The sequence below is a fragment of the Limosilactobacillus reuteri genome (genome assembly GCF_034259105.1).
Lineage (GTDB): Bacteria > Bacillota > Bacilli > Lactobacillales > Lactobacillaceae > Limosilactobacillus > Limosilactobacillus reuteri_G.
Genome location: NZ_CP139478.1, coordinates 1,991,713 through 2,049,383, shown reverse-complemented (window position 1 = coordinate 2,049,383; position 57,671 = coordinate 1,991,713). Strand labels below are relative to the sequence as shown.

At 39.1% G+C, this 57,671-nt stretch carries 50 protein-coding genes, 10 pseudogenes, 1 riboswitch and 5 other annotated features (2 of these 66 only partly in view); of the genes and pseudogenes, 37 read left to right on the top strand and 23 right to left on the bottom strand.

Annotated elements, in window-relative coordinates; all coding sequences use genetic code 11:
• Positions 1 to 65, bottom strand: the 5' portion of a protein-coding gene (hpt, locus tag SH603_RS11185; RefSeq protein ID WP_169471488.1) for a hypoxanthine phosphoribosyltransferase. It extends 472 nt beyond the left edge of the window; 65 of the gene's 537 nt are visible here — the first part of the coding sequence; it begins with the start codon at positions 63 to 65; its stop codon lies off the left edge, out of view.
• Positions 66 to 280: 215 nt separating this feature from the next.
• Here hpt and SH603_RS11180 point away from each other — a divergent pair.
• Positions 281 to 1,297 (top strand): annotated as a pseudogene (locus SH603_RS11180) (serine hydrolase domain-containing protein).
• 58 nt (positions 1,298 to 1,355) lie between these two features.
• Here SH603_RS11180 and SH603_RS11175 read toward each other — a convergent pair.
• Complete coding sequence (locus SH603_RS11175) at positions 1,356 to 1,682, bottom strand: antibiotic biosynthesis monooxygenase family protein (RefSeq protein WP_169471490.1); 327 nt, start codon at positions 1,680 to 1,682, stop codon at positions 1,356 to 1,358.
• Positions 1,683 to 1,701: 19 nt separating this feature from the next.
• Positions 1,702 to 2,196, bottom strand: coding sequence for a prolyl-tRNA synthetase associated domain-containing protein (locus SH603_RS11170; protein ID WP_169471491.1), 495 nt, complete (start codon positions 2,194 to 2,196; stop codon positions 1,702 to 1,704).
• Between the two features lie 368 nt (positions 2,197 to 2,564).
• Here SH603_RS11170 and SH603_RS11165 point away from each other — a divergent pair, with 368 nt between their 5' ends.
• The 3 genes from SH603_RS11165 to SH603_RS11155 all read left to right on the top strand — a co-directional run bounded on the left by SH603_RS11165 (position 2,565) and on the right by SH603_RS11155 (position 4,631).
• Complete coding sequence (locus SH603_RS11165) at positions 2,565 to 3,947, top strand: ISLre2-like element ISLre2 family transposase (protein WP_191994606.1); 1,383 nt, start codon at positions 2,565 to 2,567, stop codon at positions 3,945 to 3,947.
• Positions 3,948 to 4,054: 107 nt separating this feature from the next.
• The gene (locus SH603_RS11160) at positions 4,055 to 4,315 is read left to right on the top strand and encodes a type II toxin-antitoxin system RelB/DinJ family antitoxin (RefSeq protein ID WP_225436784.1); all 261 of its coding nucleotides are present in this window, start codon (positions 4,055 to 4,057) and stop codon (positions 4,313 to 4,315) included.
• Complete coding sequence (locus SH603_RS11155; protein ID WP_321533964.1) at positions 4,305 to 4,631, top strand: MazF family toxin-antitoxin system; 327 nt, start codon at positions 4,305 to 4,307, stop codon at positions 4,629 to 4,631. The genes SH603_RS11160 and SH603_RS11155 overlap by 11 nt, the downstream gene beginning before the upstream one ends.
• Positions 4,632 to 4,749: 118 nt before the next feature.
• Here the strand turns inward: SH603_RS11155 and SH603_RS11150 are convergent, their stop codons facing one another.
• Positions 4,750 to 5,427, bottom strand: coding sequence for a dihydrofolate reductase family protein (locus SH603_RS11150; protein WP_321533963.1), 678 nt, complete (start codon positions 5,425 to 5,427; stop codon positions 4,750 to 4,752).
• A 365-nt stretch (positions 5,428 to 5,792) separates the two neighbouring features.
• Here SH603_RS11150 and SH603_RS11145 point away from each other — a divergent pair, with 365 nt between their 5' ends.
• Complete coding sequence (locus SH603_RS11145; protein WP_321533962.1) at positions 5,793 to 6,473, top strand: response regulator transcription factor; 681 nt, start codon at positions 5,793 to 5,795, stop codon at positions 6,471 to 6,473.
• Positions 6,470 to 7,711: a sensor histidine kinase gene (locus SH603_RS11140; protein WP_225436787.1), complete on the top strand. Its 1,242-nt coding sequence runs from the start codon at positions 6,470 to 6,472 to the stop codon at positions 7,709 to 7,711. Before SH603_RS11145 ends, SH603_RS11140 begins: the two co-directional genes overlap by 4 nt.
• Here the strand turns inward: SH603_RS11140 and SH603_RS11135 are convergent.
• Positions 7,648 to 7,968, bottom strand: a complete 321-nt coding sequence (locus SH603_RS11135; RefSeq protein WP_169473013.1) for a carboxymuconolactone decarboxylase family protein — start codon at positions 7,966 to 7,968, stop codon at positions 7,648 to 7,650. The two genes, SH603_RS11140 and SH603_RS11135, sit on opposite strands and share 64 nt — an antisense overlap.
• A gap of 192 nt (positions 7,969 to 8,160) precedes the next feature.
• Here SH603_RS11135 and SH603_RS11130 point away from each other — a divergent pair.
• Positions 8,161 to 8,358 (top strand): annotated as a pseudogene (locus tag SH603_RS11130) (aldo/keto reductase); the annotation flags it as partial.
• A 102-nt stretch (positions 8,359 to 8,460) separates the two neighbouring features.
• Entirely contained in the window at positions 8,461 to 8,946 is a 486-nt protein-coding gene (locus SH603_RS11125) for a flavodoxin (protein WP_019254122.1), read from the top strand.
• Positions 8,947 to 9,003: 57 nt separating this feature from the next.
• Here SH603_RS11125 and SH603_RS11120 read toward each other — a convergent pair.
• Positions 9,004 to 9,873, bottom strand: a pseudogene (locus SH603_RS11120) (LysR family transcriptional regulator).
• A 117-nt stretch (positions 9,874 to 9,990) separates the two neighbouring features.
• Here SH603_RS11120 and SH603_RS11115 point away from each other — a divergent pair.
• The 6 genes and pseudogenes from SH603_RS11115 (at position 9,991) to SH603_RS11090 (ending at position 16,300) form a co-directional block, all read left to right on the top strand.
• Positions 9,991 to 10,588, top strand: a pseudogene (locus SH603_RS11115) (sugar O-acetyltransferase).
• A gap of 90 nt (positions 10,589 to 10,678) precedes the next feature.
• Positions 10,679 to 11,545: an alpha/beta hydrolase gene (locus SH603_RS11110; protein ID WP_169471177.1), complete on the top strand. Its 867-nt coding sequence runs from the start codon at positions 10,679 to 10,681 to the stop codon at positions 11,543 to 11,545.
• 123 nt (positions 11,546 to 11,668) lie between these two features.
• Positions 11,669 to 11,901 (top strand) — a binding site (T-box leader).
• A 179-nt stretch (positions 11,902 to 12,080) separates the two neighbouring features.
• Complete coding sequence (locus SH603_RS11105; protein WP_019254126.1) at positions 12,081 to 12,893, top strand: 2-keto-4-pentenoate hydratase; 813 nt, start codon at positions 12,081 to 12,083, stop codon at positions 12,891 to 12,893.
• Between the two features lie 50 nt (positions 12,894 to 12,943).
• Positions 12,944 to 13,894, top strand: coding sequence for an L-lactate dehydrogenase (locus SH603_RS11100; RefSeq protein ID WP_169473015.1), 951 nt, complete (start codon positions 12,944 to 12,946; stop codon positions 13,892 to 13,894).
• 48 nt (positions 13,895 to 13,942) lie between these two features.
• Positions 13,943 to 15,136, top strand: coding sequence for a PLP-dependent aminotransferase family protein (locus SH603_RS11095; protein ID WP_321533961.1), 1,194 nt, complete (start codon positions 13,943 to 13,945; stop codon positions 15,134 to 15,136).
• 162 nt (positions 15,137 to 15,298) lie between these two features.
• On the top strand, positions 15,299 to 16,300 hold the full coding sequence (locus SH603_RS11090; protein ID WP_169471175.1) for a DUF1002 domain-containing protein: 1,002 nt from the start codon (positions 15,299 to 15,301) through the stop codon (positions 16,298 to 16,300).
• Between the two features lie 203 nt (positions 16,301 to 16,503).
• Here the strand turns inward: SH603_RS11090 and SH603_RS11085 are convergent, their stop codons facing one another.
• Positions 16,504 to 17,493, bottom strand: coding sequence for an asparaginase (locus tag SH603_RS11085; RefSeq protein WP_169471174.1), 990 nt, complete (start codon positions 17,491 to 17,493; stop codon positions 16,504 to 16,506).
• Positions 17,494 to 17,612: 119 nt separating this feature from the next.
• On the opposite strand from SH603_RS11085, the gene SH603_RS11080 reads away from it, so the two are divergent.
• Complete coding sequence (locus SH603_RS11080) at positions 17,613 to 18,581, top strand: IS30 family transposase (protein WP_003668074.1); 969 nt, start codon at positions 17,613 to 17,615, stop codon at positions 18,579 to 18,581.
• 67 nt (positions 18,582 to 18,648) lie between these two features.
• Here the strand turns inward: SH603_RS11080 and SH603_RS11075 are convergent, their stop codons facing one another.
• The gene (locus SH603_RS11075) at positions 18,649 to 19,521 is read right to left on the bottom strand and encodes a LysR family transcriptional regulator (RefSeq protein ID WP_321533960.1); all 873 of its coding nucleotides are present in this window, start codon (positions 19,519 to 19,521) and stop codon (positions 18,649 to 18,651) included.
• Positions 19,522 to 19,641: 120 nt separating this feature from the next.
• On the opposite strand from SH603_RS11075, the pseudogene SH603_RS11070 reads away from it, so the two are divergent.
• The 7 genes and pseudogenes from SH603_RS11070 (at position 19,642) to SH603_RS11040 (ending at position 27,026) form a co-directional block, all read left to right on the top strand.
• Positions 19,642 to 20,520 (top strand): annotated as a pseudogene (locus tag SH603_RS11070) (aldo/keto reductase).
• 63 nt (positions 20,521 to 20,583) lie between these two features.
• Entirely contained in the window at positions 20,584 to 20,955 is a 372-nt protein-coding gene (locus SH603_RS11065) for a HesB/YadR/YfhF family protein (protein ID WP_169478188.1), read from the top strand.
• A 101-nt stretch (positions 20,956 to 21,056) separates the two neighbouring features.
• Positions 21,057 to 21,728 (top strand): type 1 glutamine amidotransferase, encoded by a 672-nt coding sequence (locus tag SH603_RS11060; RefSeq protein ID WP_321533959.1) that lies wholly within the window; start codon positions 21,057 to 21,059, stop codon positions 21,726 to 21,728.
• A 521-nt stretch (positions 21,729 to 22,249) separates the two neighbouring features.
• Positions 22,250 to 23,632, top strand: a complete 1,383-nt coding sequence (gene ltrA, locus SH603_RS11055; protein WP_321533896.1) for a group II intron reverse transcriptase/maturase — start codon at positions 22,250 to 22,252, stop codon at positions 23,630 to 23,632.
• 295 nt (positions 23,633 to 23,927) lie between these two features.
• Positions 23,928 to 24,893 (top strand): IS30 family transposase, encoded by a 966-nt coding sequence (locus tag SH603_RS11050; RefSeq protein WP_321533671.1) that lies wholly within the window; start codon positions 23,928 to 23,930, stop codon positions 24,891 to 24,893.
• Positions 24,894 to 24,935: 42 nt separating this feature from the next.
• Positions 24,936 to 25,202 (top strand) — a binding site (T-box leader).
• Between the two features lie 47 nt (positions 25,203 to 25,249).
• Positions 25,250 to 25,874 (top strand): annotated as a pseudogene (locus SH603_RS11045) (cyclase family protein); the annotation flags it as partial.
• Between the two features lie 24 nt (positions 25,875 to 25,898).
• The gene (locus SH603_RS11040) at positions 25,899 to 27,026 is read left to right on the top strand and encodes a vitamin B12 independent methionine synthase (RefSeq protein WP_169471309.1); all 1,128 of its coding nucleotides are present in this window, start codon (positions 25,899 to 25,901) and stop codon (positions 27,024 to 27,026) included.
• 91 nt (positions 27,027 to 27,117) lie between these two features.
• On the opposite strand, the gene asnS is transcribed toward SH603_RS11040, so the two are convergent.
• The 6 genes from asnS to SH603_RS11010 form a co-directional block, all read right to left on the bottom strand.
• Positions 27,118 to 28,416 (bottom strand): asparagine--tRNA ligase, encoded by a 1,299-nt coding sequence (asnS, locus tag SH603_RS11035; RefSeq protein ID WP_169471326.1) that lies wholly within the window; start codon positions 28,414 to 28,416, stop codon positions 27,118 to 27,120.
• Positions 28,417 to 28,435: 19 nt separating this feature from the next.
• The gene (gene asnA, locus SH603_RS11030) at positions 28,436 to 29,446 is read right to left on the bottom strand and encodes an aspartate--ammonia ligase (protein ID WP_169471327.1); all 1,011 of its coding nucleotides are present in this window, start codon (positions 29,444 to 29,446) and stop codon (positions 28,436 to 28,438) included.
• Positions 29,447 to 29,510: 64 nt separating this feature from the next.
• Positions 29,511 to 29,763, bottom strand: a binding site (T-box leader).
• Between the two features lie 59 nt (positions 29,764 to 29,822).
• Complete coding sequence (locus SH603_RS11025) at positions 29,823 to 30,218, bottom strand: GNAT family N-acetyltransferase (RefSeq protein ID WP_169473079.1); 396 nt, start codon at positions 30,216 to 30,218, stop codon at positions 29,823 to 29,825.
• 4 nt (positions 30,219 to 30,222) lie between these two features.
• The gene (locus SH603_RS11020) at positions 30,223 to 30,780 is read right to left on the bottom strand and encodes a folate family ECF transporter S component (RefSeq protein WP_169478228.1); all 558 of its coding nucleotides are present in this window, start codon (positions 30,778 to 30,780) and stop codon (positions 30,223 to 30,225) included.
• Between the two features lie 54 nt (positions 30,781 to 30,834).
• Positions 30,835 to 30,933, bottom strand: a riboswitch (THF riboswitch).
• Positions 30,934 to 31,013: 80 nt separating this feature from the next.
• Positions 31,014 to 33,545, bottom strand: coding sequence for a M1 family metallopeptidase (locus SH603_RS11015; RefSeq protein ID WP_321533958.1), 2,532 nt, complete (start codon positions 33,543 to 33,545; stop codon positions 31,014 to 31,016).
• A gap of 145 nt (positions 33,546 to 33,690) precedes the next feature.
• The gene (locus SH603_RS11010) at positions 33,691 to 34,332 is read right to left on the bottom strand and encodes an SDR family oxidoreductase (RefSeq protein ID WP_321533957.1); all 642 of its coding nucleotides are present in this window, start codon (positions 34,330 to 34,332) and stop codon (positions 33,691 to 33,693) included.
• Positions 34,333 to 34,536: 204 nt separating this feature from the next.
• On the opposite strand from SH603_RS11010, the gene SH603_RS11005 reads away from it, so the two are divergent.
• From SH603_RS11005 to SH603_RS10990, 4 genes are all read left to right on the top strand, one after another.
• Positions 34,537 to 35,859: an aminopeptidase C gene (locus tag SH603_RS11005; protein WP_169473076.1), complete on the top strand. Its 1,323-nt coding sequence runs from the start codon at positions 34,537 to 34,539 to the stop codon at positions 35,857 to 35,859.
• Between the two features lie 149 nt (positions 35,860 to 36,008).
• Positions 36,009 to 37,184 (top strand): MFS transporter, encoded by a 1,176-nt coding sequence (locus SH603_RS11000; RefSeq protein ID WP_169473075.1) that lies wholly within the window; start codon positions 36,009 to 36,011, stop codon positions 37,182 to 37,184.
• A gap of 10 nt (positions 37,185 to 37,194) precedes the next feature.
• A complete protein-coding gene (locus SH603_RS10995) occupies positions 37,195 to 37,461 on the top strand; it encodes a hypothetical protein (protein WP_225436794.1) in 267 nt (88 codons plus the stop codon).
• A 3-nt stretch (positions 37,462 to 37,464) separates the two neighbouring features.
• On the top strand, positions 37,465 to 38,508 hold the full coding sequence (locus tag SH603_RS10990; RefSeq protein ID WP_321533956.1) for a hypothetical protein: 1,044 nt from the start codon (positions 37,465 to 37,467) through the stop codon (positions 38,506 to 38,508).
• Positions 38,509 to 38,539: 31 nt separating this feature from the next.
• Here the strand turns inward: SH603_RS10990 and SH603_RS10985 are convergent, their stop codons facing one another.
• The 3 genes from SH603_RS10985 to SH603_RS10975 form a co-directional block, all read right to left on the bottom strand.
• Entirely contained in the window at positions 38,540 to 38,953 is a 414-nt protein-coding gene (locus SH603_RS10985) for a winged helix-turn-helix transcriptional regulator (RefSeq protein ID WP_169473578.1), read from the bottom strand.
• A gap of 67 nt (positions 38,954 to 39,020) precedes the next feature.
• Complete coding sequence (locus SH603_RS10980) at positions 39,021 to 39,944, bottom strand: IS30 family transposase (RefSeq protein WP_321533676.1); 924 nt, start codon at positions 39,942 to 39,944, stop codon at positions 39,021 to 39,023.
• Between the two features lie 131 nt (positions 39,945 to 40,075).
• Positions 40,076 to 40,678 carry a nitroreductase family protein gene (locus tag SH603_RS10975; protein WP_169471655.1) on the bottom strand — a complete coding sequence of 201 codons (603 nt, stop codon included), beginning with the start codon at positions 40,676 to 40,678 and terminating at the stop codon, positions 40,076 to 40,078.
• A 96-nt stretch (positions 40,679 to 40,774) separates the two neighbouring features.
• Here SH603_RS10975 and SH603_RS10970 point away from each other — a divergent pair, with 96 nt between their 5' ends.
• The 6 genes and pseudogenes from SH603_RS10970 (at position 40,775) to SH603_RS10945 (ending at position 43,467) form a co-directional block, all read left to right on the top strand.
• Positions 40,775 to 41,086, top strand: coding sequence for a winged helix-turn-helix transcriptional regulator (locus SH603_RS10970; RefSeq protein WP_169471661.1), 312 nt, complete (start codon positions 40,775 to 40,777; stop codon positions 41,084 to 41,086).
• 128 nt (positions 41,087 to 41,214) lie between these two features.
• Positions 41,215 to 41,871: an NAD(P)H-binding protein gene (locus SH603_RS10965; protein WP_169471654.1), complete on the top strand. Its 657-nt coding sequence runs from the start codon at positions 41,215 to 41,217 to the stop codon at positions 41,869 to 41,871.
• Positions 41,872 to 42,049: 178 nt separating this feature from the next.
• Positions 42,050 to 42,487, top strand: a pseudogene (locus SH603_RS10960) (GNAT family N-acetyltransferase).
• A 128-nt stretch (positions 42,488 to 42,615) separates the two neighbouring features.
• Positions 42,616 to 42,849 carry a cytochrome b5 domain-containing protein gene (locus SH603_RS10955; protein WP_169471652.1) on the top strand — a complete coding sequence of 78 codons (234 nt, stop codon included), beginning with the start codon at positions 42,616 to 42,618 and terminating at the stop codon, positions 42,847 to 42,849.
• A 141-nt stretch (positions 42,850 to 42,990) separates the two neighbouring features.
• Complete coding sequence (locus SH603_RS10950) at positions 42,991 to 43,209, top strand: cytochrome b5 domain-containing protein (RefSeq protein ID WP_003665104.1); 219 nt, start codon at positions 42,991 to 42,993, stop codon at positions 43,207 to 43,209.
• Positions 43,210 to 43,221: 12 nt separating this feature from the next.
• Positions 43,222 to 43,467, top strand: coding sequence for a cytochrome b5 domain-containing protein (locus SH603_RS10945; RefSeq protein WP_169473574.1), 246 nt, complete (start codon positions 43,222 to 43,224; stop codon positions 43,465 to 43,467).
• Between the two features lie 52 nt (positions 43,468 to 43,519).
• On the opposite strand, the gene SH603_RS10940 is transcribed toward SH603_RS10945, so the two are convergent.
• Positions 43,520 to 44,656 carry a 5-methyltetrahydropteroyltriglutamate--homocysteine S-methyltransferase gene (locus SH603_RS10940; protein ID WP_169473572.1) on the bottom strand — a complete coding sequence of 379 codons (1,137 nt, stop codon included), beginning with the start codon at positions 44,654 to 44,656 and terminating at the stop codon, positions 43,520 to 43,522.
• An 81-nt stretch (positions 44,657 to 44,737) separates the two neighbouring features.
• Positions 44,738 to 45,002 (bottom strand) — a binding site (T-box leader).
• 122 nt (positions 45,003 to 45,124) lie between these two features.
• Positions 45,125 to 45,360, top strand: a binding site (T-box leader).
• Positions 45,361 to 45,834: 474 nt separating this feature from the next.
• On the opposite strand from SH603_RS10940, the pseudogene ltrA (SH603_RS10935) reads away from it, so the two are divergent.
• Positions 45,835 to 47,218 (top strand): annotated as a pseudogene (gene ltrA, locus SH603_RS10935) (group II intron reverse transcriptase/maturase).
• Positions 47,219 to 47,327: 109 nt separating this feature from the next.
• Positions 47,328 to 48,284 carry a ketopantoate reductase family protein gene (locus tag SH603_RS10930; RefSeq protein WP_169471668.1) on the top strand — a complete coding sequence of 319 codons (957 nt, stop codon included), beginning with the start codon at positions 47,328 to 47,330 and terminating at the stop codon, positions 48,282 to 48,284.
• A 68-nt stretch (positions 48,285 to 48,352) separates the two neighbouring features.
• Here SH603_RS10930 and SH603_RS10925 read toward each other — a convergent pair whose 3' ends face one another.
• Entirely contained in the window at positions 48,353 to 49,747 is a 1,395-nt protein-coding gene (locus SH603_RS10925; protein WP_080549743.1) for an APC family permease, read from the bottom strand.
• Positions 49,748 to 49,877: 130 nt separating this feature from the next.
• On the opposite strand from SH603_RS10925, the pseudogene SH603_RS10920 reads away from it, so the two are divergent.
• A pseudogene (locus tag SH603_RS10920) lies at positions 49,878 to 51,167 on the top strand (alkaline phosphatase family protein).
• Positions 51,168 to 51,176: 9 nt separating this feature from the next.
• Positions 51,177 to 52,026 (top strand): annotated as a pseudogene (locus SH603_RS10915) (MFS transporter).
• 43 nt (positions 52,027 to 52,069) lie between these two features.
• On the opposite strand, the gene SH603_RS10910 reads toward SH603_RS10915, so the two are convergent.
• Entirely contained in the window at positions 52,070 to 52,204 is a 135-nt protein-coding gene (locus SH603_RS10910; protein ID WP_013923897.1) for a hypothetical protein, read from the bottom strand.
• A gap of 336 nt (positions 52,205 to 52,540) precedes the next feature.
• Between SH603_RS10910 and SH603_RS10905 the strand changes: the two genes are divergently transcribed.
• Positions 52,541 to 53,671: an IS30 family transposase gene (locus SH603_RS10905; RefSeq protein WP_013923736.1), complete on the top strand. Its 1,131-nt coding sequence runs from the start codon at positions 52,541 to 52,543 to the stop codon at positions 53,669 to 53,671.
• Between the two features lie 89 nt (positions 53,672 to 53,760).
• Here SH603_RS10905 and thrS read toward each other — a convergent pair whose 3' ends face one another.
• From thrS to SH603_RS10890, 3 genes are all read right to left on the bottom strand, one after another.
• Positions 53,761 to 55,566 carry a threonine--tRNA ligase gene (thrS, locus tag SH603_RS10900; protein ID WP_169471667.1) on the bottom strand — a complete coding sequence of 602 codons (1,806 nt, stop codon included), beginning with the start codon at positions 55,564 to 55,566 and terminating at the stop codon, positions 53,761 to 53,763.
• Positions 55,567 to 55,894: 328 nt separating this feature from the next.
• Positions 55,895 to 56,578 (bottom strand): hypothetical protein, encoded by a 684-nt coding sequence (locus tag SH603_RS10895; protein ID WP_169473116.1) that lies wholly within the window; start codon positions 56,576 to 56,578, stop codon positions 55,895 to 55,897.
• Between the two features lie 265 nt (positions 56,579 to 56,843).
• On the bottom strand, positions 56,844 to 57,671 hold the 3' portion of the coding sequence (locus tag SH603_RS10890; RefSeq protein ID WP_321533955.1) for an Nramp family divalent metal transporter. It continues 813 nt past the right edge of the window; only the last 828 of its 1,641 coding nucleotides appear in the window; its start codon lies beyond the right edge, outside the window; the stop codon is at positions 56,844 to 56,846.

Genomic DNA, 57,671 nt, shown 5'->3' with positions numbered 1-57,671 from the left:
AGTTCATCTAAGCGTTGATTGACTTGATCTTGAGTATATAAAACTTTTTTGACGTCGTTATTCATTCTAGCTCTCCCTTGATAATGTTCGTTATTTACGAACTATTTTTTACAGTTTTTATTTATTGACGTTAGAATTTTAACATAAATCGAATGAATTTAAAGTGCTTTAGTGAGAAAAATCAGATTTTTGTTCTGCTTTGTAAGATGAGGGATAAAATTTGTATAATACAGGTAGATATTTTTTTGAAAATGGATGCCTGGAAGGGATACTTATAATTATGAAAAAAGTTAACTTATATATTTTTTTGACGCTCTGTTCCTTTGCCATCTTCTTATTGACCACGCCATCAAAGGTAAAGGCAGAAGTAGTTGACAAACAAACGCAACACCAACTTCAAGATTATATGAAGAACCATCATATTAATGGAGTGATGCTAGTTAATGGCAAAGATGGGAAGCCAGTTGTCATTGAGAATAATGAAACCACAAATAAAGATCAAATCGTAAAGGCGGATCGACTATTTCCCACGGCATCGCTTCAAAAGATTGTAACGGGAACCGCTGTTTACCAATTAAAACAAAAAAAGCAATTAGCTTGGGACACTTCGCTAAGTAAGTATTACCCACAGATTGATGGCAGTAAAGAGATTACAATTCGGGAATTAATGAACCATACTAGTGGCTTGATTAATAATGATCGTCCATTTGAACCACTTAGAGGCCAAAAAGCCCAAATTGCTTATATGTTTAAACATCTCAAGTATGATCATACACACATGGGATTATCAAGATGTTGATTATGAAATATTGGCAGCCATTGTTAGTAAGCGAGCACATTTAAGCTATAATGCATATATTCAAAAAAATTTTGCTAAACCGCTCCATCTTCACCAAATTAAAGATTTTTCTGAGGTTTCAAAAAAAGAAATTCCGCAACCAATGGATCCAACAGTTGATTGGCACCGGATAACGGTAACGACCTCCTCAGACTTTGGGCAGGGAACCTATTTATATCGCCAAACGACTACTGGAAGTTTGTATATAATGAAGTGCTGAAAGATCCAAAAATGATTAATGAATACTACCAACAGGCGCAGCATCAAGAAGTTGCCTATTTTGGCGGAGTCTACTTTGATGGGGATGTAATCCGGGCTAACGGTAGTATCCCCGGATATAACTCTTGTTTTGTGGCTGATTACAAGACAAAGCGGATGATTATGCTCTTTTCTAATAATATCGATTATTTGAAGTTGAAAGCTGCCTCAGATGATATTTTGCATAACTACATGGAATAGTAAAAATTCTCTAAGTCTTTAGCAAACCAAAGGATTTAGAGAATTTTTTTGATGTTATTTATTTGCGTAAGAATTTATCGTCTTTGTCTGGCAAATCTTCGGGGATAAAGCGTTCTGCGCGCATGTGTAAATTATATTTTTCACGCAATTTAGCTAGTTCTGCCATCATCGGTGAATCATGATCAGCGTCTAATGCTTCTTGACTTTCCCAAGTATCAATCAAAAGGATCGTGTGCGGATCATCAAGTGGTTGAAAGTATTCATATTTTAGATTACCAGGTTGCTGGCGAATTTTATCAGCGATTCCCCGCTTTTCCATTTCCTGGGCAAACTTTTTGGCATTATCACCTTCACCAGTGTAGTAAAGATTCATTGTAAAACTCATGGTTATTCCTCCTATTTTTCTATAGATCAATAATTTCTGGTTCAAAATCAATTTGCTTAAGAAATTTGAACAGGTCATCTGTCTTAATAAAAATTGTATGAGTATTTTCATTAGGATGGAAGGTCTGAATTGGTTCGTCGACAATATCCTTGTCAAAATATACTTTTACATTATGAGCTTCATCATTCAGCAGGCCAAATGGTGAAACAATTCCTGGTGCTAAGCCAAGCTGTTCTTGCAGATATTCCGGTCGAGCCATTGAAACCCTTTTAGCTCCAGTTAGGGCCATGAATTTATGAAAGTCCATTGGTTTTTTATCATCCATAATAACCATATAGAAATTCTTTTTCTTACCTTTCAGAAACATGGTTTTAGTGCGAACACCTTCATGACCAGCGATATATGCATCAGCTTCTTCGGTGGTGTGAGCAGCAGGGTGATCAATCACAGTATAGTCGGTTATGCCAAATTTCTTCAGTGCATCTTTAACTTGCTGATAAGTTCCTGATGTCATAATTTTGCTCCTTAATTAAATCCTTTGCCATGAAGCGTTTACATTAATTATAAAGCAAATTAAGCAATTAAATGAGTTTTATTACAAACTAGCGACAATAAAGATGATCGTTTTTGAAGATCGTCTGTAAAACCTGTTTCAATTAATACTAGGGATCGAACTTAATACCTTTATGGAAGCAATTTTAATCGAAGCCTTTGTTACTTAGTAGAAAATGTCATAGGTTAGTGTAAGATTTTCATAGGTTGGATGAATAATTCATCTGGTCGTGGAAATCTTTTTTGTAGACCAATTTACTTATTTACAAAAAAAGAAAAGACCAGTAGCCTTTAGTGTGTCGAATACTAAGCAAAGGCAGGTCTTTCCTCATGGATATTTTAACAGAAATCGAGCAGAATTTGGTGAAATCAGGCAGTTTATTTGAAGCTGAACAGATTATTTTAAAAGGGGTATTGGAGTTAGGACAAGTAATCATGCAAAACTTTTTGGAAAGCTTAGATCGAAGCTTAAAGTCCCAAGCTCCAGCGAACTATCAAGTAATCAATAAACAGCCACGGACGCTTAACTTTATCTTTGGCCCGGTGACTTTTCAACGACGGTATTATCAGGTTGGGACAAAGAAACGTGAATTTTACTTAGACCAACAATTAAAAATTAAACCACGTCGTCGTTTATCGCCACACTACTTAATGATGATGGCTAAGATTGCCCAAACAACTACAATGCGCAATACTGCCGACATTTTGAACCTTGTATTTGACAGCGGAATTACTGCCGATTCGGTAATGCACGCCGTGCATGAGTTAGGAAATCAGGTAGCTAAACAAACTCAAGCAAAAGAACACCAAGCTACTCCTCGCCATATGCCTAAAAATTTAACTATTGAGGGTGATGCCTTTATGATTAAAGGCAAAAAAGAAGCAGGTCAGCTGACTCTTGTGCACCATTATCGGGTTTATGAGCGAGTAGCTAATCAAATCATTAATCGGCATGACTTTCTCAGTGTTGGGCACCAAGGACGGCTTGAAGCACGACTAAGTGATTATTTAGACCGCCATTATAAGCTTGCCGGTCAAACGATCTTTTTGGCCAGTGACGCTGGCCCAGGTTACGAACCAGCTAAGCTATTAAGTCTAGTTCCTCAAGGTGCACATGGTGAATACTTTCTCGACCGCTATCATTGCTTACAGAAAATTGAACATACTTTAGGTCATCACAACGAATTAGCTATGCGAGCAATTAAAGCGGTTCGCCATCATGATCAAGCAGAGCTAACGATAATTTTAGATACTTATGAATCACAAAACTTAACAGAAAAACAAGCAGACGAACTAATGCGTTTAAGAAAATATCTACAGCGAAATTGGCGGTATATCCTCTCGCCACAAATGCGTGGATTTAAGGATATTCATTTAATCGGTTCAGTCGAAAGTTCTCACCGGGCTTTTACTTACCGGATGAAGAAACAGGGCAAGTCGTGGACTGAGCAGGGGGCTAAGGCCATGATTGGTTTAATTGAAGCCCGAATGAATGGTGAACTGCAAGCTAGTTTAAATACGATCCTAGAACAATTAACAGTTCTTCCTCGAGTGGCTCAAACCAGCCTATTACAGGAAATGCATATTCGAACTGGAGAGTTTCTAAGAAAAGCACCGACAAAGCCGTCAATTGGAGCAGTACAAGGAATAATTCCGATTAACACGGCCACAAGTAGACCAATGGGACAACTTTTTAAGGCACTAACCCACTAAAACTGTATATTTAAAGGCTACCTATGAAAACTTGACAGATACATGTCATAGTGATCATTATTATTTATAATCATAATATGTTATTATGTGATTATGAGGTGATTATAATGAGTTCGAAAGTTCAAGTAAACATTGATCCAGAATTAAAACAGTCAGCGGAAAATATTATAAAAGAAATTGGTTTAACCCCAACCGCTGTAATAAATGGAATGTATAAACAAATAGTTGCCACAGGGAAAATACCTCTTAGTTTTTCTTTGACATCAAAACAAAGGGCGGAATTGGAGTTAAGAGAAGTATCTAAGAAAGTTCCAGTTCGAGAAGTTAAGACAAAAGAGGAACTTGAGGAATTTTTTAATGAGGACTAATCAAATTTATACTGCTTATGTATCTTGGGGTTTAGATGGGAAAAGGCGTCCAGTTTTGATCGTAGAAGATAAAAGTAAAAATGTCTTTTGCTATAGAATAACAAGCAAATACAAAAACAAATCTGAGAGAATTAAGAAAAATTATTTTCCTCTTATGGATTGGAAAATAGAAGGACTTGATAAGCAGTCATATGTTGATGTGGGAGATATTATTAAGCCTTCAAAAGAACATGTATCTTTTAGGCTTATTGGAGAATTGTCAATACGTGATATTGAAGCGCTGATAGAATTTATTCGCAATCGATATGAGATATAAAGACAAAAACGTCGCAGAAAAATTCTGTGGCGTTTTGTTTTGCAACTTGCGAAGAAATTAAAGCAAAAACGCATAGAATCACAGTAAATTACCACGACCCTATGCGTTCAAATTTCAGTTACTTAACTAAATACCGCAGCCAAACAGCACCATCATCAAAACTTTTAACATCTTTTAATTGCAGAGCGATTGGATTACTGCTCTCTGGACGGCCATCAAAAAGACTTGGCTGACCAGTTCGCCCATCGGCACCAGCACCAATTAAAATACTAATTTCATCAACTAATCCTGCTTCTAGGAAACCGCCATTGATTTTTCCGCCACCAACAATTGCTAAACGGTCAATATTGAACTCATCAGCAAGGATTTCCATCGTTTTAGCCAGGTCGATTTGATCTTTCCCAGCCGTAATCCATGAAATGTTTTGGATGTTGAGGTAATCAAGGTAATCTTTCGTAACTTGTTCACTCGTAATAATGAGCTGAGGGAAGTTATTGCCATTTTCCTTGCCCCATTGTAAAGTTCCCTTAGTATCGACAATGATATTATAACTATTAGCTGTCGCATTTTTAGCAAAGGCAGTTTTACCGAGTATTTCTTTGTTTTGTGGATTGAATTTCCCACCATGTGTCAATTCAGTTTCTGCAGTCACGTGATCACTAATTTTAGTAGGAACATTTAAACTATCCAACGTAGAATAGTATTCAGGTTCGCCAGCTAATTGGGTCGTCATTCCACAGTCAATTCGTCCATTAACTGATGTCATCATATGAACGATAATATATGGTTTGTTCATTTATAAAGCCTCTCTAATATCTAATTCCATCATAGGGTAAGGAGGTTGTTATTTGAAATACTATGTAAAAAATGAGTAACTGATTAAGGGTAATAATGAGGTAGCTAGAAACTATAATTGCAATTTTATCTTTTTCGTTGATATTTATAGGGAAATACATCCTAATGACAAGGTTAGTATTCATGACTTTTATGTAAAGGAGGGTGTTTCCGTTAATAGATGAATTAACGGTTGTTGCTCATTTCCTTAATGATTTATATCAACTTGAACAAGAATTTTAAAAGTTTCATATGAAACTTTTTTTACCTTCAATTACCATAAAACAGCTAAAATAGAATACAAGACAAGCGATTGGAGGATTAAAAATGGATAAGGCTGTAATTTTGTTAGTTGAAGACGAAGAAAGTCTTGCTAGTTTCTTGATAACCGAGCTAGAACTTGAAGGTTATGAGGTCATCTGGGCAAAGGATGGACGCGAGGCCCTAGCAATATTCAAAGAAAAAGAAATAACCTTGATTTTATTAGATTGGATGCTCCCCGTTTACGATGGGCTAACTGTTTTCCGGCGAATTCGTCAATCAAGCAATGTGCCGATTATTATGATTACCGCCCGTAGCCAAACTTCTGATATTAGCATGGCACTTGACCAAGGATTAGATGATTATATTACTAAACCATTTGAAATAGAGGAACTCTTAGCTCGAATTAGGGTTGCTTTACGACGGCTAGGTCAAGAAAAAGTAGACAAGCTTGACTACCATTTTGGACCATTTGAAATAAACTTACTGAAACATCAATTTATGGTGGATGGGAAACAGGTGCATTTAACCCCGAAAGAATTTTCCCTCATGGCGACCCTCATTAAAGAACCCGGAGTAGTCCAAACCCGTGATGACCTGCTTAACGAAATATGGGGTTATGATTTTGACGGCCAGACCAATACGGTCGATGTCTATATCCGGGCTTTACGCAATAAGTTAGGGAAATATCGTGACTCCATTAAAACGGTGCGGGGGATTGGGTATATGTTAGGTGATGAACAATGAAAACCACACGAGCAGTAACTGCAGCGCGGCAATTAACCCGTCTTTTTTTAATGCTATTTGCAATTATTTTGGTAGTTATTAATCTGCTCTTTGTGGTTACAGCTACTAACCTAATCTATCGTTATGCTGATGATCAGGCAGAAGAAGTAATTGAGACCATTGAAAAAGACTGGCCCGAAAATCAAAATCGGGAAACTTTTTTGAATGCGTATGTTGCGCGGCAAGATGATGATGCAATCGAGATTACTGATGGAGAACGGAGATATACCTCGCCCAAAGCGCGTAAAATTTTTAAGCGCATTGACCACCGCAAGTTAGCCCTTAAAAATCTACAGTTAACCCGTCATGGGGTCTATTATCTACGGCAGGAAAAGGTCCATCATCATCGCACCGTGAAAGTAGCAATTAATGTTGATGATTTAATCAAATTAACGGGTTGGTTGCTGATAGTGACCCTGTTAATCAACCTGGTAATAAGCATCGTGGCTCTCCCCATCATTCGTCGCTTGGCACACCGGTGGACCCAGCCCCTGACAAATTTGAGTGCTGAGATCGATGCAATCACGCCCCAAAGTGATCGATTGCAGACTTTGACGGTCCCTAAACAGCCGTTAGAGGTACACAAAGTTGCGCAGTCCTTTAATCAATTATTAGGCCGGCAGTATCAGGTAATGCAACGAGAAAAAGAATTTATTGCGAATGCCTCTCATGAGTTAAAGACCCCCCTTGCCGGAATTCTGGGACATGTAAACTTAATCAGAAGGCACGGGGATAAACATCCAGAATTAATTGCTAAGTCATTAAGGTATATTGGCCAAGAAGCGCAACGAATGAGTCAATTAATAAATGAGCTGTTGATCTTAGAAGGACATCAAACGAAAAAGTTAACCGAAATCAACTTATCACAAGTTGTTCTCGCAGAAGTTAAATCCCTTCAAGGGGCATATCACCAAAAGATTATTACCGATTTAGACCCAGAGCTATCTTATCGGATAACCACCGAAGATTTTCAAAGTCTTGTTCATAATCTCTTAGAAAACGCGGCCAAATATTCACCTCCTGATTCAACGATTAATGTCCAATTAACGGCGGATGATCACCAAATAATATTAAGCGTCGCCGATCAAGGGCAGGGAATTGCTAGGGAAAATCGGGAAAAAGTTTTCGAAAGATTTTACCGTGAAGATGAATCACACTCTAATAAGGTTGCTGGTTCAGGGATTGGCCAGCCGACGTAAAAGGCCAATTGCGTAATTATTTCTGCAATCTCCTCTTTGGTAATGCCGTTGTTCTTAGCGGCTTGCATGTGGTAAGGGGGTTGCTCAAAGGATCCCTTGGTAATTGAAGCCGTAACTGTTAGCAGACTCCGATCACGAAGGCTTAATTCCTTTTCCCGTGACCAAACCTGTCCGAATAATACATCATCATTTAATTCTGCAAATTTAGGGGCGAAATCACCAAGTTGGTTGCGACCAGCAGTTTGTTTCTTTGCCATGAAAATCTTCCTTTCTCAACTAGTATTTTTGATTACTCTTACTATAAGCCGAGATAGATAAAATGGAAAATACTTATATTAAGTAGGTAATAATGCGAAAAGTGAATAATTATAAATGGTTTGTCCTCATTAAATTGAAACTTAGTGTTAAATGTATAGTGTTAAAATTAAAACCAGTTATAAAGACGTTGAGAAGGAATTGAGGTCTTTCCTAAGTCTGTTCACGAAGCACGGATTAAGAGCAACCTTGATATTTTTGACTTTGAGCTAATGGATGAAGAAATGGACCAGATCCGTGCGCTGGATAAGGGGAAGGGAATACATATCCCAGATGCGCCAGGGGTTGGTGAGAGGTTATTAAATGTGTATGATCTTCATGCTACTGATTAATACTTTTAAAGCATAGATAAGGATTGATTATAAGCATTTTTCATCATTGCTTTTTTACATTAAAATTTATACAGCATTTTAAGGTGGAGGAGGCTCTCAATAATGGCAAAGACCCTTGTTTTATACTATTCCGCAACTAACACTACGAAGAGGATTGCAGAACAAGTTGCGCAAAAGCTAAACGCTGAGATAGCAGAAATTCATCCGGCACAAGCGTATACCGTGGCTGATCTTAATTGGCATGATGAAAGTAGTCGGACAACAGTTGAACAACACGAGCACAATCGCCGTGTTGATATTAAGGATGATTTACCAGATATTACTAACTACGATAATATTGTTATTGGTCATCCGATTTGGTGGGCAATTCCACCGCGGATGATTAGTACGGTGATTGATCATCTTGATTTAAACGGGAAGAATTTAGCACTATTTGCTACTTCTGGTGGGACAAACTATGAGCGTTCACAAAGTTATGTTGAACGTACTATCGATGAAAATGGCTATGATACTAAGGTCAACCAAGGAGCAATCTTAAATAACCCACGTCAAATTGATGGTTGGATTGACTCGCTTAACTTTGAATAGAGAAAAGCGCTGAGACTGGGAAATCCAGTTAATCAGCGCTTTTTGTAATGATAAGACTCATTGCACTTCCTTTAAATAGTTCAAGAAAACCTGTGCAACGTTAGATAATTGACGGTTTTTATTCCAAATCAGATTATTTTGATCTGTAACAGTAGGAGTTAAGGGACGAAAGACAAGGTCGGTCTCCGATATATTGATCAAATTTTCGTAAGTTAGGGCAACTCACGCTCCCGTTTCCACTAATAAACGAGCATTAAAAATTAAATTATACTAGCCAATGAAATTAAACTGATCGATCAGTGAACCGGCCCAACTTCTAAAAACGTCTTGTTGTTTTAATTGCGCTGACGTTAGTATTGGCAGGCCAATTAGATCTTGCGGAGTAATCTTTTCCTTTTCTGCAATCGGCTGATCTTTTCGGACTAAGATTCCCCAGATATTCTTTTGCGGCAAACTAATAGAATGATAATTTAGGAGTTTTTCTGGTCCCATTATGATTCCAAAATCCAAGGTACCGTTATTTAAGCGCTGGTAGATCAGGTCACTATCACCACTTACTAAGTTAATCTTAATATCTGTATACTTTTTGATAATATCACCAATTACGGTCATTACTGGCTGAATAGCTGCACTTTCTCCTGCACCAATATCTAATGTTCCGCTAATGACATTTTGTGATTGCAGGTCGGTTTCAGTTTTGTCAACGAGACCAGTAATCTCTTGTGCCCGTTCATATAAATAATAGCCTTCTTGGGTAAGTTTGATTTGCCGGTGTCCTCGTTCAAATAAAGTAATCCCCAGTTCCTTTTCAAGATCCATTAATTGTCGTGATAGTGTCGGTTGAGAAATATGTAATCTTTTAGCGGCATTTGAAATGTTCTTTTCTTGGACTACTTCAATAAAATATCTCAGTACACGGACTTCCATTTTGATCACTCCAATATGCTTTTTAACTATAGTATGTCATTAAATATAAGTATTTAACATTATTATAAAAACTCGCTAAGATATAAACAATAATTTCAGGCAAAAAGAGGGATGAAAATGAAGGAGATTCAAAAAGAAGAACTTGCTGCAATCAGGGACATGGCTTTAAAAAATCAAGACTTGCTTCAACAATTGAATAGCCGCCCAGCATCGCAAAAAGAAATTCACCACGTCCTTAATGATGTAACTGGTCAAAAAATAGATGACTCTGTTGGAATTCGCTTACCGATCCGTAGTGATTACGGAGCTAACCTGAAAATTGGGAAACAAGTATTTATCAACAGTGGTGCGATGTTTACTGACCTTGGCGGAATTGAATTAGCAGATAAGGTTTTAGTCGGACCCAATGTAACAATTATTTCGGTAAATCATCCCCTTGATCCAGAAAAACGCCATGGGGTTGAATTAAAATCAATCCTTATTAAGGCTGGGTGCAAACGCGACAATCTTACCAGGTGTTACGGTTGAAGAGAATGCGGTGGTGGCCGCGGCAGCAGTTGTTAGTAAAGATGTTTCTGCTAATACTGTTGTTGCAGGTGTTCCTGCTAAAGTAATTAAAAAATCGGAGGAGAATAATATGTCATTTGGATACATTACATCATTATCAGCAAACGTAGAACGGCAAAGGATTACTTTAAAAATCGTTAGGGCTTAAAATTAGCCGGTGACCTTGATGATCGGGATGTTTAAATACCATTTAAGCATTAAGCAGCTCAAACAATTCTTTGATGCAAAGGAAGATTAGATGAAAAAGTATTATCAGTTATTATTAGGACTTAGTGCCATTTTTGTTGGTTTATTAGGAATAAGTTCGCGCGTTCGTGCGGTGACCCACTATGTGCAATCCGCGACCCCGACGATTTTTGTGCATGGCTGGGGGAGCAGTTCTCATGCCGAAGAAAAAATGGCTAATGCGGCCCGTGATGCCGGTGTAACCAAGACAATTGTGCGAGCGAATGTTGACAAAAAAGGGAAGGTAACTTTTAACCGCCCAATTCCCGCAAATGCCGTTAATCCTATTGTGGAAGTCAACCTTGAAGATAATAAATTAAGTGCATATCGAGATAATTACACGCAAGGTTATCATCATGGTGGTGAATATGTAAAAAATGTGGTATTAGCTTTAGAAAAACAACACCATTATAAGCAAATTAACCTTGTGGGCCATTCAATGGGAGACTTGGAAATTATCAATTATATTAATGACAATGTAAATGATAAAAGCTTTCCGCAAGTAGCCCACTTAGTAGCGATTGCTGGACACTATAATGGACTGGTAGGGCAAAGTGAGACGCAAAATGCTAAGATAAATCCAAAGACCGGCGAACCAGAGAAAATGGACTCTGCCTACCGCGAATTACTTGGTTTACGGCAGACCTTTCCGAAAAATACAGCCGTGTTAAATATTTATGGGGATGTTGGGGATGGTAGTCACTCGGACGAAGATGTACCGGTAAATTCTGCTAAATCATTAAAGTATTTAGTCAGTGATCGTGCAAAATCATATCGCGAAGTTGAAATTCATGGAAAGAATGCCCAGCACAGTAAGCTCCACAATAACAGTCAAGTAAACCGTGAATTGATTAAATTCTTGTGGGAAGAGTCAAATTAGTTGATACTGTGCATATTTTGCGAATAATGATCCATGGCAATGTTGTTTTTAATGATTTTCTAATTTAACTCTTGTTTTTCTCATTTTCACGTGATATTCTACTAATAATCAATTAAGAGAAATTAAAAAACGTTGACCGAGAATCGTCAATTCTGCTGAATTAAGAGAGCCGGTGGTTGGTGGAAACCGGTAGGAGGTAGTTGCGACAAATCCCTCGCGAGTTGTATGCCGAAATAATAGTAGAACATACTGGTAGCAGCCATTATCTTGCCGATTAATTGCCATTGTGGGCAGTTGATTGAGGCAACCCTTGTGTTGTAAATAAAGGTGGTACCACGTTGATAGACGTCCTTTTAGTTCTTAATAGAGCTAGGAGGGCGTTTTTTATTAGACATATTTAAAGGTGGTGGTGGTCATGGCAGACAGTGATATTTCAGACATTATTAACATTGAAGAAAAATTAGAACATGACCTGACCGGCTTAGACCGATAATTAATTTGGTAACAGCGGTCAGGTCCTAAGGAGGATATTATTATGACTGCAAATAAAAACGTTACCTTAAATGAAGAACAAGAAGCTTTTGCTCAAGAACTTTTCCAAGCTTATCAAAGCAAGAAACCACTGGTAATGGATGAATGGGCAGAGGTCGTTAGCGATGATAATACAGCTTATGCCCTTCAAGATCGTTTCGTTGAATTAAAGGGACTCCCAACTGGCGGGTATAAAGTTTCCTTAACTAGTAAGAAAACCCAGGACATGTTTGATTCTGATAGTCCGCTCTATGGACAACAAGTTGATGCCCACTTCTTACCATCACCTGCCGTTCTCTCTCTTAAAGAACAAACGATGGCTCCGTTAGTGGAAGTTGAACTCGGCTTCCGTGCTAAAACTGACTTGCACGCCAGTGACTCGATGGAAGATTTATTACATAAGACTACTGTCTGCGGCACGCTGGAAGTACCTGATAGTCGTTTTGCTGACTGGTTCCCAGATCTAAATAAATTCAGTGTCATGAGTGATTGTGCTGTTGGTGGGTATGTAGTATATGGTCAAGAACGACCAACCGATGAGGTGTTTAAGACCGTTGATGATGCAGCAAATGTAAACGTCACCCTTTACCACGATGGCAAAGAAGTGGATAGTGGGGCGTCAAGTGAAGTGCTTGGCAACCCATTAAAGTCATTGCAATGGCTAGTCAGAAAGCTTGAAGAACAAGGGAAGACATTCCGCGCAGGGCAGCTAGTATCATCAGGTACTTTCCTCTTACCACCACATTTAACTGCCGGCAAGTGGGAAGCCAAATTTGATAATGGCTTCGGCACTGTGAGTGTGGACGTGACCGACTAGAATTAATTGTTTTACATAGTTGTGCAATAAAAGAGAAAGGGAGTTTTATTATGACGAGAAAAGTAGCAGTAGTCGGAATGGGTCACGTTGGGGCAACGGTAGCGCACTATTTAGTTGCTGGTGGCTTTGTCGATGACCTCGCATTATTTGATACTAATGAAGCTAAGGTGCAAGCGGATGCTTTGGACTTACGAGATGCAATGGCCAATTTGCCTTACCATACTAACCTGACTGTTAATGATGAAAGCCAATTGCGTGATTGTGATGTGGTCGTGTCAGCCCTAGGGAAATCAAAGTTGGTTGATACGCCAGATCATGATCGCTTTGCTGAATTTAAGTTTACGCGGACCCAAGTGCCCTTGGTAGCGAAGATGTTAGTAGACAATGGATTTCACGGTAAGTTAGTTGATGTTACTAACCCTTGTGATGTGATTACCTCAATGTACCAAAAATTAACGGGATTACCAAAAGAACACGTGATGGGGACGGGGACCTTACTCGACTCTGCACGGATGCGGGCCCGGGTTGGTGAAGCGTTGAAAGTTGATTCACGCTCTGTTGTTGGTTTTAATCTTGGGGAACATGGCAATTCGCAATTTACGGCATGGTCGACAGTCCGCGTTCTGGGGAAACCGGTCACTGAACTAGTAAAAGAACGGGGATTAAAGCTTTCTGAGCTAGAAGAACGTGCTCGTCAAGGAGGCTACCTCGTATATCAAGGGAAGAAATACACTAATTATGGTGTTGCCACGGCAGCAGTCCGGTTAACCAACGCATTATTGAATGATGCGCGAACTGAAATGCCAGTTTCTAATTATCGTGAAGAATACGGCACGTACCTTTCATATCCAGCTGTCGTTGGCCGTGACGGGGTAGTGGAGCAGCTGCATCTGGACTTGACGCCGGAAGAAGAAGCAAAACTAGCAACATCCGCAACATACATCAAAGAACGATTGAAAAAAGAAGAAGAGCGAGCAAACCAGCTAGCTCAGGCAGAATAGATTGATAACGTTAATGCCATGTGACATCTATTACGAGGAGTGACGACAATGACCAAGTTTAATTTTTCCAAACGCGTGCCAGCAGATGGAACAGATGCAGTCGGTGTAATCTTAAAAGCAGCAGCGGATCCAAAGATTATTTCTTTTGCTGGAGGATTGCCGGCGCCTGAGCTTTTCCCTGTCAAAGCGATGAAAGAAGCTGTTGACCAGGTGTTTGCTGAACGTGGTCAAGAAGTAATGCAGTATGGAGCTGCTAAAGGGGTGACAGCCCTCCGTGAATTGGTTCTCCAACGTGTCAAAGAAAAAGAAAACGTGACCGGGCAGCTAGACAATGTGTTGATGACGACAGGTTCAGAACAAGCTCTTGACTTAGTCGGAAAGGCCTTTGTTAATCCTGGTGATACCGTACTGGTCGAACAGCCAACTTATCTTTGTGCTCTTGATGTCTTTAAATCATATGGTGCCAACTTTGTAGGGGTAGAAATGGATGAAGCGGGGATGAAGATGGATGCCCTAGAAGAAGCATTAAAGGCTCATCCGGAAGCTAAGCTGGTTTACACCGTGCCAAACTTTCAAAATCCAACTGGCCGAACCATGGCACTAAAGCGACGGGAAAAGCTGGCCGAACTAGCCGCTAAATATGATGTTTATGTGTTAGAGGATAATCCTTATGGTGAAATTCGTTTTAAGGGGCAGCATGTGCCAGCAGTTAAGTCGTTTGACAGAACCGGACACGTTTTCTATATGGGGACTTTTTCCAAGACGCTTGCTCCTGGTTTCCGTTTAGGATGGGTGGTAGCCGATGAAGCTGTTGTTAATAAGCTGACGGTACTGAAACAGTCTACAGACTTGCATACAGATAACTTAGCCCAGTATGCCGTGGTAGAATTTCTGAAGCATAACGACCTTGATGCACATGTCAAGCAAATTAGTGACCTGTATGGGCAACGCAAAGCACTAATGACAGAAGGGCTAGAGAAATACTTCCCCCAAGGTGTTAAATATTCTGATCCAGAAGGCGGAATGTTCCTATGGGTTGAAGTACCCGGAGTAGAAGATACTGTTGAGCTTTTTAAGCAATGTCTGGAACATAACGTGGCCTTTGTACCAGGTGACCCATTTTATGCAGGTGAACCACAGCCCGGTGCCTTCCGGTTGAACTACTCCAATGCTCAGGAAGACCAGATCAAGGCAGGAATGAAGCAACTCGGTGAAGCTCTGCAAGACGAGAGAGAGAATTAACGGCCAAGCCAAGTTATGTTATGACTAAGCGCCTTTCTGCTCCCGCCCAATCCACTGGCGTAATAATTAAACTGCGGTAAAGAAAATAAAATCCGCTAGTATTTTGGCGGATTTTTCTTTATCATTAACATAAATTTAATTTGCCTTAAAAGGAGTAAAAAAGTGCGCTCAAATAAGTTAACCAAAATCATTATTACCTCTACTCTCGCACTATCTTTATTAGCAGTGCCAGTTAGCCAGGCCACAGTTTTGGCGGCTGAGACAACTAGTGAAAGTACGAGCAACAGTTCAACTACTCAGACCCATACGCTAAATAAATCATATGTTGTATATGGAGCGGGGGCTGCCGAGAAGAATGAATTAAATAATGTACTAGCAGTCGATGATAATTTTACAACGTTAACCGCTACTGCCAGTGATTATCAGAAGTATATCAATCCGAATGGTTCGACAACTAACGCCGCCATGGTTAGTTCGGTAGCAATTGTCCCCACCGATCCAGGCTCGGGGATTAAAGTTAATGTAAAAAAGTTTAATGGTGAGGATAATATTACTAAAGTAACTGCCCAACAGTACGCTATGGTTGCGCAAATGGCGGGGGTTACGGATGTTACTATCACCGTTAGCGCTAACCGGGCCGTTTCTGGGGAGTCAGCTTTAACCGGAGTCTATAAAGCAATTGCGGCAGATGGAGTTAGTTTAAATGAGCAAAATACTCAATCTGCTAACCAAATGTTGACCGCAACAAATGGGGCAATTGAAGCTAATAAGGACGATAGTAAATATCCTGGTAAGTTGATGGCTGCGGTTGGTGATACCACTAAGGAAATTAACCAACAAAAGAAACAAGGAACTACCCCAACGCAAAATCAAATTCAAGTAATCTTTAATCGGAAACTTGAAAAGCGAAACATTTACAATGAAACAAAGAATCATGAACAACCAATTATCAATGCGCTTGTTCAGTTTAATAATGCTCCAATTAGTTCAAGTAAAGACTATAGCTCGCACGTAACTGATACGATTAATAATGTAAAGAATTCATCAGGAGATATGATGAATAAGGCGAAAAAATTCTTGAATTCTCAAGACGGGCAGGCAGTTAAGCAACAAGCTCAGTCTTGGTGGACCCAGTTTGTTAACTGGATCCGTAGCTGGTTTTAATTGACGTAAAAAATAAGAGGCTGAGAAAAAACTTTTGTTTTCAACAGCCTCGTTTTTTATACGAATCTTGTTACGATATCGTGGAAATTAACTACAAGGCTCGAGGCTAAGTACGAACGATATCAGCCCGTGCCGTGCTAATCATCGTTCTATCCTTAGCCCACCGCCTTGTCTAGGAAGTTAATTTCCACTCCCTTATTCGTTTAGTCTAAAGTTACTTCACCAGCAACATCGGTATTGAAGAAGTCTGCAATTTCTTTAACATCCATCCCTTGACCAAGACCCCACATTAATTTAGTGATGGCACTTTCGGAAGTCATGTCGCGGGCGCTGATTGCTCCTTCTAGTAGTGCAAGTCGTCCGACCTCGTATTTTGTTAGGTCGCTTCGTTCATAAAGACACTGACTAGAAGTAATAATTGGAATACCGTTTTGGATTAATTCACCAACTGCAGCGACCATATTTCGCCGAATCGAGGTCATTCCTCCGAGACCATACGCTTCAATCACAATTCCGTGACAGCCATTTTTAGTCATTGCATGGAGCAAGGCAGGATCAAATCCTGGGAAGAGCTTTACCAGTGAAACATGAGTATCGATCTTAGTATTTAATTGACTTTTACCAGGTTGGGGATGCCGGTGATCCCTAATGGAAAAGCCGTCTGAAGTAACTTCTCCTACTGGTGGGACATTCACACTTTCGAAGGCATCGAAGGCGGTTGTTCGAACTTTAACACTCCGACAGCCACGCATTACTTTACGATTAAAAGCAATATAGACTCCTGGCTCGCAGTTAGCAGCGGCTGCAAAGGCAAGTCGTAAGTTATCAGGGGCATCACTAAGAATCACATTCATAGGAACTTGGCTTCCAGTTAGTACAACAGGAATATTAATATGTTGAAGCATGAAAGTCAGCATCGAAGCAGTATAAGCCATCGTATCTGTCCCATGTGAAACGACTATTCCATCATATTCGTTACGATGATCATAGATCGCTTCGGCAATAATTTTCCATTCTTCTGGCTGGATATTAGATGAATCTAATTCGAGAATATCACGAACAGTAATGTCATATTCCAGCCGACCAAGCATTTTGATTAATTCTTCGCCAGATTCGCCTGGAGCTAGTCCTTCATCAGAGACAACCGAGGCAATAGTTCCACCGGTTGAAAGGAGTAATAATTTTTTCGTCATTTTTAGTCACCATGATTCATTTTTTATTAATCGTCGTTTGTAAAATTAAGTTAGAAAAAGTAAAAAGCCATTTGTGATAGACTTTTGAATATCCCTAATCAAAAGAAAGGCAATCACAAATGACCTATAAACATCTTACCACACGTGAATTAACTCTCATAGCTGATTTTTGGTATCAAGGTACTAAAGCTTATCGGGCTGCTAAATTACTTCAGCGTAGTCAAGAAACCATCTATCGTGTTTATCGTTTCCTCAACGACGGTAAAACCATCGACCAATATCTTCAGACTTATCAGCGACATAAGCGTCGTTGTGGTCGGAAGCAGACCCAACTGCCAACTATCGAAGTTAACTATATCCATGCGCAAATCAAGGCAGGTTGGACTCCTGATACTATTATTGGTCGTCATGAACACCCAATTAGCTGCAGTATGCGCACCCTTTATCGCATGTTTGCCCGCAATCAGTATGGCTTTTCCGTTAAACAGCTACCGATGAAAGGAAAACGCCATCCCAATGGCTATGTGGAACATCGTGGTAAAGCTGGCCAATTAGGACGCAGTATCTATCAACGATATCGTGATTTTCCGCATTACCAACATGAATTTGGGCACTTTGAAGCTGATACAGTTCAAGGTAAAGCTCACCGCGGAGCGGTAATGACGCTAGTAGAGCGACAATCCAAAGTAATGATTGTCCTTAATATTCATCATAAAACAGACGAAGCAGTGAATTGCCAGCTTGATCAATGGCTCGCTAAACTGCCACGTCACTTTGTTAAATCAATTACTTTTGATAACGGGAAAGAATTTGCTGGATGGCGAGAAATAGCCAATAAGTATGATCTTCACACCTATTTTGCGGAAGTCGGTGCTCCCAATCAACGAGGGTTAAACGAAAATAATAACGGCCTCTTGCGTCGTGATGGTCTTAGTAAAAAGCTAGATTTTCGCGATTTACCAGACGAACTAGTCACTCAGCTAATGCATCGTCGCAACAATATCCCACGAAAATCTCTTAATTATCGTACACCATTAGAAGTATTCTTGAGTCATGTCACAGAAGAACAACTTTCACCTTTTTTCTAATTTAAATTGACATTTCAGGAATATTTTAAATAGGGATTTTCAGCGAAACAAGTTAAACGCCTATAATTTAACTTAAATTAGGCCAATTTTGATTAATTTCATTAAGTAGGGGCGTTAAAGAATTTTTTTGTTTCTTAAGGTAGTTAGCATAAAACGTCATTGTCGCAGCTTTATCGGTAATTGGGAGTCTGACTCGATCGTCCTTTGAAGTACGTTGTCGTGGATTAGCTGTTGTTATATTAGTGCTAAAGTATGGAAAACTGGAATATTTTGTGATTTCAGTAAGTGCGGCCCATTCTTCTTGATATAAAAATTTAGCATTTGGAATATATTTTTGGATAATTTCTTTCCATGGTCCGATATCGTTCAAAACGACAAAGCTTAATCCGGCTAGGTCCTTAAAAGAAACCTGTTGGGAATTAGCAAGGTACATAAATTTATCAAGATTAACATAGAGATTTTCAGCACCTAAATAACGTGATTCAATTTGATCAGTTTGAATCTCTTGGTCGCTGATAATTATTGAATTTTCATTGTTTAAAAGTGAAGTGGTGATTTGATCAGGAGTAATAAACTTCTCGTCAATCAAAATTTGTGTAGAGAAAGATGCACTTTTTACACGAAGCAGAATTAATGGGCCCGGAGCAATTGATGCGATTTTAATTACTGATTGTCGAGCAGCATAATTTTGAAGCTGCTGAACAAAATTGCAGTTGACGGCGAGAACTTCAGTAGCTTTTTCAGCAGCTAATTTTCCGGTATCAGTAAGGATAATGCGGTTAGGTTGACGGTCAAATAATTGAATTCCAAGCTCGTCTTCTAATTTTTGCATCCCCCGGGTAACGGTCGGTTGGGTAACATTAAGTTTTTCAGCGGTTTTAGCAAGTGTTTTTTCACTGGCAAAGGTCACTAATTCTTCAAGCAAGTAATTGTCGATCATTAGACCACTCCTTAATAGTATGCGCTGATTGTATACTACCATGTAAAGGTAGTAATTTTCAATTTGTAAATTAGCAATTAATATATAGACAACGATTAATTACAGGAAGGAAGAATTATTATGACAAATGTACCAACAGTAAAATTAAATAACGGAGTAGAAATGCCAACCCTTGGATTTGGAGTATTCCAAGTTCCAGACTTAAGCCAAGCTGAACAAGCAGTTACCAATGCTCTTGAAGTCGGCTATCGTTTAATCGATACTGCTGCTGCTTACCAAAATGAAGAAGCAGTTGGAAAGGCAATTAAGAATAGTAGTGTAAACCGTGAAGATGTCTTTGTAACTTCTAAGTTATGGGTGTCTGATTTTAACTATAAGCGGGCTAAAGCAGGGATTGACGCTTCACTGCAAAAACTTGGCCTTGATTATATGGATCTTTACCTTCTCCACCAACCATATGGCGATACAATGGGTGCTTGGCGAGCATTACAAGAAGCACAGAAAGAAGGTAAGATTCGCGCAATCGGTGTATCGAACTTCTACGCTGATCAACTAAAGGATCTTGAATTAACAATGCCGGTTAAGCCAGCGGTCAACCAAATTGAAGTTAACCCTTGGTATTAACAAGATCAAGAGGTTAAGTTTGCGCAAAGTGAAGATATTCGTGTTGAGGCATGGGCACCATTTGCGGAAGGTAAGCATGATATCTTTACCAACGAAACAATTGCGGAAATTGCTACCAAGTATGGCAAGAGCAATGGTCAAGTAATTCTTCGCTGGCTTTTACAACGGGGTATTACTGTCATTCCTAAGTCAGTCCACAAGAACCGGATGGAAGAAAACATCGATGTCTTTGATTTTGAACTTTCCGATGATGATATGAAGAAGATGGCTAGTCTTAACAAAAACGAAAGCCAATTCTTTGACCACCGTGATCCGGTTACGATTGAACAAATCTTTGGCTCTAGCTTAAAGATGGTTCAAGATGACGAGAAATAAAGATTGCACTAGCCATTGCTTATGGATCAATTTATAATTGGAACAATTATTAACATCTAAGGAGTGATTGAAGTGCAATTAATTATTACTGATACTGCTAGCAAATGGTTCCAACAAAAATTTAACCTGGTTAGTGGAGATGGAATAAAGCTTTATGGTAAAACCATTCAACCACACAATGTTAAACATGGTCCTAAGCAGGGGTATGAACCTGAATCGACGCTCGATGAGGCAACAATCATAGTAAAAAAAGATGGTATTAATTACCATGTTAACTTTGCGGATGCCTGGTTCTTCTCAGGACTAGTTGTTACTGTTGATTATCAGCAAGAGACTGAAGAGCCAGTTTTTATTTTTCGCCGTGAAGATAATGGTGAAGCAGACGTTGATGCTGCAACTGGGGCATCACGAAAATATGAAGAATATTGGGAATAAAAATTATTGTTAAGCTCATGAGTTGATGTTATAACAATAATATCTTAGGTACTTGCAGGCGATACCTAGCACAACATTGCCGTTGACGGAAAGGATATTCGATGAGAATCAATGTTTTGCAACATACGCCAAATGAAGGACCAGGAACAATTCAAGAATGGTCACAGGATCGCGGACATGAGATGTACGTTTATCATCCTTATCAGTTTGGTAATTTGCCGACTGCTGATGAGACTGATCTGCTGATTATTCTTGGCGGTCCCATGAGCCCTAATGACGACTTAACGTGGATTAAACAAGAGCGAGTTTTAATTCGGCAACTATTGGATGCTCATAAGCCAATCTTTGGCGCATGTTATGGGGCCCAGCAGATTGCTAAGACACTCGGTTATGCCGTAAAAAAGACACCACATAAAGAATTTGGTTGGGCGCCGGTGTATCTAAAAAGTGATCTTATTTCTGATATTCCCCAAAAATTAACTGCTTTGCATTGGCACGAAGAGATGTTTGAAGTTCCAGCTCAAGCAGACTTATTATTTAGTAGTGACTTAGTTAAAAATCAAGGTTTCGTGATGAATGGTAATGTGATTGGTCTTCAATTTCACTTTGAGCCAGCAGCAGATAATGTTCGCGAGATTGCTGTAAATGATGATCAGTATCCGTTAGAACATAATGATCTACACCAAACTAGCCAAGAAATTATTCAGCACGGGGTTCCTACTGAAAATAAGCGAGTAATGTATCGGTTATTGGACTTTATCACAAATAACTAAAACGTAAAAAGATTGTTAAGACGAATAGTATGGCTAAAGAAGAAGCGAGACCGGTTTACGACCGACCTCGCTCCTTTAGTGCGCCCGGCATGGGTATTAGCTAGGTGGTGAAAGTCCGCTATGGGCCGTAGTAGTCGGAACCATGAGCTGAGGACAAGGGTGTCCACCGTGAGGTGGAATCTGAAGGAAGTCTAAGGCAAAGTACTGCATCGATGAACAAGAAGTAGCTATAAGGCTGGAATTAACTGGATAAGGCTGCTAGACAAGTTGAAGTCCAATACTACTCGAAGTTGGTCTCAGTAAAGTTAACGATGACATGGTACGAAAGCTAATATTCTTACCCGGGGAGATCTGGCCTACACGTTTCCGACAAGAGGAATAAGTTTAATTTCCACAGAAACAAGCGGTGCAGTGATGCAGTGTTGAGTAAGCCAGAAGTCAGCCGAGGTCATAGTAGTTTGAATAATCAGATGAAGGACTGAACGACAATAACTTGTAACTTATATCGGAGGTGTAATCAGGTGCGACAATCGCAGAAAACAGAACAACAAGCTGACCGCTTGTCGAGGATAGGTTTGGAAAACCGAAAGTACACAAGGGCGCGTAGTACCGGTTATGGTGAAGGTAAAGGTATGAGTGTCACTATCCAAGACCTGGTCTTGGATCGCAATAACCTTAATCAGGCTTATTTGCGAGTTAAGAGAAATAAAGGAGCAGCAGGCGTTGACGATATGACAGTCAATGACCTTCTGCCATATCTCAGAGAAAATAAGACGGAACTGATCGCTAGTTTGCGTGAGGGCAAGTATAAACCAGCTCCAGTCAAACGGGTAGAAATTCCGAAGCCTAATGGTGGAGTAAGAAGACTTGGAATACCAACGGTGGTGGACCGAATGGTTCAACAAGCTGTAGCCCAAATTCTTACGCCTATCTTTGAGCGTATTTTCTCTGATAATAGCTTTGGCTTCCGTCCCCACCGTGGGGCCCATGACGCTATTTCAAAAGTAGTAGATCTTTATAATCAAGGTTATCGAAGAGTTGTCGACTTAGACCTAAAAGCCTATTTTGATAACGTTAATCATGACTTGATGATTAAGTATCTCCAACAATATATTGATGACCCATGGACACTAAGACTCATTCGTAAGTTTCTAACTAGCGGAGTCTTAGACCATGGGCTTTTCGCTAAGAGTGAAAAAGGAACCCCACAAGGAGGGCCATTGTCACCACTACTGGCGAACATCTATCTAAATGAGTTGGACGAAGAGTTGACTAGACGTGGTCACCACTTTGTGCGCTATGCGGATGATTGTAACATCTATGTTAAAAGTCAACGAGCCGGAGAACGAGTAATGCGAAGCATTACCCAGTTTCTAGAAAAGCGCTTGAAAGTTAAAGTGAACCCAGATAAAACCAAAGTCGGTAGCCCGCTACGGTTGAAGTTTCTTGGCTTTTCGTTGGGTGTAGACCACAATGGGGCCTACGCCCGTCCAGCTAAACAATCGCAACAACGAGTAAAGAAAGCACTGAAGTTATTAACTAAACGTAATCGTGGAATATCTCTGACAAGAATGTTTGAAGAAATTCATCGAAAAATGCGTGGGTGGCTTCAGTACTACTCAATTGGGAAACTAACTAACTTTATTCAACGCCTTGACAAGTGGTTGAGGGTCCGAATAAGGCAGTATATTTGGAAGCAATGGAAAAAGTTTAAAACTAAGGTAACTAACTTACAGAAGTTGGGGATGTCCCAGCGTGATGCATATGTCTTCGCTAGTACCCGAAAGGGCTACTGGCGAACTGCACATAGTAAGACCTTGAGCTATTCTCTAACTAATAGAAAACTGGAACAACTCGGACTTATGAATATGTCCAAGACGCTCCAGTCAATTCAATGTGATTAAGTTGTCGAACCGCCGTATACGGAACCGTACGTACGGTGGTGTGAGAGGTCGATAATTGAACTAATCAATTATCTCCTACTCGATTTATCATAATAATTCGCTGATGCTAGTGGTTTTGCCGGTAGCAAAAGTATAAAGTTAGAATCGCATTTTTATAATTAAAATATAGTTAAAGATTTTATTGACATTATAATCTTTTTATCATATCGCCGTTTGTAAAATTAAGTTAGAAAAATAGAAAAGCCATTTGTGGTAGACTTTTAAATACCCCTAAACAAAAGAAAGGAAACCACAAATGACTTACACCCATCTTACCACAAACGAGCTGACAATCATCGCCCATTCTTTCGTGCAAAAGCTTAAAGCGTACCGAGTGGCCCAAATGATCAAACGTTGCGCCGAAACCGTTTATCGCGTTTATCGTTACCTGGAAACCGGTGCCTCAATTGCTGATTATCAAGATCACTATATGCGCAATAAGCAACGTTGTGGCCGAAAACGTACTCAGTTGTCACTGGCTGAACTCACTTATATCAACGACAAAATTGCCCAGGGGTGGACGCCTGATACCATTATTGGGCGCGCTGAGCGCCCAATTAGTTGTAACCGGCGAACTCTTTACCGGATGTTTGAACGTGGCCAGTTCGGCTTCGATGTCCGTTCCTTGCCGATGCGAGGTAAGCGGCACCCGAATGGCTATGTCGAGCGCCGTGGGAAGGCTGGCCAATTGGGGCGAAGTATTCACGAGCGTGCCAAGGACTTTCCGCACTATGCCACTGAATTTGGGCACCTTGAAGCTGATACCGTCCAAGGCAAAAAGCACCAAGGGGCGGTAATGACCCTGACCGAACGCCAATCGAAGGTCGAAATTGTACTCAATGTGCACGAAAAGACGGCTGATGCGATTAACCAACACTTAAGTCAGTGGCTTCGGAAATTCCCGCGGCACTTCTTCAAATCGATTACCTTTGACAACGGAAAAGAATTCGCCGGCTGGCGCGAGATTGCCAATCAATTTGACCTTCACACTTACTTTGCCGAGGTTGGTGCTCCCAATCAACGAGGGCTGAACGAAAACAACAACGGTCTTTTACGCCGGGATGGCTTAACGAAACAGCTAGATTTCCGCAATCTTCCTGATGAATTGGTAACCCAACTGATGAGTAAGCGAAATAATCTGCCCCGTAAATCACTAGGCTATCGAACTCCATATGAAGTATTCATGTCTTACGTCACTGATGAGCAACTATTTTCTTTCTAACTTAAATTGACATTTCGGGTATTATAATGTCAATAATTTTTGATAACCGCGATGAAGGGATGAGTAATTGCTATTCATTTTCTACAGAGAACTGGATTAGATGCGAACCGGTGTTAATGGGGGTAATGAAGATGGTCCTGGAGCGATGGAAGTTGTGAGCATTTGTTAGCAACTTACGGTTGATGCTCGATACTGCATCTAGGTTTTCTTAATAACTGCATTAAGAGTACCTATTGAGAGAGTGTCATTTGTTGTGATGCTAATTAGGGTGGTAACACGCTAGTCTGATAAAAGATTAACGTCCCTAGAACTGATCGAAAGATTGGTTCTAGGGGCGTTTTAAATTTTAAGGCTGATTTGTTAAACAATATACCTTTCCAGGACAGTATGGGACTCATATTGATCCACCCGTTCATTTTTATAAGGATGAAGAAACGTTATGTTGAAGATTTACAACTAAAGGATTTAGTCTTACCCCTGGTTGTCATTGATTGCAGTGAGAAAACAGAAGCAAATCCCGATTATAGTCTCACCGTGGAAGATATTAAAAACTGGGAAAAGAAGAATGGCTCAATCCCTGAGGGAGCATTTGTTGCTTTACGGACTGATTGGGGGAGGCGATGGCCATCACAAGTAAAATTTGAAAATAAAGATACTAAGGGTCAAAATCATTATCCAGGATGGTCGCTTGAAGCGTTGAAATATATTTATGAAGTGCGACATGCTACAGCAAATGGACATGAAACTTTTGACACTGATGCAGCTGTTAACCAGCAAAATGGCCTAATTGGAGAATACTATGTTTTGTCACATGGTCATTATCAGGTTGAATTGTTAGACAATCTTGATCGGGTTCCCTCTACCGGGGCAGTAGTCTTTATTTCAGTGGCTAAACCTGAAAATGCACCAGGCTTTCCGGTTCGAGTCTTTGCGGTTTTTGATGAATCAAAAAATAAAGAAAACACTAAAGCGATAAAATAATTATCTAAAGAAAGGTTGATATATATGTCAAAGTCATCACAAATTCCATTTCGTTATGATACTGTTGGAAGTCTGAAACGGTCTCAACGGCTCAAAGAAGCAGAAAAAAAGCTATTTGCACACAAATTAGCTATTGGTGATTTTGCTGATATTCAGCGTGAAGAAACGAAAAAGATTATTTATAAACAAATCAAACTTGGCTTTCATGACGTTACAGATGGTGAATTCAACCGTAGTTGGTGGCATCTTGATTTTTTATGGGGCTTAAACGGGACAGAAAGATATGATTATCAACAAAGCTATAAATTTCATGATGGCAAAACGCGTACTGATAATGTACGGTTAGCTGGTAAAATCCACTATAACCCAGCCCATCCATTTTTTGCATCATTTAAATATGTTAATAGTCTAACCCCAGATGAGGTGGTGGCAAAGCAAACAATTCCGTCCCCAACCTTGCTTTTCCGGGATAATCGTAGTGATAATTGGGCAGAGTTCTATGATAGTTGGGATGCTTATCTTAGTGATGTTGCAGCTGCATATCGTCAAACCATCCAACATTTTTATGACTTAGGCTGCCGCTACCTTCAACAAGATGACACTACTTGGGCATTTTTGATTTCAAAGTTAAATGCTACTCAAAATGAGCCAGAAGAGCATGCCAAGTATGTAAAGTTAGCTAAAGATGCAGTTAAATTGATTAACCAAGAACTTGAAGGATTACCAGAAGACTTAACAATCACGACACATATTTGTCGCGGGAACTTTAAGTCGACTTATCTATTTAGCGGATCGTATGATGTAATTGCTAAATATCTGGGTCAGCTTAACTATGATGGCTTCTTTCTGGAATACGATAATCAACGATCGGGTGGCTTTGCTCCATTAAAAGTTATTTATAATAACCGGCCCAATATTCGCATTGTTTTAGGATTAATTACTTCAAAGTTTCCTGAACTAGAAAACCCAAGTGACCTTAAAGCGCGGATCAAGGAAGCTAGTCAATACGTTCCATTAGATAAACTAGCTATATCTACTCAATGTGGATTTGCATCAACTGAAGAGGGCAATAACTTAACTGAGGACCAACAATGGAAAAAACTTGAATTAGTACGTGATATTGCTCTGGATGTTTGGCCGGACGCAGATTGATAATTTAATTCTACAAAAACCTAAAAAAATACCTCAACGGTCTATTAGGAAGTTGAGGTATTTTTTATTTTAGATTAAATCTACCTTGTTATTAAGGGTTCAAACGGTTAAGCATCCGTGGGAATGGAATAGTTTCACGAATGTGGTCTTGGAGAGTAATCCAAGCTAAGAATCGTTCAAGTCCCATTCCAAATCCAGAATGAGGAATTGAACCGTACTTCCGTAAATCATCGTACCAACCGTAATCTTCTTTACTTAGGCCGTTTTCTTCAAGTTTGTTTGTGATGTATTCGTAATCGTAAGAACGTTCAGAACCACCAATGATTTCACCATAGCCTTCTGGAGCAAGCAAGTCCGCACAGATAACTTGACGAGAATCTTCAGGGTCTTCAGGCATGTAGAAAGCCTTGATTTCTTTAGGATAGTTCAAGATAAATACTGGCTTTTGGAATTGATCTGCCAAGTAGGTTTCTTCTGGTGAACCAAAGTCAGCACCGTATTCGACATCAAAGCCACCCTTTTGAAGCATTTCGATTGCTTCTTTATAAGTGATTCGTGGATATGGTAATTCAGTAAATGGCTTCAAACTTTCTACACTACGACCTACCATTTCAAGTTCGCGTGCACAGTGGTCAATTAAGTCTTGAACCAAGTAAGCAATGTATTGCTCTTGAATCTTAAGACTTTCATCTTGGTGCATCCAAGCCATTTCTGGTTCGATCATCCAGAATTCCATTAAGTGCCGACGAGTCTTTGATTTTTCAGCACGGAAAGTAGGACCCATCGTGTAAACGCGACCTAATGCCATGGCACCAGCTTCTGCATATAGTTGACCAGATTGTGAAAGGAAAGCAGAGCGGTCGAAATAGTCAGTTTCAAATAATTCTGTTGTCCCTTCAGGAGCACTTCCAGTTAGTTCTGGAGAATCAAATTGAGTAAATCCATGCTTTTCGAAGAATTTCATTGTCGCAAGCTTAACACGGCTTCGAATCCGCATTAATGCCCACGGCTTGCGAGAACGTAACCATAAATGACGGTTATCAAGCAAGAAGTCAATTCCATGTTCCTTGTTACCGATCGGGTAGTCTTCACTTTCGCCAACAATGTCAAAGTCTTTGATGTGGATTTCATAACCAAACTTTGAACGTTTGTCTTCAGCGATTTCACCGATTACCCAAAAACTGGTTTCTTGGTGTAAATCGTGCTTAGCAGAATCAAATTTTTCTTCCGAAACATCATTTTTACGGATGATTCCTTGGAAAAAACCAGTTCCGTCACGGAGTTGCAAGAATGCAATCTTACCGCTTGAACGCTTATCAGTTAACCAAACACCAATCTTAACCGTTTCCCCAACATGTTTAGGTGCTTCATTAATTGTAATAGTTTCCACTTTTATACTCTCCCTTAAATTATAGAATTTGAATGTGGTTTTCTTCACACTTCTTAATCATATCTTCTGGCCAAATACTTGCCTGTACTTCTCCAATATGAGCTTTGCCAAGAAGGAGCATACAGAGACGAGATTGACCAATTCCTCCACCAATTGTATATGGTAATTCGCCATTGAGCAACATTTTATGGAATGGTAATTTTTCACGATCAGTTGCATCGGCTTGTTCAAGTTGGTATTTCATTGATTCTGGACTAACCCGAATTCCCATACTTGAAATTTCGATCCGGCGTTGAAGAGGTTCATACCAGAAAATAATATCACCGTTTAAGCTCCAGTCATCGTAGTCAGGTGCTCGACCATCGTGAGGCTTACCACTGCGTTGCAACTTATCACCGATCTTCATTACAAAGACAGCACCAAGTTCTTTAGCAATTTTATCTTCCCGTTCAAGTGGGGTGAGGCCTGGCCACCGATCTTCAAGCTCTTGCGTTGTAACAAAGTGAATCTCATCTGGTAAATGGTAGACAGCTTGCGGGAACTTGTACCAAACTTCATGTTCCATGTGCTTAATTACTTTGAAAATATCACGAACTGTATCCTTTAAAGTTTCTTCTGTTCGTTCATCCTTACTAATAATTTTTTCCCAATCCCACTGATCAACATAAATTGAGTGGAAGTTGTCGAGGTCCTCTTCTTTCCGAATAGCGTTCATGTTGGTATAGAGACCTTCATGCATTCCAAAACCGTACCGCTTAAGAGCAAGTCGTTTCCACTTTGCAAGGGAATGAACGACTTCAACAGTTTCGCTTGGCATATCTTTCATTTCAAATGATACTGGTTGTTCAACACCATTTAAGTTATCGTTTAATCCAGTACTTTTTTCAACAAACATTGGTGCAGACATTCGTTGAAGATTTAGTTCCTTGCCAAATTCGTCTTGGAAAGTTTCACGAATATAACGAATAGCAGCTTCAGTTTCTCTAATTGAAAGACGTGGATCGTAATCCTTTGGAATAGTTAAGTCCATAATAGACACTCCTCAAATAATATATTTAGGAATGAATTAAAAAAGCCCTTCGTTCCCCTTATAATCAAGGGACGAAAGGCTTTTTTCCGCGGTACCACCCAAATTGTCTAGTATAAAACTAGGCCTCCTCAAGAGCACATCATGCTCTGCCGGTGAGGTAACGGTCCGGATCCGGCCAAGCCTACTTTAAGTAAACTTATTTGGGTTGGCAGCACTCGCGAAAGTGTTATTCACTAGCGTAGGGTCGACTGGTTTCTCACTACCACCAGTTCACTGAACGAATACAACTAGTTACTCTTCTTTCTCATCGCTTTTTTTATTTTGTTAATTGTATTTTAACCTAATTCATTTAAAATGCAATACTTTTTTAAATAATTTATTTTAACCAGGTCATCTTGGCTTCTAAATTATTATGGTTAGTAATCTGAAAACCGTTTTGTTGGTAAAACTTAATAGCACGCTGGTTTTCTAAATATACATCTAAAATGAGCTGTTGATGTTTTTCTTTAACAACATTTAGTAGATTAGTACCAAGATGCTGTGATTGATACTCTTTTGCGATAAATAAACCAGCAATATAATTTTCTTGCAGGCCAATAAATCCTTGAAGATGATTATTGGCAGCTACTGAACAATAAACTTCTGCTTGTTGAATCGCATTTTGAACATTTGATAAATTTTGATACCAATAATTGGGGTCAATAAAAGGGTGAGCCTCTAGATTAGTAGATAACCAAATATCCATCACTCTATTGATATCAGTTGATTTCATTTTTCTAATCATGATTTTTTTGAATTAAATTTAGTTGTGATATTTGACGCAGAATAATCAGCACGAGTAAAGTTTCAATCGGCCAAGTAATTAGCTCTTTTGGTAAACGGATGAAGAGGAGCGCCACGAAAGTATGGCTGCTACTACTAGAACTTAAGCTCATAAGGTAAAGCCATAAGGTTGTTCCGATAACATTAGTAAGAAGAATTTGGAAAAACTCATATATTAAAATTCGTTGCCAGCTTATCCGTTGTTGGTATAGAAACATGCCTGCAATTACACCAGAGATAAATGCTGAGAGAGTAAAGCCGGGAAAGAACAGGCTTCCTGAGTTCAAAATAGTATTACTTATGATATCCGATACGACCATTGACCAACCACCAATCCATGGACCAAGGCAATAGCCAATAAGTGCGGTGGCAATGAAACCGAAACTAAACTTTAAAACCGCTGGATCTCCAATTGAAAGTTTATTTAAGATTACCTGCAGTGCGACTAACATAGCAGCTAAAGTTAAATTCTTTGTCGTAAAACGCGGTCCAGCAAATGATAACGTAGACATATCAATCCACTCCCTTTTAAAAATTTTGTTAGGGAACACATTGACGTTTCCGTTCATGGTGAATGCGGAATAACAAAGCAGCTAGTTATTAGCCTCCTTCTAACGTTCACATTCCGTTCCGTTAGACAATAACTCTGAGATTCCTACCCCAACAGTAGTAATATATGCTAAATATAAATATGAATCAACAAAATAAGCGAAAATTACTATCGCTTGCATCAAGTAAAATTTCGTTATTGTTGAGCGATTGCATCATTAACTGCTGTTTGCTCTTTGTTAATTAAATTGACTTTGCTTTCAATTACACTAATGTCCATTTTAATTTCCCGGGTTAAACCTGGTGTATTAAGTTTCGGTTCAAAGAAATCCTTAAATTCGTTCAATCGTTCCGGAGTATGGAAAACGCTGGCAGTGACAGTGATAAAGGTAGCAAATTCCATATCGCCACCAACTGTGTCATTTAACCATTGCCATTCATCACGAAGCCAATTCCAGGCAGCTTGTTGACCTGCTTTATTGGCAAGAAGACCACGATACCATGCTCGTAAATCTTGTGGCTTAATGACGTCAGCATCTTCAAAGTAACTAACAACTTTTGCGATTAATGCTGGATCAGTTGTATTTGGTATTGCCATTCGCAAGTCTTGTTTAAAGCTTGCGTCCGCCGTTTGTTGGTAAGCTTTGATCAATTTATCGAATAATTCAGCACTCCCGAAGTTTTGAACTTCATTTTTAAGAACCAACCCACGAATATCCGCCGAAAGGGACTCTAATTTATCTTGATTTTCGGTGAAGATTTGGTGAGCTTGAGTAATTGAATCATTATTGCGTGCAAATAGTGAAGCACTAAGAATGTAAAGGCGCGTTAATTGATCGTCATTGCTTTCACCATCTTTAGGCAACCAACCAAGCCGTTTTACCTGATCCTTGCTTAATAAATCAAAGAATTGTCGAAGTTCTTGTTCAGCAGGAGAATCAGGCTTAGCAAACATTTTAAGGCTATTAGCAATTTGGTATAGTTCAGCGTTAACAATGGCAGAAGTACTATCTTTAAATTGCTTTAATAATGGAATTAATGACGCATAAGATACTTGTTGTCCTTGAGCAAGTAACCGCAGATCCTGAAGAAGTTGGCGCTGGGCGATCGGGTCTAATTCATCAGCGTGATCTAAAATATCGTTTAGCAGCGTATCGTCATATTTTACGATGAAGTGTGAATTATTACCGAGATTTAGCCGGAATGGTTGATCATTCTTATCACGTAATGCTTGATAATTGCCAAGGTTGAGTTCTTGTTCAGCCATAATTTGTGGAGCTTCATCATAGTTACTATTAAGCGGGATTTGCCATTGCCGATCAACATCTTTACCGTCACCAATGAAGAATTGCTTTTGTGATAGTACTAAGTCGCCATCATCATTAATTTTTGCTGTTACAACAGGATAACCTGGTTGTTCAAGCCATGAATTCATGATCTTTCCAATATTAAGCCCTGATGCATCGCCAAGAGCTTTCCATAAGTCAGCTCCGGTTGCATTACTGTATTTGTGAGCAGCAAAATAATTCTTAAGGCCTTCTCGTAACGCTTTGTCACCTAAAAGTGCCCGGACCATTACTAACATTCGCGATCCTTTGGCATAAACAATCGCACCATCGAATAGGGCATCAATTTCGGCTGGATTGTTAACATCAACATGAACGGATTGAACGCCATCAGTTGCATCTCGTTGTAATGCCATTGGGGCTTCCGAGGTTTGGAAAAGTTCCCAAATGTGCCAGTCAGGCTGGAGAGCATCCACGGCAACATATTCCATCATATTAGCAAAACTTTCATTAAGCCATAAGTCATCCCACCACTTCATTGTCACAAGATCACCAAACCACTGATGAGCTAGTTCGTGTGTGATGACAGTTGCAACTAATTGTTTCATTTCAAGGGAAGTATTATCTGGATCGAGTAATAAGTAAGCTTCACGGTAGGTTACCAATCCCCAGTTTTCCATTGCACCGGCAGAAAAATCAGGTAAAGCTAACTGCCATGAGTGTGGAAGAGGGTACGGAGTTTGATAGAATTCCTCGTAAAATTCGATTGCCCGCTTAGCGATATCTAATGCAAAATCAAGTTCCTTTGGTTGGTGCGCTTTCGTTGCGAATACCCCTACTTTAACGCCACCCTTTGTCTCAGTAATTTTACTTTGGAGTTCTCCAAATGCAAAGGCAACAAGATAAGTGGACATTCGCACAGTTGGTTCAAAGTAGTGGATGCCATTTTCAACATGATCTTCTGGCATATTAGCGATAATGGTTTCGCCAGGATGCTCATCAAATTTAATTGCTAGACTGAAGGTAGCTTTAGCCTCTGGTTCATCGACACAGGGGAAAGCTTGCCGCGCAAAAGTTGTTTCAAATTGAGTTCCAATAATCTGCTTTTTCTCCCCATCAACCTCATAGTATGAGGGATAAATTCCCATCATCGAATCAGTTAACTTAGTATTATACGTTACAGTAAAAGTTACTTTACCAGTTTGCGGAAGGGTAATCCGAACTGCCTCGGCATCATTATCAATCTTAAAGTCTAATTCTTGACCGTCTGCTTGAACGCTGGTGACCTGCAAATTCTTTTGATTAATTGCAATTTGAGGATCAGTTGCGTTACCAGTGATAGTTGTTTTTCCATTAATGGTTTTCTTTGCTCGATTAATATCGATAAAAACATCATAATGGTCAGGTTGGAAAGTATTATAAAAGCGTTCGAGTTTTGCCATGTAAAAGATTCCCTTCTTAATTTGTTTTTAATGTTTATTATACGGCTGATGAGAAGAATTAGCTAAACTATTACCTGATTTTGGAATAGAAAAAAGTTGCAGACCAGCCATATCTTGTTGTGACTGATCAACAACCTGTAAAAAATCAAATTTGATCTAGTGCTTCTTCAATCGGCGTATCGCCACTCCGCATCATGATAACATGACCGATTGTATTATCGTGTTGTAGGATATCAGCTAAGGTCTGGGCAACATCTGGAATCGGATTAGAGGTTGCAGAACCTTCACCAATTTGAATTTTACCAGTCCCCGGTTCATCAGTTAAGCTAGCGGGTTGAAGGATAGTGTAGTCAAGGTTCGTATTTGAGATAAGATAATTATCAGCGAAGAACTTGGCAATATTGTAGTCCATGATTGAGGCTAGTGATGGAGCTTTTGACCACATTTCAGGTTGTAGAGCATAGAGCGAACTTAACATAATGTAACGTTTAATGCCATCTTTTTCGGCAGCCTGCATTGTTTTAACTGCCCCCATCGCATCAGTTTGCAGTAAATCTTTACCACGTGATCCGGCAACAAAGTAAACTGCATCCATGCCTTTTATTAATTCAGCGATTTTTTCAACGCTATCATGTAGGTTCAATTCAACAGCAGTAACGTGGTTTAACTTAATAACTTTTTCCGGATGGCGAGTACCAGCTGTAACTTCATTACCGGTAGCAACTAAATCTTTAATTAAGTCAGTAGCAACACGGCCGGAACCGCCGACAACAAATACTTTCTTCATAACTAATCGAACTCCTAGATGAATTTTAACGCAGTTTCTCCAATTTATAATTAAAAGTGACCTATTACATATAATTTTAACTAATTTTTTGTAAGCAGTAAAGGATGATGATTCCAAGCTTTAATTCAATAATTTTGCCTAAAATGCGGTATCATTAATAATGTATAAGTCATTTTAGAATTTTAGGCAAAGAAGGGATTTATTGTGACTAAAGAACACGATTTAACCTCAAAAATGGTTGAAAAATTAAAGAAAGAATTTCATTCACGTAAAGATGCAGAAATTATTGCCCGGGCAATACAAAAAAATGGGATTAAAGCTGCGAGTGAAGATCCAACGGCAAGTGAACGTCTTCATCGAGCATTTTCTTATGAAATTAAGACAGGTAAGCCAACCAACCAGCGTCATAGTGGGCGTTGCTGGTCTTTTGCAGCGTTAAACACATTACGTCATAAGTTTGCGACAAAATATAAGTTCAAGGACTTTGAATTGTCACAAAATTATCTGTTTTTCTGGGACCGAATTGAGCGGGCAAATATGTTTTTCCAAAAGATTATTGCAACTGCTGATAAGCCCTTGCATGATCGAACCGTTGATTTCTATCTTAGTTTCGCATTAAATGATGGTGGACAATGGGCGAATGCCGCTTCTATTATCGAAAAATATGGTGTTGTTCCAGAATATGTAATGCCTGACACGCATAATACAAAGGATACCTCAGATGTGGCCGAAGTATTTGATAGTTTAATGCGCAAAGATGCAATTGAATTACGTGCAATGGTGCAAACTAATGCCAGTGCAGCGGAATTACAGGAAGCACAAGAACGAATGATGGGTGACGTTTATAAGATTGCGGCTTACTCATTTGGTGAACCACCTGCAAAATTTGATCTTGAATATCGAGATGATGATAAAAAGTTCCACCAAGTTCTTGGCTTAACGCCATTAAAGTTCTATCATGAATACTTTGATACAAACTTAAGTGACTATGTTGTAGTTACTAACGCTCCTGATCATGAAATGGATCGGAGTTATTTAATGCCAGCTCAAGATAGTGTGGTTGATGGTTTGCCAATTAAATTTGTTAATGTTCCTTTTGCAGAACTACAAGAAGGAGCCATCAAACAATTGCAAGCTGGTGAAACAGTTTGGGTTGGGAATGATGTTCTTCAACAAATGGACCGTAAGCGCGGCTTGATGGATGCAAAATTATATCATCGAGAAGAATTGCTTGATGTTGATTTTGTAATGGATAAGAAGCACCGTTTGGAAACTAAGCAAGCCGTTGTTTCTCATGCGATGACATTAACAGGCTTTGATATGGTAAATGATCAACCTACACGATGGAAGATTGAAAACAGTTGGGGTAAAGATAATGGCGATAACGGATACTTTGTAATGACCCAAGATTGGTTTGAAGAGTATACTTATGAAGCTGTTATTAATAAGAAGTACCTTAGCGATCGAGTAAAGAAAGTAGCTGAAAGTGAACCCGTTACTCTACCAGCTTGGGATTCTTTGCAGTAAAATATAAATAGTGAAGTACACACGGAGAGGTTGGGAAACAAAACCCAATCTCTTTATTTATTTCCTGGGAAATCATTTAACTTCCTCAAATAGTTGTATGATAGTAATTAGAATTTAATTAAATTTACGCAAAGAAAGTTGGAGAATTGATGGCGAAGGAAAAATCGATTTTTACGAAAGATGTTGTGCTCGTAATGGCAGCATCATTCTTTTTTATGTTTAGTAATATGTACTGTAACCCATTGATTAACGGTTATGCTCAAGATTTAGGCGCATCAAGTGCTTTTGCGGGAATAATCGTTGGAATGATGAGCATTGTTTCAATGTTTTTGCGACCAATTGCTGGTAATCTGACTGACCGTTTTTCGAAATATTCATTAGCTTTTTGGGGTGGAATACTGTGTTTTATTGGAGTAGCAGGGTATGTATTAACGCCTAATAGTACTTTCCTGTTAATATGTCGTTTGGTTAATGGATTAGGATTTGTGTTATGTACAGTTTGTATGACAACCTGGCTATCATATTTGGTCTCCTTTAATCATGTTGGCGAAGCAATGAGTTTTTATGGACTAATGAATGCTTTGGCAATGGCATGTGCTCCCGCTGTATCAATTAACTTGTATAAAGTTATTGGGTATCGAGCTGCAATGGTGATTTCTGCATTATCGGCTTTACTAGTTGTTGTCACGATACAGTTTGTCAGTAACCGCGCCCAACCGGTAGCCCACTCTGTAAAACAAAGTGGCCTCCATATTAAAATCATTCAGCGAGATGCTATTCCAGTTGCCCTTTTAACAGCTTTGTTTGCTATCCCATATTTTGCAACGCAGGCGGATATTGTTGAATATGCTGAACAACGTCACTTACCTATTGCTGTCGGCGCTTATTTCTTAATTTATGCTGTCGTTCTTTTACTTAGCCGGTTATTCTTACGGACCCAATTTGATACTGTTCGTTTTGAACCCTGGTTGATTTTAAGCACGGTCGCAACAATCTTTTATCTTATTATGTTAAGTATTATGAAAAATAATATTGAAATGGCGCTGGCGGCCGCTGGGATGGCATTTGGCTATGGTATTATTTATTCCGTTTGTCAGTCAACAGCAATGATGCTAGCTCCAGATAATGAACGAGGTCTGGCAAGTTCGACATTCTTTCTCGGTCTTGACATTGGAATGACGCTCGGACCAATCATTGGGGGAATTATTGATAGCATGTTGCCAGTTAAGTATTTTTATCCAGTAATGTTATTCATTATTCCGTTAGTTATTATTATTTTCCTAGTAAACCGAAAGAAACTAAATAGTGCAATTGACCAGCATTAGAGGTAATAAAATGAAAAACTTAAAAAAATTAACTGGCGTTTGTAGTTTATTATTAAATTTAATGCCTTTTCTGCTGTATATTTCTCTTACTAAGGAGCAATCTGATGTCTTTGTTGGTGCTTTGCCTTTCGCTATTTTCTATGCTTTCCGGCATACAATTTTGTTATTTTGCCGTGATTTAGAATATGATTATCAACGGCTGGCTTGGATTGGTCTTTATAGTGGAATTATTGGTTACTTTTTAGGGATGTTTGGTGGATTTCAACCAATCTTCTGAGATTTGTCAGGTGTAGGTGCGGGGATTGCTTCTCGACTATTTCCAACCGCAATAAGTCAGCGGCGGCGATTAATAAAACAAGGACTCTTACCCCAGCAGGATCATCTTAAGCCGCTTTTTCAAGTTATTATAGTTTTGATTGTGCTTGGGATAATTGTGGGGATAAAGAAGCCAGTAATTAGTTTTGCTTTAATGTTAATCATTACCTTTTGTGTAATGAGATCAATTTGGGAAACACCCCATGCAATTCGTCCGCTGCCAGTTCGTCTGCATTGGGCTAATTACTTGCTAGCATTAATTTTGCTTGGCGCAATGTTACTATTGCGATTAGGGAGAAGTTTAGGCTTTGGGAAACCACTTGAATGGGGAACCGCTCTTTTATTGATCTTCCTCATTACGATGATCCTTGCCTTGCTTGTAAACCATCGGCGATTACTTCATTATCCCAATCATTTACGGCAACGAATAATGCTTTATGGTGCTTGTGGTCAGTATTGGACCTTGTATAGTACCGTTTTTATTGACATTTTGTATGGCACAAAAATGTATTCTTGGACAATTGTTGCTTACTTATTTGCTTTCGTCTTTGGAGGATTATTGGTAAAACAAACCCACCACTTATTCCATTTTAAGGCTTGTCAAATTAATTTAGTGATGCTAACAATTGGAATTCTCTTAACATTTTGGTTGCCAACATATTTTATTGGCGTATTTATCATCCGTAGCTTTGCTGGTGCAGAACGTAAAACAGCAATTGATGACTACGAGAAAGCAACCCATAATTATAGTATTTCTTCGATCGTCAATTATTACTATGCATCAATTGCGGGGATAATTTCCCAATTAGTAATGTGGGGAAGTTTATTTATTTTTGCTGGAACAACAGGAATGAATAGAATTTTTGGTGCGTTTTCGGTGGGAAAAACAAGTATTCAAAGCTTTCCAATTATCATGAATACGCATCTTATTCTTGCGGGTTACATGATTATATTTATAATGGCATTGGCGTTTAGATTAAAGAACACAAAAAAGCAAGAACTTAGATAGAAATATCTTTGTCCTTGCTTTTTACAATTTCTTATCGCCAATGATTAAGATGTTTTTTAGTGATGACACACAAACCATCATCGCCGACCTGCTTCATTTCGTCAGTACACATGATTTTAATGTCACCAGTTTGTTTTGCTCTGTTTTCACCCCAGTAATTTAAATAACGAAGGGCGGCATAAAGGTTCTCACCCTCAGGAGTTAAGCGATATTCAACGTGTGGAGGAATTGTATTGAAACTTTTACGGATAACGAGGCCGGCATCTGTCATTTCACGAAGCTGGTCACTCAAGACTTTATATGAGGTTCCTAGTTGCTTAACTAGTTCACTTGTCCGTCGGGGATGACCGGCTAAAAGATAGAGGATAACGGACTTCCATTTACCACCGATGATTGCTAAAGCGTAGTCTGCTCCAGTATTATACATTTTAGGTTGCCGTTCCATTAAAATTCCTCCTTTAACGTTTATGATAATTATATAAGGCAGATTGCAAGAAATAACTTGAACGAATTTAGTGACGTAGATTAATCAAGAAGATCTCGATTGGTGTGTGCCAGTTAAGACATTTAAGTGGTCGGGAATTCAGATACCAATTGATTTGAACCAGCTGGCGATCGCTCAGCTCTTCAATGGCTTGTCCCTTGGGAATAAACCGTCGCAAAACTCGATTACGGTTCTCATTACTACCGCGTTCGTGCGGTGAATAGGCATGGGCAAAGTAAACCTGAGTACCCGTTAGCTGTTCAATTGCCTGATAGTTAGCGAACTCTTTCCCATGATCCACGGTAAGCGTCTTGAGCTTGTCTTGAAGTTGACTAGCTAGTTCAAGTACGGCTTGAGTCATGGACTGACTGTCGCGACCATGGAGCCGTTTAACAATTGTCAGGCGACTCTTACGCTCCACAAAAGTCGCCACAGCTTGACCTTTACGTTTGCCAGAAAGTACGGTATCAGCTTCAAAGTGGCCGAATTCTTGGCGAGTTTCGACTTTATGAGGACGCTCCTCAATGGAGCGGCCGTGACTGAACGTACCACGCTTTTCTTTAGCACGATGACGACGAATTCCATGATCAGGCAAATCGGGTAACTGTACATCAAGCCATCCTTGATCAATCCAGTTATAGACCGTCTTGTAGGCAATCCCAACTACATGGGCAACTTGTTCAGGGGACCACTTCTGGACTTGAATCTTTTCCTCAATCAAGTGCTTAAGGCTTTTAGTGAGTGAAGACTTCCGCCCCCGTTGACTAACCTTGCGTTCAAAGTCAGTTTGCGCTAGTTCAGCTTGATACCCACTATTTAGCCGGTGAAGTTCGTTAAAGATGGTGGTCTTACTAAAGCCTAAGTAGTTAGCGATGTATCGCAAGGAACGTCCTTCATTATGAAGCGTTTCAATGACAACACGGTTCTGGAATGATAAAATAGTGGTGCTCATCAAGGTCCTTCTTTCTAATGGATTGTGTGGTAACACCATTAAAGACCTTGATGGGTTTTTCTGTCCACTTAAATGTTCAACTTAAATTTTACAATCTGCCATAACGTTAAAGAGGATGAAGAAAAATAAGTTTACTTAATTAATTTGAACATCTCTTCGTCATCAAGATGAGTCTTTTCCCCAGCTGGTACCTCAATTGAACCAAATGGCATTTCAGCGCGCAATTGCCAATCGGCTGGAAGATTAAACGCTTGATGAATAGCATCATCGATCAATGGGTTGTAATGTTGAAGACTGGCACCAATTCCTTGTTCTGCAAGTGCTGTCCAAACGGCTTGTTGAGCACCACCAAGTCCTTGTTCAGCCCAGTTTGCAAAATTAGCTGCATATGATGGGTAATCATTCTCTAATTGGTGCACAATTGTAGTGTCAGTAAAGTAGAGGATCGTTCCATAACCAGCTTTGAAACTATCAATCTTGGCCTTTGTTTTTTCAAAAGCATCTGGACTCTTAGCGATTTTGCGTAAAGCGTCCTCAACAATTTCCCATACTTTGTCTGATGATTTACCAAATAATACGACTGCTCGTACTGTTTGGCTATTGAAAGAAGTTGGTGAGTTTTTGATTGTTTGCTTCACTAAGTCAAAAATTTCTTCTGGTGTTTGTGAAAGATTATTACCAAGCGCATAGATTGAACGACGATTTGCAGTTAAACTATTAAATTGTGAATTCATAATGATCACTCCCGTACATTTATTTACTTACTAATAGTAACTGAAAGATAAAAATATGCAAGAAGTGAATTTTATTTCACCAGAGAAAGGAGAAAAATGGTCGAAAAAGATTGTCCAATTGAAAATACGCTTAAGTTAATAAACGGAAAATGGAAAAGCGTAATTATATATCAAATTAGTAAATATGAGCCTTGTCGTTTTTCGGAGTTGCAAAAATTAATTCCAGATTGTTCAAAGAGAATGTTGGCTCTTCAATTAAAGGACTTAGAGGAAGCGAACATTATACAAAAGCGTGTTTATTCGACAGTGCCGCCTAAGACTGAATATTTATTGACAGAAGTAGGAAAAAGTTTGGTACCAATAATTAGGTCAATTAACCAGTGGGGCAAAAAATATACTAAAAAATAAAATTTTACCGATTACTTGTCCATCAATCATATCTTACCTGAGTGTAACTACCTTACTTATATGTACTTACTTTTAATTGGTACAGAGAATTGTATACTAAAAGTAGAATTTACGAGGAGGTAGAAATAATGGCAAAAGAAGTTTTGATTCTAGGTGCAACGGGAAAAATTGCTGGACACGCAATTGATGCATTGTTAGCAAATGGCAATGATGAATTATTACTATTTACCCGGCACCCACAAAATATGAATGTTGTCGATGAAAATCGAGAAACAGTTATTAGAGGGGATGTCCTAAATATTGGTGATTTAGAGCCAGCAATTGAACGAGCAGATGTGGTTTATGCTAATCTACGTAATCCTGAAATTACGCAACAAGCTAAAAACATTGTTAGTTTGATGGAAAAATATGCTGTAAAGCCATTAGTCTGGATTTCTTCGATTGGAATCTATGATGAAGTTCCAGGTAAATTTGGTAAGTGGAATAATGAAATGTTAGGTGGCGGCCAAAAAGATAGCTATTTAGGAACTTATCGCAGTGCTGCCGATGTAATTGAAAATTCAACCCTTGATTACACGATCATTCGTCCAGCTTGGTTAACGGATAAGGATGAAGTTGATTACGAAACGACTGCAAAAGGGGAATCATTCAAAGGTACCGAGGTCTCGCGAAAGTCAATTGGTAATTTTGTAGCAAAAATTATTGATGATCCGGCACCATATGCACGAAAAAACTTTGGTGTGAATAAACCAAATACAGACGGGGATAAACCTGCCTGGTATTAAATCGCTAATTGCAAGATAAATTAATCCATTGTATACTGATACCGAATAATTTACTAACGACTCGTCTTTAGTCCCCGGATTGAAGACATTAAGAGTACTAGCCATCTTCTACTAGGGCCTGTCACAATGACATGAAGAAGTTGGTTAGTACTCTTTTATTTTTTAGGAGTTTTTTAATATGAATGTTGAAGTAAAAACATTAAACGAAATGACAGCTCAAGAATGGTGCAAATTGGCGGAAGAACGGATAAAAGTATTTGTTGTTGAGCAAGAATGTCCTTATCAAGAAATCGATGAACAGGATTATCAAGCTCACCATTTAATGTTAAATAACGAGCAAGGAGAATTAGTGGGTTATACGCGAATTATGAACAAAGATGAGGCTCATGCCACTTTTGGACGAGTATTAGTTTTAAAGCAATTTCGTGGACATGAATACGGACGTCAGCTAGTTCAGGCAACGATCGATGAAACTAAGCGTCTTTTCCCAAATAAGACAATTCAAATTTAAGCTCAAGCATATCTTAAAGAGTTTTACGCATCGTTTGGATTTAAGCCGATTTCAGATGTTTACCTTGAAGATAATATTCCGCACTTAGATATGATATTAGATTAATTGTGAAGAAAATACTAATAAAGTAGTAATTTTGCGTTAAAGTGAGGTAATTATTAATTTTTTGTGTGCGCTTCCATGGTATAGTGAGGATATTGAATTGACACTATCAAATAAGGAGGCGGAATATTATGGCAAAGACATTTACAAGAGAAGAATTGAAAAAATATGATGGGCAAAACGGGAATCCAGCTTATGTAGCAATTAATAATCGTGTTTATGATGTAACGCATATTCCAGCATGGCAAGATGGCACTCACCATGGAAACAAGGCAGGATTGGATTTGACAGATGTTTTATTTGATTACTCGCCACATAAGGATCGCGTATTAGCTAAATTACCATTAGTAGGACAATTAGTGTAAGAAGGGCTGGGTTTATCTTAGTCTTTTTTATTTTTTATAAAATTAACTTGTTGCTTTTTTAGTCATTGGAGTGCTTTTAGTTTATTTATTAAATAATAGTGTTATATTTAAAATAATAATGGACTTTAGGAGGAACAACTCATGGCTGAGAAAAAATTTACACGAGATGAATTGGCTAAATATAATGGTGATGGTGAAAAGCCACATTACATGGCAATCGATGGGTTAGTTTATGACATTACAGATGCTCCTAAAAAAGGAATCAGCATAAAAGAGTTAATGGAAGTCGTTTTTGGCCGTTCAAAAGAAAAAGATGAAATTCTAAAAAAGTTAACAGTTGTCGGAAAATTGGCTGATTAAGGAGTAGGTTGGATGGCAAATCAAACATTTACCAGAGATGAGTTGCGTAAATATAATGGGCAGAATGGAGCAGCTGCATATATTGCAATCGATGGAATTGTTTACGATGTGACTCATAGTCCTGCTTGGAAAAATGGGATTCATCATGGATATCAAGCCGGTTATGATTTAACGAATGCACTGTATAAGGTTTCTCCACATAAAGACCGTGTATTGGCAAATCTACCCAAGGTGGGAACTTTAGTGGGAGAAGAATAAATAGCAGGAACTCTCAAAAGTATCTTGAGTCCCTGCTACTATTCATTTTAAATTATCCCCAAACTTCTGTAGCAATTTCTTTAACAAGTGCAATCTTTTTCCATTGTTGTTCTTCTGTTAAAATATTTCCTTCTTCAGTTGATGCAAAGCCACATTGAGGACTAAGACAGAGCTTATCTAATGGATGGAATTGCGCAGCCTCATGAATTCGTTTGATAATTGCTTCCTTATTTTCAAGTTTACCTGATTTTGAAGTAATTAAACCAAGAACAACATACTTATCATCAGGAACTTTGCTAAGTGGTTCAAATCCGCCAGCACGTTCACTATCATATTCGAGATAGAAGGCATTGACGTTTTCCTTGGCAAATAGCGTGTCGGCAACTGGTCCATAACCACCAGCAGCAGCCCACGTTGAGTGGTAGTTTCCGCGGCAAACGTGGGTATTAATTGTTAAGTTGGCAGGTAAATTAGCAATTGCCTCATTATTTACTTTTAAGAATCGCTTTTGAAGGGCCTTAAGTTGAGATACATCAGCATTGGGGTCTTTTTTCTTTAGGTTAGCAAAGGCGTTAACAGAAATTCCCCATGTACAGTCATCTAGTTGAAGAGTACGACAACCAGCAGCATAGAGATCTTCAATCACTTGATGATAAGCAGCTGCAACGTCATGATCTAAATCTTCTTGGTTGGGATAGAATTCTTTAGCATTAGCTTGATTTTCAGGTCGAAGAAATTCTTCTAAAAATTGTGCTGGCGCAGGAATGGTTTGTTTAACTTGAACGCCATCAGAGGCATGGGCTTGTGTAAATTTGAAATGTTCGACAAAGGGGTGGTTTTCGCCGGAAATTTTTCCGCTAATTTGAGCAGAATCATTTCGGGTTTCTTCATCATGGAAAAAGTAACCATGCTCTAGGTTAACATGTTTAACTCCTTGCAATCCCCAGAAGAAATCTAAATGCCAGTAACTACGCCGGAATTCACCGTCAGTAACTGCTTTTAGGCCAGCAGCTTCTTCTTGTTTAATCAAATTAATAATTGCCTTATCTTCAACAGCTGTTAAGTCTGCTTGTGTTATTTCGCCGTTTGCAAATTTTGCGCGAGCTTCTTTTAACTCTTGAGGACGAAGGAAGCTTCCAACGATGTCATAACGAAATGGTGATGTAGTACGTGTAGTGAATTCAGTCATAGTAAATCGATCCTTTCTATTTATGATGGGTTCAAGAATTGAAGCAATAAAAAAGCCCCTAGGAAAAATATTTCTACTTTTCCTAGGGACGTTGATTAATCAATCGTTAATTAACGTGTTACCACCCTAATTTGATAGTATCTTACAATACTATCCTCAATAGGTACACTGATGGAAGCTATACCCAGACGTTTTATCGGTCGTCAATCGTGAACTACTTATATAAAATACTCGTAATTCGTGAAGCTCCAAGACCATCTTCATCTCAGTCTCTTATGTCACTTCTCATCAATCGTGATTCTCTGTAATAAGATTCTAAGATTACTCATCTTTTCTAAGCTGTTTCTCATTTATTTGACATTATAATACGCGGATGAAATATGAATGTCAAGATAATTTATGAAAAAAATAAACCTTGACATTTACATCCCAAAGTATTAAATTAGATAAAAATTAAAATATGATTATAAAAACACGTTGAAAAGAAGAGTAATTATGAGTGGATTAGCAGAGAGTCCTTGGTTGATGGAAAAGGATAACCTGCTTATAATGAAAATCACTTTGAGTGCCATGATGAAATTAGTAATTAATGGTGGGATCAGCCCATTATAGCTGATGTGTTTAATGGAAACATTGAACATTTGAGGCTAATAATGCGAATTATTGGCAAATTAAGGTGGTACCACGCAAAAAGCGTCCTTAGGTTAAGTTGTTTAATCTAAGGACGCTTTTTTAGTGCGCCCGGCATGGGTATTAGCTAGGTGGTGAAAGTCCGCTATGGGCCGTAGTAGTCGGAACCATGAGCTGAGGACAAGGGTGTCCACCGTGAGGTGGAATCTGAAGGAAGTCTAAGGCAAAGTACTGCATCGATGAACAAGAAGTAGCTATAAGGCTGAAATTAACTGGATAAGGCTGCTAGACAAGTTGAAGTCCAATACTACTCGAAGTTGGTCTCAGTAAAGCTAACGATGACATGGTACGAAAGCTAATATTCTTACCCGGGGAGATCTGGCCTACACGTTTCCGACAAGAGGAATAAGTTTAATTTCCACAGAAACAAGCGGTGCAGTGATGCAGTGTTGAGTAAGCCAGAAGTCAGCCGAGGTCATAGTAGTTTGAATAATCAGATGAAGGACTGAACGACAATAACTTGTAACTTATATCGGAGGTGTAATCAGGTGCGACAATCGCAGAAAACAGAACAACAAGCTGACCGCTTGTCGAGGATAGGTTTGGAAAACCGAAAGTACACAAGGGCGCGTAGTACCGGTTATGGTGAAGGTAAAGGTATGAGTGTCACTATCCAAGACCTGGTCTTGGATCGCAATAACCTTAATCAGGCTTATTTGCGAGTTAAGAGAAATAAAGGAGCAGCAGGCGTTGACGATATGACAGTCAATGACCTTCTGCCATATCTCAGAGAAAATAAGACGGAACTGATCGCTAGTTTGCGTGAGGGCAAGTATAAACCAGCTCCAGTCAAACGGGTAGAAATTCCGAAGCCTAATGGTGGGAGTAAGAAGACTTGGAATACCAACGGTGGTGGACCGAATGGTTCAACAAGCTGTAGCCCAAATTCTTACGCCTATCTTTGAGCGTATTTTCTCTGATAATAGCTTTGGCTTCCGTCCCCACCGTGGGGCCCATGACGCTATTTCAAAAGTAGTAGATCTTTATAATCAAGGTTATCGAAGAGTTGTCGACTTAGACCTAAAAGCCTATTTTGATAACGTTAATCATGACTTGATGATTAAGTATCTCCAACAATATATTGATGACCCATGGACACTAAGACTCATTCGTAAGTTTCTAACTAGCGGAGTCTTAGACCATGGGCTTTTCGCTAAGAGTGAAAAAGGAACCCCACAAGGAGGGCCATTGTCACCACTACTGGCGAACATCTATCTAAATGAGTTGGACGAAGAGTTGACTAGACGTGGTCACCACTTTGTGCGCTATGCGGATGATTGTAACATCTATGTTAAAAGTCAACGAGCCGGAGAACGAGTAATGCGAAGCATTACCCAGTTTCTAGAAAAGCGCTTGAAAGTTAAAGTGAACCCAGATAAAACCAAAGTCGGTAGCCCGCTACGGTTGAAGTTTCTTGGCTTTTCGTTGGGTGTAGACCACAATGGGGCCTACGCCCGTCCAGCTAAACAATCGCAACAACGAGTAAAGAAAGCACTGAAGTTATTAACTAAACGTAATCGTGGAATATCTCTGACAAGAATGTTTGAAGAAATTCATCGAAAAATGCGTGGGTGGCTTCAGTACTACTCAATTGGGAAACTAACTAACTTTATTCAACGCCTTGACAAGTGGTTGAGGGTCCGAATAAGGCAGTATATTTGGAAGCAATGGAAAAAGTTTAAAACTAAGGTAACTAACTTACAGAAGTTGGGGATGTCCCAGCGTGATGCATATGTCTTCGCTAGTACCCGAAAGGGCTACTGGCGAACTGCACATAGTAAAACCTTGAGCTATTCTCTAACTAATAGAAAACTGGAACAACTCGGACTTATGAATATGTCCAAGACGCTCCAGTCAATTCAATGTGATTAAGTTGTCGAACCGCCGTATACGGAACCGTACGTACGGTGGTGTGAGAGGTCGATAATTGAACTAATCAATTATCTCCTACTCGATTAGTCATAAAAAAGGAGAGAGAATTATGAAATTTACAGTAGTTGGTGCAGGTGCAATGGGATTACGGTTTGGTGTTCTATTACAAGAAGCAGGTAATGAAGTTGATTTTGTTGAAGGATGGTTACCACATTACAACAAGATGAAAGAACAAGGAGGAGTTTATGTAACTCGCGAGCATAAAAATAGACACCTTGTTCCCGTTAATGTTTATACACCTGAAGAATACAATGCTACAGATGCTGATTTTGTTTTCTTTGAATTAAAACAAATGCAGTTAGATGATATGTTAAAACGTTGTGAACATTTCTTGAAGGATCAATATGCAATGACAGCGATGAATGGAATGGGACATGTTGAAAAATTATTGAAATATTTCCCCGAAGAAAAGGTAGTTGCTGGAACTGCCTTAGTAGCAACTATCTTAACTAAACCTGGTGAAGTTGAATTTGTTGGAGAACGAGGGATGGGGACGACTAATTGGGCAAATTATACTGAAAAGCCTGATGAGAAGACACAAGCGTTAATGGCAGAACTCAAAAAAGCAAACTTTAATCCAGCCCTTAAAGATGATTTTATGGGAACGTTGATGGCAAAAGTAGTCTTTAATTCAGTTGTTAATACCCTTTGCACTATGTTTGAAATTACAATGGGTGAATATGCGGCGTTTGATAAAGCTGATGAACTATCTCGGCAATTGATCGATGAAGCATATGATGTCTGTGAACGTGCAGGGGTACAATTGGTTAATACGCGAGCAGAAGAGTTAGAAAGTGTGAATTATGTTTCTAAAGTTGGCTGTCCGCATCATTATCCATCAATGTACCAAGATATGAGTCATAATCGTCCAGTGGAAGTTGATTATATCAATGGTTACTTTGTTAAGCTGGGGCGCCAATATAATTATGAAGCCAAAACCCATAATTTTGTTACTAATTTAGTTCACTTAGCGGAAACAACTCGTCAAAATCGAAGTGTTAAATAGGATAAAAATAGACCTCTAACATTCTGGATCAATGTAGAGGTCTATCATAATTTATTTAGAAATAAATTTTAATTACCTGGGATATCACTTTCATCTTGGAAGTTAAATTCGTTGGCATGGCGAAGAGAATAGCAGAAGTACACTCCTAGTCCGACTACCAACCATAATAAGTATGTTAACCAAGCATTGAGTGAGATGCTTACTAGTAAAACAATACAGATCAATACTGATAGCACAGGAATAACGTTGCCAAAAGGTACCTTAAATGGTCGCTTTAATTCTGGGTAACGGTACCGTAAGATAATTACGATAAGCGAAATCAAAGCAAAGACAACCAATGATCCAATGTTGGCGATTAATGCAAGATAATGGAGATCAAATTCTCCAGCTAGGACAGCTGCGAGAAGCCCGACTAACCAAATAGCACGATTAGGACTTTGAGTTTTATCGTTAACTTTAGCGAGACCTTGAGGAAGAAAAGCACTTCGACTCATTGACTTCATGATATTTGAACCAGCATAGATGAATGCGAAGACAACAGCCATAATTCCTAAAACAGCACCAAGCGAAACAATCTCAGCCACGTATTTATGACCTTTAGCTAAAAGAACATATGACATAGCTTCAGAGACATTCAAATCTTTATAGCTTAGAACTCCCGTCATAACAAGACTAACTAAAATATAGAGGGCCGTTGAAATGACTAAACATAAAATTATTGCCCGGGGAATATTTTTATCAACATCTTTAGCATCTTCAGCAGAAGTAGCTAATGCATCAAATCCAAGGAAGGAGAAGAAAACAGCAGATGCTCCTGTGAAAATTCCTTTGTATCCATATGGTAAAAATGGGTGCCAGTTAGCTGGATTAATATGTTGAGCACTAACAACGATAAATAGAACAATAATAAAGATTTTGACACCAACCAAGAAGTTATTAACAAGTTTACTTTCACTAGTTCCCCGTGTCAGAATAATCGTCATAAAAAGGATCATCAAGACGGCGGGGAGATTTACATAACCACCAGCTGCAGGAGTGACCAGTAATTTATGTGGTAAATTAACTCCGAGAACTTCAAGAAATGATTGCACGTACCCAGTCCAACCATTGGCTACTGTAGCGGTAGTAGTAACATAGACCCCAATCAGCGTCCATCCAGCAAGGAACGCCATAAATTTACCAATTGAAACCCACGCGTAGTAAAAGGCACTTCCTGAATTGGGCAAACTAGTGGTCAATTCTGAATAACAGAGACCAATTAAACCACTGGCAAGAGCAGCAATCAGAAAAGAGAAAACAATTGCGGGGCCTGAATCTTCCGCGGCGACAATTCCAGTTAAAACTAAAATTCCAGTTCCGATGATTGCGCCAATACCTAGAATAGAAAGGTCGAAGAGGCCGAGAGTTTTCTCATGCTCTTTTCCCTTGGGTAACTGATTTTGCATGATTATGATTCCTTTCATAAAATACTGAAAACTGAAACTTAATTTTACATTAAAAATTACTGTGAATCAAATTTCGCTTCAAAACTAGTTATTAACAATAATTTATTTTAAAATAGCTAATGAGTTTGAAAAGAAAGCAGATGAACAAATGAAACAGCATAAGCTAATTGTTATTTCGCTAGATTCACTAGGGTTTCGTGATCTAAACGAATTACGTCAATTAACACCAACATTAGCGAGTTTAATAAAAAAGGAACCTGGGTAAAAAGTTAAAGGAATCTTTCCAACATTAACTTACCCATCCCATACTTCGATTATTACCGGTCAGTATCCAGCTGTGCATGGAATTGTTAATAATACTAAATTGCAGCCACGCCGGCAATCGCCTGACTGGTTCTGGTATCGAAAAGATATTCAATCGATACCCCTCTATGATGTTGCAAAAGAAAAGGGCTTAACAACCGCTGCCTTTTTGTGGCCTGTGACTGCTGGCAGTAAGATTGATTATAACCTTGCAGAAATCTTTCCTAATCGAATTTGGACAAATCAAGTACTGGTTTCGTTAAAGGCAAGTAGCCCGTTATTTCTATATGAGATGAATAAGAAATATGGTAAATTACGGCACGGAATTAAGCAGCCGTGGCTTGACGATTTTGTAACAGCATGTGCGGTTGATACGATTAAAAATAAAAAACCGGACTTAACCTTGATTCACTTAGTTGATATGGATAGTATGCGTCACCATTATGGGGTTCGGTCACCACAAGCTAAAGAAGCATTACACCGTTTAGATAAACGTGTAGCTAAGATAATTCAAGCGACGAAAGATACCGGTACTTATGCGCAAACAGACTTTGTAATTTTAGGAGATCACTATCAAATTAATGTTGATAAGATGATTCATTTGAATATGCTATTTGCGCAACAAGGACTGCTTCACCCTCTTGGAAAGAAAAGCACCTATCGAAATAACTGGCAAGTCACCGCTAAAACTTGCGATGGAGAAACTTATATTTATACTCGCGGCGCCGTAGACCGAGGAAAACTTAAGCAAATGATTGCTGGTGTCGAAGGAGTTGAGCGAATCTATAATAACGCAACGGCGATCAAACGGGGCGCAGATCCTAAGTGCACATTCCTCGTCGAAGCCAAACCAGGATACTATTTCACTGATGAGGTAAACAGGCCAGCGATTGTCGAAAAAGTTGATCCGGAATCAATTGGAACTCATGATCGCTATCGTGGGGTCCATGGTTACGGGCCAACACAAGCAAATTACTTCACTACCGCTATTTTTGCCGGTTCACAAATCAAGGGTGGTGCGACTGTTGAAAATGCTCACCTGGTTGATGAAGGACCGACATTTGCTAAATTATTAGGATTACATTATCCGACTCCAACTGCCGGACAAGCAATTGATGCAATCTTTAAAGACTGAGGTGACGTTGTGAAGTTTACAAGACAACAATGGCAATGGATTTTTTATGATTGGGCAAATTCTGGTTATGGAATTTTAGTTGTGACCGCTGTTTTACCAGTTTATTTCAAAGCAGTAGCTGATCATGCCGGTGTTAGTGCAGCAAATTCGACAGCGCTATGGGGATGCGCAAATAGTTTTGGTACGCTTATTATTTCATTACTTGCACCTTTATAATGATCATCAACGTTATAGCGTCAACAGTATGACAAATCCTTTTATCGATAGTTTGCGCCGTCTGAGAAGAACTATGCATCATATTAATCAATATAAGCAGTTGACATGGTTTTTAGTTGCCTATTTCTTCTATATTGACGGTGTTGATACAATCTTTACGATGGCAACAGTTATTGGTAAAGACTTAGGGATTCAAACAACGATGCTGATGGTGGTTTTGTTAGTAGTTCAGTTAATTGCTGTTCCATTTTCACTTTTGTATGGTTGGCTCGCTAACAAATTTTCTACGAGGCGAATTATTATGTTAGGCATTATCGTTTATTTCTTTATTTGTCTTTATGCTTTACGGTTAGAAACTTTGATTGATTTTTGGATTTTAGCTATTTTAGTTGGGACAAGCCAAGGCGGACTTCAAGCACTTAGTAGATCATACTTCGGCCGCCTTGTTCCTAAAAATGACAGTAGTGAATTTTTTGGTTTCTATAATATCCTTGGGAAGTTTTCCGCAATTCTCGGTCCCTTTATTGTCGGAATCGTTACTCAATGGACTGGTAAATCGACGATCGGTGTAGCTTCATTAAGTGTTCTATTTGCCCTGGGGTTAGTTATGTTTATATTTGCTTCGGCTATTAAGGATAAATAAAAAAGGTCATGATCGGAAAATTCCTAATCATGACCTTTTAAAATTACTTGCGAACGTTAAGGATACCTTGACCGATACCGGCAGGTGCATCAGTCTTTGCTTCAAATGAAAGTCCGCTAGCGTGATGCTCTTCAGTAGCTTTACCCATTGCTTTAAATAAATCGTTCATCGTAGACATTATCATATACCTCCAAAATAAGTAATTTTTTGTTTTTAGAATAATTGATTATTAAATTTAGTGGCTCAGAAGCGAGCGTTTACTACTATAAAGCCATTGAGAATCAGTGTCAATTACTAATTTTCGGTTGTCCAAAATTTCACGAATACTTCGAAAACGGTTTATTTTTGGTGGTTAAAGTTATGCTAAAAATTTCACTTTTATAAAATTTAAAATAAAAGGTGGATTATAGAATGAAGTTAGCCACCCAGTTGGTGGTAAATAAAAAACGCCATTCGGCGTGACATCAGGTATCATATTAAGTGAACCAAACCTATATGAAAGGATGTCCGTCAAATGACGCACTTAAATGATACCATGTCTACTAGTTTATTGACTACTCATAAAAAGAATGCTCATCTTACTAAAGAAGAACGTGTGATGATTGCGACTTTAAAGTCGCAAGGACTTTCCAATCGCGCAATTGGTCGCCAATTAGGAGTTAATCATCAAACAATTAATAACGAGCTCAACCGTGGTACGGTCCGCCAACTTCGTCGTCAAAAATCTAATGGTAAGATTTACGAATATTCTTACTACATCTATAGTTATGAAGCTGGTCAGGCCACATATCTTGAACATCACCGCCATTCTGGTCGTCGTCGCTTATATTATTCTTCAAAGCAATTTTTACGATTAGCTGATCAGCTAATGCTTGGTGAGTTTGACGACCACCATTACTCCCCACAAGCGGTTATTTATAAGGCTCGAGATTTAATGAATGATGGCACCCTGATCCCAAAGTCGGTTGTAACTTTATATCAATGGATTAATGAGGGTGTGCTTCGTACGTCCAATTTAGACCTCTTTGAAAAACCTAAACGTAAGCATCATCGAACTCATCCGCAAGCTAAAAGGTGCTTAGGGCCTAATATTGCTCAACGACCTCAAACTGCGGACCAACGGTCCGAAATTGGCCATTGGGAACTAGATACAGTTCAGGGACAGAAAAACGGTAATGACAGTGTTGTACTAGTAATGACTGATCGCCTTTCACGAGTTAATATCACGAGTAAAATTGCTGGTAAAACTGCGCATGCAGTAAATCAGTTCTTTATAAATTTACGCCAGAAAATGGGCACAGATGCTTACTATCGCATCTTTAAGACAATAACCTCTGACAACGGTTCAGAATTTAGTGAGTTAACACAAGTTCACGATCATGTTTTCTATGCTGATCCGTATTCCCCTTGGGAACGTGGATCCAATGAGATCAATAACCGGTTTCTCCGCAAGGAGATTACCAAAGGTGAAGCTATAAATAACTATAGTAGTGCTCAGATCATAGCGACTAATGATTGGATGAATCACTATCCACGAGCTATGTTTAATGGACATTCGTCAATGGATATCTATCGTAAGGCCTTCTACCAAGAGATATCACAGCTCCATCAACCAATAATCAATTGGTCAGTATTATTTATTTGAGTCCAGTGGCTAACTTATTCTTGAAATTTAGGATTTAAAATAAAAAAATGACTTTCACAAAGTTGTGATAAAGCCATTTTTAGTTTTAATTACTTTTCACGGGAGTAAGAAGCAATATCTTCAAGAATTTCATTCATAAATGCTTCTTGACTCATTTCGTTTTGTTCCTTTTCACCGTACTTACGAACAGATATACCGTTGTTATTCTTTTCATCGTCCCCAACAACAAGAGTGTATGGAACCTTTTGTGTTTGAGCTTCACGAATCTTGTAGCCCATCTTTTCGTTCCGGTGGTCGACATTAACCCGGATGTTAGCAGCCTTCATCTTCTTAGCGAGGTCATCGGCGTATTCACCATGAGCTTCTTCGTTAACAGGGATGATGTGAACTTGTTCTGGAGCTAACCAAGTTGGGAATGCACCTTTGTAAATTTCTGTTAAGTAAGCCATGAACCGTTCCATTGTTCCAACAACACCACGGTGGATCATAACTGGTTGATGTTCTTTACCGTCTTGACCAACGTAGGAAAGACCGAATCGTTCTGGAAGCATAAAGTCAAGTTGAATAGTTGACATTGTTTCGTCGTTTCCAAGAGCAGTCTTAGTTTGAATATCAAGTTTTGGACCATAGAAGGCAGCTTCACCTTCAGCTTCATAATAATCAAGGTTAAGGTCGTCCATTGCTGACTTCAACATTGATTGAGATTTTTCCCACATTTCGTCATTAGCATAGTACTTCTTAACGTTCTTAGGGTCACGAAGAGATAGTCGGAAGCTGTAGTCAGTAATATCAAAGTCTTCGTAAACGCTCATGATCAACTTCAAAATCTTAGCGAATTCAGAACGAATTTGATCAAGGGTAACGAAAGTGTGACCATCGTTCAAAGTCATTTCACGAACACGTTGAAGACCAGAAAGAGCACCTGATTTTTCATAACGGTGCATCATACCAAGTTCCGCAATTCGTAATGGGAGATCACGGTATGAACGAATATGGTGCTTGTAAACTTGAATATGGCTTGGGCAGTTCATTGGCCGTAATTCAAGCATTTCACCATCACCCATGTCCATTGGTGGGAACATGTCGTCGCGGTAGTGTTCCCAGTGGCCAGAAGTCTTGTAGGCATCAAGATTCATGAGGACTGGAGTATAAACGTGTTGGTAACCATCGGCAACTTCCCGGTCAATGATGTAACGTTCGATTGTCCGGCGAATAGTAGCACCTTTTGGTAACCAGTATGGTAAACCGGCACCAACCTTAGGATCAACAAAGAAGAGATCAAGTTGGTTACCGATAACACGGTGGTCACGTTCCTTAGCTTCTTGACGTTTCTTTAAATCTTCTTCTAATGCGTCCTTCTTGTAGAAGACGGTTCCGTAAATCCGTTGAAGCATAGGATTGGAGGACATTCCCTTCCAGTAAGCACCAGCAACAGAAAGAAGGCGTAAGTTTTTAACAACATTACCATACAAAAGAATATCATCATCAGCAACGGCTTTAACATCGCCAAGTTGGTACATTGCTACTTTACCGTCTTTAGCATTTTCATTGATCAATTCAGTAGAGAAACGATCATCTTTTACCTCAGCAAGAGCCTCGTCAACAGGTACTTCAACAAATTCCACCTTAACATCGGTTTTGGCCATTCCCTTGATCACATCTTCAAGAGCTGGTAATTCGTCGGCAGAAACTTGTTGATTGTCTTTATCAGAATCAACGTGGAAACCATCTTCGTCAGCGACAGCTTCACCAAGTCGAATACCCTTAAATTCTTGTTTTAATGCAGCCTTTAACATTAACGCAGAAAGTTTACGTAATGCTTCTAAACCTTCTTGTGAATCCCGATCGATCTTCTTAACTGATCCATCTGGGGACATAACAGCAACCTGAGCCATAGAAATCTCTCCTTTAATATAAATAAAAACGTCCCTGATACTTCCGGCGTTGAAAGTATCAGGGACGTTAATTAACAAAAATTAGCGTGGTTCCACCCATCTTTAGGACACACTAGTAATGTCCTCTCTAAGGTGCGGTAACGGACACGATCCGACTAGCCTTATCTCGGCTAATAATAAGGGAAGGTGGTACAACCATCATTGTCACTCACAAGTGCTTCCACTCAAGGCACTTACTCTCTGTAGAGGACTTTGAAGGTGCATATCCTTCAATCGATTGTCTTGATTATAGCACGCCCTCTTTAATTGACAACCCCTTTATTCCAAATTAATGTTGATTATTTTGAGAATGAGGTTGAACTGGTTGCGGGTTTGACTGGGAACTAGTACTTTGCGAACTTTGATTAGGCTGTGACCCAGAATTGCTGCTTGCTGGTTGTGAAGTAGACTGTTGTTGATTGTTGCCTTGATCATGGTGTTCTTCCTGCGATGGTTGGTTTTGTTGTGGAGTTGAAGAAGAGTTAGTAGTTGGTTGTTGGTTAGTTGAATGATTTGTCTGAGGCGTGCTATTTGAACGACTAGGCGTTGAAATACTATAAGTATCTTGAGTATCATTATCATCACTGTCATTGGGATTTGAACGATGCTTATGACTGCTACTGCTGCTCTTTTTATGTTTCTTGCGTGATGAAGTACTTGTGGAGACAGTAGTGTCATTACTATCAACATTGACAGGGTCCTGTTGTTTAACTAAGAAAATAACAATAGTTGCAATTAAGACAACTAATAGACAGCCTAAAATGACCTTAAACATCCGGCGAGAAATTCCATATGGATTCTTTTTCTTATTAGGGGATGCTGTCTTATGTTTATGGTTAGGGGTAGTCTGTTTAGGCTTACGATTAAAGAAAGAACGTTTTTTCTTTTCTTCTCCTGGCTTAGGAGTGTCATAGAGCTCAACTCGAGTAGGACGATGCTTATTATTGTTTTGATTATTATCCTTATTATTCAATGATTTCACCTCATACTTAATGAGTAATATATCTAGTTCCCTATTATACCATGGAGAGCCTAGATGTATTAAAAAATGGCCGACTCATTATGGGCCGACCACTTTTCGTATTTCTTCATAGCTATTTTGAGGGGGATAGTATAGAAGAAAAATAGGGGTTTATTTATATTAGGGATTGTCTATACTATACCGTTCAAGTATGAACATTTTGTGAAAGAATCGTTACAAAAATAAAAAACTGGAAGTTTGCTTCCAGTTTTTTATTTTAATCTTCTACAGCTGAATCTTTCATTTGAGCTTCACGTTGTCCGAATCCTTTACCTTCAGCAGCAAAGCGCTTGTCCCCTTTGTAGAGTTCAACACAAGTCCAGATAAGAAGAGCAAGAATGCCAATAATCGTGATATATGCGAGAACGTCAGATGTCCCTTTTGCCCAAATACCAAAACCTTCATAAGTTGCAGGAAGATTAATAAGATTTAAGAAGGTAAGGGTAATTACAGAGATCCAACCGCAAACCTTAACCCAGCCACTATTCTTAAATTCACCCATTTCAACCTCACTATTAGTCATCATTAATAATGGCAACATTGAGAATGGAAGGGCAAAAGCTAAGAATACCTGTGAATTTTCCATTAAAAGATTTAATGCAGTGTGTTGTTGGATGGTATTCTCACCACTAGTCATAGCAACACAAGCAATAACTGGAATAACGGAAATAATCCGCGTAACTAACCGTCGTGCCCATAAAGGCATCCGCATATGAATGAAACCTTCCATGATAACTTGACCGGTTAATGTTCCAGTAATAGTTGAATTTTGACCAGAGGCAAGTAAAGCAACTGCAAATAAAGTTGACAATACACCAGATTTAGCAACCGCAATTAAGATTGGATTACTAAGCATAGAAGTGTTATTCAGGGCATCATATAAACCGAAGAAAGAACTATCTTGCACAGCGCCAGTCTTGAAAACAGCAACCCCCATGATTAAAAGAAGGGCGTTAACAATAAATGCTAAGAATAATTGGATATTTGAATCCCAAGTAGTAAAACGAACTGTTTGACGAATACTATCAAGATCATTGTGGTCAAT

Excerpts from the sequence above, each read along its gene's own strand:
- SH603_RS11175 (WP_169471490.1), bottom strand. The coding sequence starts at position 1,682 with ATGAGTTTTACAATGAATCTTTACTACACTGGTGAAGGTGATAATGCC.
- SH603_RS11170 (WP_169471491.1), bottom strand. The coding sequence starts at position 2,196 with ATGACATCAGGAACTTATCAGCAAGTTAAAGATGCACTGAAGAAATTT.
- SH603_RS11165 (WP_191994606.1), top strand. The coding sequence starts at position 2,565 with ATGGATATTTTAACAGAAATCGAGCAGAATTTGGTGAAATCAGGCAGT.
- SH603_RS11160 (WP_225436784.1), top strand. The coding sequence starts at position 4,055 with ATGAGTTCGAAAGTTCAAGTAAACATTGATCCAGAATTAAAACAGTCA.
- SH603_RS11155 (WP_321533964.1), top strand. The coding sequence starts at position 4,305 with ATGAGGACTAATCAAATTTATACTGCTTATGTATCTTGGGGTTTAGAT.
- SH603_RS11150 (WP_321533963.1), bottom strand. The coding sequence starts at position 5,427 with ATGAACAAACCATATATTATCGTTCATATGATGACATCAGTTAATGGA.
- SH603_RS11145 (WP_321533962.1), top strand. The coding sequence starts at position 5,793 with ATGGATAAGGCTGTAATTTTGTTAGTTGAAGACGAAGAAAGTCTTGCT.
- SH603_RS11140 (WP_225436787.1), top strand. The coding sequence starts at position 6,470 with ATGAAAACCACACGAGCAGTAACTGCAGCGCGGCAATTAACCCGTCTT.
- SH603_RS11135 (WP_169473013.1), bottom strand. The coding sequence starts at position 7,968 with ATGGCAAAGAAACAAACTGCTGGTCGCAACCAACTTGGTGATTTCGCC.
- SH603_RS11125 (WP_019254122.1), top strand. The coding sequence starts at position 8,461 with ATGGCAAAGACCCTTGTTTTATACTATTCCGCAACTAACACTACGAAG.
- SH603_RS11110 (WP_169471177.1), top strand. The coding sequence starts at position 10,679 with ATGAAAAAGTATTATCAGTTATTATTAGGACTTAGTGCCATTTTTGTT.
- SH603_RS11105 (WP_019254126.1), top strand. The coding sequence starts at position 12,081 with ATGACTGCAAATAAAAACGTTACCTTAAATGAAGAACAAGAAGCTTTT.
- SH603_RS11100 (WP_169473015.1), top strand. The coding sequence starts at position 12,944 with ATGACGAGAAAAGTAGCAGTAGTCGGAATGGGTCACGTTGGGGCAACG.
- SH603_RS11095 (WP_321533961.1), top strand. The coding sequence starts at position 13,943 with ATGACCAAGTTTAATTTTTCCAAACGCGTGCCAGCAGATGGAACAGAT.
- SH603_RS11085 (WP_169471174.1), bottom strand. The coding sequence starts at position 17,493 with ATGACGAAAAAATTATTACTCCTTTCAACCGGTGGAACTATTGCCTCG.
- SH603_RS11080 (WP_003668074.1), top strand. The coding sequence starts at position 17,613 with ATGACCTATAAACATCTTACCACACGTGAATTAACTCTCATAGCTGAT.
- SH603_RS11075 (WP_321533960.1), bottom strand. The coding sequence starts at position 19,521 with ATGATCGACAATTACTTGCTTGAAGAATTAGTGACCTTTGCCAGTGAA.
- SH603_RS11060 (WP_321533959.1), top strand. The coding sequence starts at position 21,057 with ATGAGAATCAATGTTTTGCAACATACGCCAAATGAAGGACCAGGAACA.
- SH603_RS11050 (WP_321533671.1), top strand. The coding sequence starts at position 23,928 with ATGACTTACACCCATCTTACCACAAACGAGCTGACAATCATCGCCCAT.
- SH603_RS11040 (WP_169471309.1), top strand. The coding sequence starts at position 25,899 with ATGTCAAAGTCATCACAAATTCCATTTCGTTATGATACTGTTGGAAGT.
- asnA (WP_169471327.1), bottom strand. The coding sequence starts at position 29,446 with ATGGACTTAACTATTCCAAAGGATTACGATCCACGTCTTTCAATTAGA.
- SH603_RS11025 (WP_169473079.1), bottom strand. The coding sequence starts at position 30,218 with ATGAAATCAACTGATATCAATAGAGTGATGGATATTTGGTTATCTACT.
- SH603_RS11020 (WP_169478228.1), bottom strand. The coding sequence starts at position 30,780 with ATGTCTACGTTATCATTTGCTGGACCGCGTTTTACGACAAAGAATTTA.
- SH603_RS11015 (WP_321533958.1), bottom strand. The coding sequence starts at position 33,545 with ATGGCAAAACTCGAACGCTTTTATAATACTTTCCAACCTGACCATTAT.
- SH603_RS11010 (WP_321533957.1), bottom strand. The coding sequence starts at position 34,332 with ATGAAGAAAGTATTTGTTGTCGGCGGTTCCGGCCGTGTTGCTACTGAC.
- SH603_RS11000 (WP_169473075.1), top strand. The coding sequence starts at position 36,009 with ATGGCGAAGGAAAAATCGATTTTTACGAAAGATGTTGTGCTCGTAATG.
- SH603_RS10995 (WP_225436794.1), top strand. The coding sequence starts at position 37,195 with ATGAAAAACTTAAAAAAATTAACTGGCGTTTGTAGTTTATTATTAAAT.
- SH603_RS10985 (WP_169473578.1), bottom strand. The coding sequence starts at position 38,953 with ATGGAACGGCAACCTAAAATGTATAATACTGGAGCAGACTACGCTTTA.
- SH603_RS10980 (WP_321533676.1), bottom strand. The coding sequence starts at position 39,944 with ATGAGCACCACTATTTTATCATTCCAGAACCGTGTTGTCATTGAAACG.
- SH603_RS10975 (WP_169471655.1), bottom strand. The coding sequence starts at position 40,678 with ATGAATTCACAATTTAATAGTTTAACTGCAAATCGTCGTTCAATCTAT.
- SH603_RS10970 (WP_169471661.1), top strand. The coding sequence starts at position 40,775 with ATGGTCGAAAAAGATTGTCCAATTGAAAATACGCTTAAGTTAATAAAC.
- SH603_RS10965 (WP_169471654.1), top strand. The coding sequence starts at position 41,215 with ATGGCAAAAGAAGTTTTGATTCTAGGTGCAACGGGAAAAATTGCTGGA.
- SH603_RS10955 (WP_169471652.1), top strand. The coding sequence starts at position 42,616 with ATGGCAAAGACATTTACAAGAGAAGAATTGAAAAAATATGATGGGCAA.
- SH603_RS10950 (WP_003665104.1), top strand. The coding sequence starts at position 42,991 with ATGGCTGAGAAAAAATTTACACGAGATGAATTGGCTAAATATAATGGT.
- SH603_RS10945 (WP_169473574.1), top strand. The coding sequence starts at position 43,222 with ATGGCAAATCAAACATTTACCAGAGATGAGTTGCGTAAATATAATGGG.
- SH603_RS10940 (WP_169473572.1), bottom strand. The coding sequence starts at position 44,656 with ATGACTGAATTCACTACACGTACTACATCACCATTTCGTTATGACATC.
- SH603_RS10930 (WP_169471668.1), top strand. The coding sequence starts at position 47,328 with ATGAAATTTACAGTAGTTGGTGCAGGTGCAATGGGATTACGGTTTGGT.
- SH603_RS10925 (WP_080549743.1), bottom strand. The coding sequence starts at position 49,747 with ATGAAAGGAATCATAATCATGCAAAATCAGTTACCCAAGGGAAAAGAG.
- SH603_RS10910 (WP_013923897.1), bottom strand. The coding sequence starts at position 52,204 with ATGTCTACGATGAACGATTTATTTAAAGCAATGGGTAAAGCTACTGAA.
- SH603_RS10905 (WP_013923736.1), top strand. The coding sequence starts at position 52,541 with ATGACGCACTTAAATGATACCATGTCTACTAGTTTATTGACTACTCAT.
- thrS (WP_169471667.1), bottom strand. The coding sequence starts at position 55,566 with ATGGCTCAGGTTGCTGTTATGTCCCCAGATGGATCAGTTAAGAAGATC.